A 56112-nucleotide genomic window follows, 5' to 3' on the forward strand; every position below is an offset into this window, starting at 1 on the left:
CCGCGACGGCGGCCACCATCGCGGCCCCGGACATGGCGACCCCGGCGAACTGCCGCGGCGCGGACGCAGCTGCCGCCGCACCCGCCTTGGCCCCGCCTGCCGCGGCGGCTCCGGCGCCGACAGCGGCGGCACCGGCGGTAGCCGCGCTCGCCTTGGCCGCGCCGATCGTCGCCAGGTAGCCGAGAGCGGCGCCGCCCAGGACGATCGGGGCGATGATCGCGCGCAGGCTGCCGTTGACGTCGGCCAGTTCGGCCGCCAGCACCCGGCACTGCTCGCATTCGTCCAGGTGGTTCTCGACCTGCGAGCGCTCGCGCTTGGACAGTCCGTCGCGCGTCCACGCACCGAGCCGCTCGGCGGTCGCGCGGCAGCGGTCCGCGCCGGTTTCCTGCAGGTGGACCTGCAGGTACGCCTGGCGAAGCCCTTCCCGGGCGCGGTACGCGAGCGCGGACACGCCGTTCGCGGTCAGCCCGAGCAGCGGCGCGACTTCAGCCGGGCTCTGCTGCTCGATTTCGGTGTGCCACAGGACTGCCTGCCAGCGTTCCGGAAGTCGCGCGAACGCCTTCGCGGCCATCGTGCGCTCGAGGCCAGCGACGGCGGTGTCGGAGAACTGCACGGTGAGCGCCTCGCCGGCAGCACCGCCGACGTCGCTCATGTCCTCGTTGAGGTCGATCCGGCGGTCACGGCGAGTCTTGTCGTACGCGGTGTGACGCAGCGCAGTAAGCAAGTACGCACGGAAGGCGCTGTCCGGGCCCTTCCCGCCACGCAGCGTGTCCAAAACCTTCGAGAACGCCTCCGACACGAGGTCGTCGGCCTCCGAGCTGGACCGCGCGAGCTGGCGGGCGAGGTTGTGCGCGGCACCGCTGTGCCGCTCGTAGAGCGGACCGTAGGACGCGATCTTTCCCGCGCGCACCTCTGCGATCAGCTCGGCGTCACTCTTACCGGAGAGATCGGCGGGAACGGTGGACACGGGGCTCCTTCGATGCTCCACGCGCGGCGGACTCCACGCGCCTTGCTCCTTACAACGCGCACCAAGTGTGACGGATGCGGCGACACTCGTCACGCCGTGGTCCGGCAGATGCCTCAGTAGGCGCAGCAAGTTCACCTCCTCGTCTGGTGATTACGCGAAAAAGATCGGGGAAAACGCGTCACGAGGGGAGTACCGCCGCGTCCCCTCCGTGATTGGGGAACAAGATCGACAGGTACCGGAAGGAGCTGGGGGTTCGGTGGACGTACCGGCGACCGGGGCGCGGTTCGGCTCCGCAGGCGACTCGTCGGGGGACGAGACGCGTGCGCGGTTCGAGCGGGACCGCCATTTGCGGGCATTGCGAGCTCGCTGGCGAACAGCCAGCCTCGCCGCCGGCTGGCGTTTCCCGAGCGATTGGGCACTGCCCGAAGTGGACGCGGTGTGCGCGGCCGTCGTCCGGCACGGTTCGACGGGCGCGGAGAACGCGCTGGCCGGGCTTGGCAGGGCGCGGGCCGCGGCGGGAGCAGGGCTGTCGGAAACGCTGTCCGACCTGGCCGCTCTGCACGCGGTGCTCGCCGACCCGGACGCCGTCGACGGATTCGTCGCGCCGGATGTCGACGCCACCCCTGCCCGGCTGCTCCGTGTCACGGCGCTGGCCTGGGCAGACGTCGCGACCGACCAGCTCGTGCACACCGAGGTCACCGACCCGCTCACCGGCCTGCCGTCCGCGGCGTACCTGCGGACCCGGCTCGGCGAGATCTACCGCGGCGGGGTCAACGAGGCGAATGTGCTGCTCACCGTGTCGCTGGACTTGACGTCAGTGTCCGGCTGGCCGCGGTTGACCGCCATGATCCTTGCTGCGGACGCGGTCAAAGCCGTTTTCGACACTGGCGAGTGCTACGCGACGATCGGCCCGTCCGCGGTCGCGGTGCTGGCCGAACGCAACGAACGCCTGGCCACGCGCGGGGTCGCGCTGCGAAGGGCGCTCAACGAACGCCTTTCGGTGGACCCGCAACTGCGCGACGTCGCCCGTCCGCTCGTGTCCGCTGTCCGGTTGCCGGGGACGCACGACCGGGCGTGCGAGCTGCTGACGGAATTGGCGCACAGCTGAGCCCCGGTCCCCCTTCCCGACCAGCATTCCCGCACTCGTGCTTTCCTGGTGTGGTGACCAGGACCGTACCCTCCGCTGCTGACGGCGAAGCTCCGGTGAATCGATCCGGACAACCCCGGCTGGCTCTGCGCCGATCTCTGGCACGGCTGTCCGTGCGCCCCCGGTCGATGCTCATCCTCGCGGTGTTCCCGCTGCTGGCGATCGCGGTCGGGTTCTGGGGATGGACGCACGACTGGAACCTCGGCGTGGACAGCGCGGTCTACCGGGCAGGCGCGCTGCAGCTGCTGCGCGGCGACAACCTCTACGACGCGAACACGCTGCCCACCGAACCGGGCTGGGCGCTGCTCCCGTTCACCTACCCGCCGACCGCGGCGCTGCTGTTCGCGCCGCTCGCGGTCGTGCCGGTGCAGGTGGCCTGGGGTTTCCTCACAGTGGCGTCGCTGGCCGCGCTAGCCCTGTCGATCCGGATCGCGATCGGCGCACTGCCCCGCCCGGCCGCCGACGGTCCCCGCTGGTGGGCCTCGCCCGCCCGGTCGACCATCGTGTTCTTCTTGGTCTTCCTCGGTTTCGAACCGGTGTGGCGGACGATCTTCCTCGGTCAGATCAACCTGATCCTGATGGCGATGGTCCTGCTGGACATGCTCGTCATCGGTGCCCGAGGCAGCCGCTGGGGCGGGGTGCTGGTGGGCCTCGCGGCGGCGATCAAGCTGACCCCCATCGTGTTCCTCGGCCACCTGCTGGTCACCGGCCGCTGGAAAGACGCCCTGCGCGGGTTGGCGACCTTCGTCGGCATGCAGGCGCTGCTGTTCCTGATCAACCCGCACGATTCGTGGAAATACTGGACCAAAACGCTCCCCGACACCGGCCGGATCGGCCCGGTGCACTGGGCGGGCAACCAGTCGCTGAACGCCCTGATGAACCGCGCCACGGACCTGGCCCCGTGGGCCTCGACCGCAGCGACCGCGATCGGCCTGGTGCTCGCCATCCCGGCCCTGTGGCTGATGTTCCGCTTCCACCGGCGCGGCCAAGCGCTTGCTGCGCTGCTCGTCACCGCGTTCTGGATCCTGCTGATCTCGCCGATTTCCTGGTCGCACCACTGGGTCTGGGTTGCGCCGCTGGTCGTGCTCCTGGTGTCCAGACTGCCGAAAACCACCCCAGCGACCGCCTGGAAGCGGTGGCTGGGCACGTTCCTGGTGGCGTTCGTGTTCGTCAGCTGCGTGCTGCTGATCTTGCCAAATGGCCGAAACGTCGAGCTGCATTGGAAGGTGTGGCAGAACATCCTCGGCGACGCGTACATCCTCACTCCAGTCGTGCTGGCCATCGCCCTGGCCGTGCGGTGGGGCCTGCAGCGGCGAGCTCGCAACCGTATTGGTTCTTCTTAGCCCTTTTGCCCTGTTCAGGGTCTTGCCGACCGTTTTTGTCGGTGGCGACGGTTACTGTCTGAATCGCGGTGGTTACGCGGCCGTCCGGAGCCCTGGCTCGCGGACGGGCACGGCCCTCGTTCTGCTCCCGCGTTAAGTGGACAGATCAACCGAATAGTGAGCCCTTGTCAGTTCTCCGAGCCGCCGTAGAAGTCGCCCAGCGCGGTGCGGGTGTACTGAATGAGCAACTCGGCGTGCGCGAAGTCGTCCGGAAGACATTCGCGTGCGGCGGTGAGCAACTCGTCAAACCGGAACGGCGGGGAGACGGTCTTGGCAAGCGGGTGCCGTTCGCGGAGCTGCTTCATCAACTCGGCGAGGTAAATCACGGCCGAGTTGGAGTCGGTAGTCCAGAGCCAAGCGAGCACGTCGCCGAACCCGGTGGGGAAGGTCAACGGCCGGGACGCGCCGGTGAGCATTTCGGTGGCCACTCCGGGGAGACTCGCTTGGCGAAGCGCGTAAAGAACCGGCCGCGGGAGGGTGACAGAGTCCATCCAGCCATCCTGCTGCAGCGGGCCGCTCCGGGGTGGGGTTTGGCGCGCGGGTGTTGCCTGCTTGCGGTCTGGGTGCTTGGTGGTTGCTTCCGTCAACTCGCTTCGGCTGGTGCTTGGTCAGACGGGTTCTCCGGGGTGCGCCGGAGCTGGTGCCCGCCGCCGGGTTGCCGCCATGACCGGTGCGCGCCAGAGCTGCTGCCCGCTGCCGGGTCGCCGCCACAGCCGGTGCACGCTGGAGCCGGTTCTCGCCACGGGCGGTACTTCGCCGCAGCCGGTACGCCGCCATCGCCAGTTCCCGCCGCCTGTCCGCGAACCCTCGCCGTCTCGGCCCAACCGAAGCCGCGTGTAGTCGCCTTCACCCTCCCGCCGCAGCCGCTTTCCGGCGTCAAACCGCAACCCTTCCCGGCCAACCGCACCCCGCCCTCTGCCGCCTTGGCCAGCAAGCCGCAGCCAGTTCCCGCCTCCAGCCCATAACCCCCGCCGTCCCGGCCTAGCCGCACCCCGCCAGCCGCCTTAGCAGGCCCGCTGCAGCCGGTTCCCGCAACTCTCCCGCCGTCCCGATCCAACTGGCCGCCGCCTCGGCCCGCCCGCCGCAGCCAGTTACCGCCGCGAACCCGCACCCCCGCCGCCCGAGCCCAACCCCACCCCACCCGCACCCCCCTCCGCCGCAGGTCGCCCGTGGTCCGCCACTTCTCGCCCAGTAACCTGGGCTGCGTTATGGACAAACGAACCGGTCTTCCCATCGTCGGCATGGTGGGCGGCGGGCAGCTCGCCCGCATGACGCAGCAGGCGGCGATTTCCCTCGGCCAGTCGCTGAAGGTGCTGGCGGCCGACGAGGGCGACGCGGCGGCCCTCGTGGCGAGCGACGTCGTCATCGGCCACCACACCGACCTCGACGCGCTCGTCGACTTCGCCCGCCAGGTCGACGTGGTCACCTTCGACCACGAGCACGTGCCCGGCGAGCACCTGCTCACCCTCGCCACCGAGGGCTTCGTCGTGCGCCCCGCGCCGACCGCGCTCGGGTTCGCGCAGAACAAGCTCGTGATGCGCGAAATGATGGCCGGCCTGGGCGTGCCCGGCCCCGCCTTCGCCGAAGTGTCCACTGTGGACGACGTGATCGCGTTCGGCGGCGAGCACAGCTGGCCGGTGGTGCTGAAGGCGTCGCGCGGCGGGTACGACGGCCGGGGCGTCTGGATGCTCGACACCGCACAGCAGGCCCGCGAGACCGTTCCCGAACTCCTCGAGGCCGGCACCGAGCTGCTGGTCGAGGAAAAGGTCGCGATGAAGCGCGAGCTGTCCGCGCTGGTCGCGCGTTCCCCGTTCGGCCAGGGCGCGGCGTACCCGATCGTCGAGACCGTGCAGACGAACGGCATCAACACCGAGGTCCTCGCCCCCGCGCCGGGGCTGTCCGAGTCGCGCGTGCACGAAGCGCAGGAGCTGGCCCTGCGCATCGCGTCGACGCTCGACGTCACCGGGCTGCTCGCGGTCGAGCTGTTCGAGACCGAGACCGGCCTGCTGGTCAACGAGCTGGCCATGCGCCCGCACAACTCCGGCCACTGGACCATGGACGGTTCGCGCACGTCGCAGTTCGAGCAGCATCTGCGCGGCGTCCTGGACTACCCGCTCGGCCGCACCGACCTGATCGCGCCGGCGTGCGTGATGGCGAACGTGCTCGGCGCGGACGTCTCGCCGCAGATGAGCCCGGACGAGCGCGTGCACCACCTGTTCGCGCGCTTCCCCGAGGTGAAAATCCACCTCTACGGCAAGCAGGACCGGCCGGGCCGCAAGCTCGGGCACGTCAACTTCATCGGCGACCGCATGGACGACCTGCGCGATCGCGCGCTGCTGTCCGCGCACTGGCTGTCCCACGCCGTCTGGCTCGACGGCTACGAGATCCACTGAAGGGGAACACAATGGCGCCGCAGGTGGGCGTGATCATGGGCAGCGACTCCGACTGGCCGGTGATGGAGGCCGCGGGACAAGCGCTGGACGAGTTCGGCGTCGAGTACGAGGTCGGTGTCTACTCGGCGCACCGCACCCCGCAGCGGATGCTGGACTACGCGAAGTCCGCGGCCGACCGGGGCATCCGTGTGATCATCGCGGGCGCGGGCGGTGCCGCGCACCTGCCGGGCATGGTCGCGTCGGCGACCGTGCTGCCGGTGATCGGCGTGCCGGTTCCGCTGAAGTACCTGGACGGCATGGACTCGCTGCTGTCGATCGTGCAGATGCCCGCCGGCATTCCGGTCGCGACGGTGTCCGTCGGCGGGGCGCGCAACGCCGGTCTCCTCGCGGTCCGGATCCTAGCCGCCGCCGACCTGCAGTTGCAGGCGAAGCTGACGCAGTTCCAGGAGGACCTGGAGCAGCTGGTCCTGGACAAGGACGCCAAGCTCCGCGAAAAAGCGGGCAAGTAGGCCGGGGACGCGGATGCCGGTCCGGAACCGGCATCCGCGCATCCCGCAGGTTCAGGCTGGGTCGGGCAGCTGCTTGCGCAGTTCGCGCTTCAGCACCTTGCCCGCCGCCGACACCGGGATCTCCGCCACGAAGTGCAGTTCCCGCAGGCGTTTGTACGGCAGCACCTTCTCGTTCACCGCCGCCATCAGCTGCTCGGCGTCCACTGAGGAGTCCGGCTTCCGCACCACGAACGCCACCGGCAGTTCGCCGACCTCCGGACTCGGCCGTCCGACCACTGCCGCGGACAGCACGCCCGGCGACGCGCTCAGCAGTTCCTCGAGCTCGCGCGGAAAGACGTTGTATCCCTTGTACAGCAGCATGTCCTTCTTGCGGTCCACAATGGACAGATAGCCGTCCTCGTCGAGGACCCCGATGTCGCCGGTGTGCAGCCATCCGTCGACCAGCGCGGCAGCGGTCTCTTCCGGACGGTTCCGGTACCCGCGCATCACCTGCGGCCCGCGCAAGCACACCTCGCCCTCCTGCCCGGGAGGCAACGGCTCCTCGCTGCCGTCCGCGACGAGCTTGACCTCGGTGTCGAAGATCGGCCTGCCGACCGACCCCACCTTGCGCACGCCGGACCGGTGACTCGGCGAGATCACCGCACCCATCGTCACCTCGGTGAGCCCGTATCCCTCGGCGATCACGACGCCAGGGAACCGCTGGTGCAGCGCGCGGATCATCTCGTGGCTCATCGGTGCAGCACCGGAGCCGATGTTGCGCACCGACGACAGGTCAGCAGTGTGGAACGCGGGCGTGGCCAACAGCGCCGCGAACAGCGCGGGCGCGCCACCGATCGTCGTGACCTGCAGCCTTTCCGCGTCAGCGACGTACGCGGCTGGGTCGAACCGGGCGTGCAGCACCGTCGTACCGCCGCCCATTAACGGCCCGTTGAGCCCCGCGATCACGCCCATCGCGTGGAACCACGGCGTCAGGTTGATGCCGGTGCCGGTGCCAAGCCGGGTCGGCCATTCGTCCGGGCTGCCGATCTGGTCGAGCGTCACGTCGCCGTTCGCGTCGAGCGCCGGTACCGACCCGGTCGACCAGCAGGTGTGCTGCAGCGTATTCGTGACGACGTTGCGATGCGTGAGCTCAACGCCCTTGGACCGCCCGGTCGTGCCACCCGTGTAGGCGAGATGAGCGAGGTCGTGGTCCACGTCGATCGGCACGTCAGGCCTGGTTGCGGGCTGGTCTGCGAAGAACTCGCGGAACTCCACGCTCCCGTCGCCGAGCTCGCCGGTCGGCGCGACGACGATCGTGAGCCGTGCCGGAATCCGGTCGGCGACCGCCGCGAGCGTGCCCGAGACGGGCCCGAACGTCACGACCGCGGCGGCCCCGCAGTCAGTGAGCTGGAAGGCGAGGTCGTCCGGCGGGAGCAGCGGGTTCGTCGGACTGAACGTCGCCCCGGCCAGCAGGATGCCGTGGTAGGCGATCGGATACGCGAGACAGTTCGGCAGGTGCACGGCGACCACGTCGCCCCGCCCGATGCCGCGGGCGAGCAGTGCTTGCGCGAATTGGCAGGCGGCCTGCCAGGTCTGTGCGAACGTGAGCTGGTCGTCGTCCATAGCGAACGCGACTCGATCGCCGTAGCGCGTCGCGGCGCCGGCGAGTACCGAACCGATCGGTACCTCGGGGTAGTCAAGGGAAGCGGGCAATCCGGGCGGCGGGGTCGACGCAGTGGCAGCCATCACTTGACCATACGAACGGTGAGGCCGAGGACACAAGAAGCGAGCTGCCGCGTTCGGAGTGAACGCGGGCTAACATCGAGGGACTTTCTCCCGTTTCGCTGCAGAAGAGGTGACTGAAGGTGGCCGAGGGCCTGTATCAGCTGGCCGAAGAGCACGAGGAACTGCGGGCCGCGGTCCGGGCTCTAGCCGAGAAGGAGATCGCGCCCTACGCGGCGGAGGTCGACGAGCAGGAGCGCTACCCGGTCGAGGCCAACGAAGCGCTGATCAAGGCGGGTTTCAACGCCGTCCACATCGGCGAGGAATACGACGGCCAGGGCGCCGACGCCATCGGCGCGTGCATCGTGATCGAGGAAGTCGCGCGCGTCGACGCGTCCGCGTCCCTAATCCCGGCGGTCAACAAACTGGGCACACAGCCGATCATCCTGTCCGCTTCGGAGGACCTGAAGAAGCTGGTCCTGCCGTCGATCGCCTCGGGTGAAGCCTCAGCGTCGTACGCCCTGTCCGAACGAGAGGCCGGTTCGGACACCGCGTCCATGCGCACCCGCGCCCGCCTGGACGGCGATCACTGGGTCCTCAACGGAACCAAGTGCTGGATCACCAACGCCGGCGAATCGTCCTGGTACACGGTGATGGCCGTAACCGACCCGAACGCGGAAAAGAAGGCCAACGGCATTTCCGCATTCGTCGTGCACAAGGACGACCCGGGATTCTCGGTAGGCCCGAAGGAAAAGAAGCTGGGCATCAAGGGATCCCCGACCCGCGAAATCTACTTCGAAAACTGCACCATCCCCGCGGACCGCATCATCGGCGAACCGGGCACCGGCCTGAAAACCGCCCTACGCACCCTCGACCACACCCGCCCGACGATCGGCGCACAAGCTCTGGGAATCGCCCAAGGCGCCCTGGACGCCGCCGTCGCGTACGTCAAGGAACGCAAGCAGTTCGGCAAGGCAATCGCAGATTTCCAAGGAATCCAGTTCATGCTGGCCGACATGGGAACGAAAATCGAAGCCGCCCGCCACCTCGTGTACGCCTCCGCAGCCTCCTCCGAACGAGGCGACAAACGCGCTGGGTTCACGGCATCGGCAGCCAAGGCGTACGCATCCGACGTGGCAATGTCAGTGACGACGGACGCAGTGCAGCTGTTCGGCGGCGCAGGCTACACGCGTGACTTCCCGGTGGAACGGATGATGCGCGACGCGAAGATCACGCAGATTTATGAAGGCACGAACCAAATCCAAAAGGTCGTCATGGCGCGGGCCCTGCTGAAGGGCTGAGTTCCTAGCGCTCCGTTGAAGAGCCCCACTGCCCGGATCGGGTGGTGGGGCTCTTTTGTGTTCGAACCAGCCATATCCTGGTGTGTGACTTGACTGCTGGTAGGCCGCGTTAAGCGGAGAGACTGTTGCATGAAGACGAGGTGGCTGTCGACTGTCGGAAAGACGCTGCCGTATTCAGGCACGCTCAAGGCGTAGCGTCCACTGCCCGGGTCGGTGTGTCGGCAGCTATGCGATAGCGCGCTCGCTCCCGACCAAATAGGCGAGGCGCTGAGGCAAAATCCTCGCGGCGAGCATGACGGCAAGTCGGAACTCGGCACGAAGTTCTGGCGGTGGCGTATTCAATACATAGTGTCCACGAGTCTACCTTATTCTTCCAAGTGAGTTCCGGTATTATCGACAACTATACCTGTCGACGTTTCAACTGATTTTAGTTCGGCAGAGGTCGACGCATAGAAAGATCCATCACTTGCGCCACAAGTGGCGGGCACGGTCGTCGCCAACCCGAAACGGAAGGCGGGCGCGTGAACCCAGCTTCGCGTAGCTGATAATGAGATTTGCTCCGTTCGGCGTAGTGCACGGTGGGGTGAGTTTGCTTGTTTCTGTCACCCCGCTGTGAGCGGTTGGCTACAGTGACAGTCGGAGGGGCTTCGAGACTAGATGCTTGGTCGAGAGGCGGTGCGCAGCGCACGGGAGGGACGGGCATGGTGGAGAGCGCTCCGGGGCAAGCCATCGAAACGACAAGGTGGCTGACGGGGCTGCCGATCACCGTCGTGGGGGCGGCGATGAATGTGGCTCAGGGGGTGTCGGACGCTGCCGCGGTGGCGTCTGCCACGAAGGCGGGGGCCGGGTTCACTTTGAGCCCCGATGAAGCGCGTTCGCTGCTTGAGCGGGCGAAGCGGCTCCGGGACAATGCGGGGGCGATGCGCGCGGAGGCCATCTCGCTGACCCAGTTGACGCCGCCGGCGCAGGATCCGGGCAGCACCGGATTCAATCAGCAGGCGGTCAACGCTTTTACGGCTGGCAAGGACGCGAACGAGCGTATGTACCAGTACATGACGGAGCTGGTCGATCGCCTGGAGAAGGCGATGGGCATTGTCCGCGAGTCGGACGGTCATGCAGCTACGGATGTGAAGGCTATCGGGAACAGCGGCGAAGACAAGGGAATGATTTGATGAAGGTGAAGTTCACCTCGTTCTCTGCAGGGATTGCGGCGATCGTTGTGTTAGTCGCTGGTTGTTCTGGTGGTACGACGCCGAGTCCGCCTCCTGTTTCGCCTGATACCTCGACCTCTTCGTCATCTGCTGGAAAAACCTTGCCGTATGCGGGTGCGCCCAAGGTTGAGAATCCCCTGCCGGATTCAGTGCTATCGACGCATCCGTGCGACAGCGCGTTCACGTCGGAGCAGGTGGGAAAGGTCCTGGGGAAAGAGGTACAGGGGAAGCATGCCGATAATGCTTCTCTCGGTGCGCAATGTCACTGGACTAATAGTGATTCCGGTGCTATTTTAACGGTCTTGTATGTAACAAAAGTTTCTGATGGTTTGAGTGCGGTATACGCAAACTCGAAGCCGCAGTCGACGGTGTGGCGTTCGCTGCCATCGGTGCAAGGGTTTCCAGCTGTAGCGCATTCAGCATATGGGCCGCAGGGAGACAAATCATTCTGTCAGGTCAGTATCGGGATCAGTGATCAGCATGATGTCGATGTGTCCGTTACTTTGAGTCCCTCAAAGGTTGGCGCGACGAACCCTTGTGATGTTACTGCTCAGATATCGGACATGGTCGCCAGTAACCTGAAGAAGAAGGCGGGTGCGTGACCGATGGGGTTCTTCGACTTCATCGGCGAGAGCGCCCAGTGGATTGGCGACCGGATCAGTGACGCGGACGACTGGGTCAACGATCGGCTCAAGGATGCGGGAAACTGGTTTTCCGACTTCTACCACGGGAACCTCGGTGATCAAGCCCTTCCGGCGCCTGCGATTGTGCAGCAGGTTCAGCAAGGGCCGGGAACTTCGTCGTGGGACAGCGGTAGTTCCATGGTTCAGAAGATGATCCAGGAGCACAACCAGAACAGCGACGACGCGCAGCAGATCACCACCATGCTGGAATCTGTCTGGACCGGCGACGGTGCGGACGCTGCTCGGGCTCGGTTGAGGCCGTTGTCGGATGCTTCTTCTACTTCTGCGCAGGCGTACGTGGTCAATGGGCAGAAGTTGGTCGATACCACGCACGGCTACAACGACATGAAGATCGCGTTGCAGGCGATGCCTCCCACGCCTCCGCACAAGAATCTTTGGGACCAGGGGACTCCCTGGGACACTGATACCGAGAAGCAGATCAACGAGTACAACGCTGCTGCCAATCACAATGTCGAGCGGTATCAGAAGTACGCTGACCAGGCTAAGACCAATGGTCAGGGGCTGAATAGCGATTACGGTCAGGTTTCCGGGTTCGACGGGCAGAATCTCAAGATCGACTCCGGGGAAGATCGCGGCAAGGGCAAGACCGGGTCGCACGAGAAGGTCTATCGAAAAGGTGGGCAGGATTCTGGTGGGCCTGGGAGTGGGCCGGGGGCCGTTGGCGGGCCCGGGAATGGGCCAGGAACCAGCGAGCCAGGGACCAGCGGGCCAGGGACCAGCGGGCCGGGAACCGGTGGGCCGGGAACCAGCGGGCCTGGGGGTAGTGGGTCTGGGGTTACTGGCGGACCTGGTGGGGTGTCGTACCCGCCGGGAGGTGTCACGGTGCCGCCGGGGTATCGGCCGGGGGATGGTGATGGGACTTCGACGGCTGGGTGGACTCCGCCGTCGGTTGATCGGGGTGGTGGGTCGAACTGGACTCCGTCGACGCCGACTTCCTGGGGCAACGGCACCGGCAACAGCACCGGCACAGGCAACAGCGGCGGTAGTGCCTGGACGCCGGGCGGGTTTGGGCCGTTCGGTGGAGCAGGCGAAACCGCGGGGCGCAGTGGCGGGATCGCGGCTCGGCTTGGCGGCGGTGCGGGTGCGGGCACAGGCGTAGGAGCCGGAGCCGGGGTCGGCGCGGGTGAAGAAGGTGCGGCCCGCAGTGGGGCCGGAGCGGCGGGCAAGGGCGCGGCTGGAGCCAAGGGCGCACCCGGAATGGGTGGCATGGCCGGAGCAGGAAAAGGCAAAGGCGAGGAAGACAAAGAACACCAACGCAAGTACGGAATCGACGACGACTCGGCCTTCTCGCTCGTTGACGAGAACGGCGAGCGGACCCTCGATCCCCGGACCGGGCTGCCTCCTACGCCTCCGACGATTGGTGGTTGAGGGGCTCGATGACGATCATCGACAGACCGCTGCGGATGCCGCGGTCGGTGTTTTTGGCGCTGTGGCACGAGGAAAACCTCGGGAAAGCGCCGGTGGTGGTTGAGGACACCCCGATGTATCTCACCGAGGAAGGCGCGGCCGAGCGGGCGAAGCGGACGCGCGGGCTTCTCGAAGACCTTGGCGGGACGGCGGATGCGTTGCGCGGCACGCTCAAGCTGCTCGCGACGGCGCGGCATGAGGTGTACGGGTGGACTGACTTCGGCACCCATCAAGAGGACAACGGGGCGATTCTCGTCGCGGCGACCAAACCCGACGCCGTTCGGTTGATTACCGACGCGGAGTTCGTTCAGCTCGATCCGGTGTCGCCGGACGAGTTGGCGGCTTGTCTGGTCATGGCGATGCCGGAATGTCCGCCGGCATCCGTGCGGGCGATGCGGGTCAGTCGGGAGTACTACGACAACGGCGGGGCGGACCCGCTGGCTGAGGAGGGTGGCGAGGCGGACGAGTTGCGGTATCTGATGCGGGCGCCGCGCGATGCGGTGCATCAGTTGCATGCCGCGGTCCGCGATGGGCGGGGCGAGCGGAGGTACAGTTCGCCGCTCTCGGTGCTTGATCTCAGTGGGCGCGGGCGGGTGTTGAGCTTCCAGACCACCAACGCCGGCGAGGCGCAGATTAGCGTCTACCCGGGAAATCGGGCCTCCTTGATCGATGCGGTGAACCGGGCACTCGTCAGTTTGCGATAAAAACTAGTAACCGCGTTTCCCTTTCTCGTGTTCCGCGTTAACCAAAGCGTCGGGTTCACAGAGAGGTGAAACGGAATGGGCGTACGCGCGTTCGGACGGGGCATGGTCCTCCTGGCAGCGGCGGTGGTCGCGCTCGGCGGGGGCACCGCGGTGGCAGCGACCGGGAAAGAACCGACCGGTCCGGTGCAGCCGAACATCATCGCCGCGGCGATCTATTCGGCCGGGCAGCCGACGATCGCGCCGCCGGGGGCCAACGACTGGAACTGCAAACCTTCCGCGGAGCATCCGAACCCGGTGCTGCTGTCCAACGGCACCACGGCCAACGCGTACGAGAACTGGGCGAACCTCTCCCAGCGGCTCGCCGACGAGGGGTACTGCGTGTTCGCGGGGAACTTCGGCGGGTCGCCGGGGGCGTTCCTGCAGACGGTCGGTCCGGTGGCGGGGACGGCGGGCCAGCTCGCGACCTTCGGGGACAAGATCCTCCAGGCCACGGGGGCCTCGAAGCTCGACGTCGTCGGGCATTCGCAGGGCGGGATGAACCCGCGCTACTGGATCAAGTATCTCGGCGGCGCGAGCAAGATCGGCAAGCTGATCGGGCTGTCTCCGTCCAACTACGGCACCAGCCTGTTCGGCCTGCTCACCGCGATCCAGGCGATCCCGCCCGCGCGCGATCTCGTCGGCGTGGCTTGTGCGGCTTGCAATGAGCAGTCGACCGGGTCGGCGTTCCTCAAGGATCTCAACGCCGGCGGCGACACGGTTCCGGGCGTCGACTACACCGTGATCCAGACCAGGTATGACGACGTTGTCACCCCGTACACCAACGCGTTCCTCAAGCCCGCGCCCAACGTGAAAAACCTCGTCCTCCAGGACGTCTGCGGGCTCGACTACACCGACCACCTCGGCATCACCTACGACCCGATCGCGCAGCGCGAGGTGCTCAACGCGCTCGACCCGCAGCACGCGAAAAAGCCCAACTGCGTGTTCGTGCCCCCGGTGATCAGCTGAGATACCCCCGCCCCGGGGTATAAACGCGAACACTTTCGCCGACCTGGTTGTGCGGACTCCGGCTCCGGTGTCACAGTCGGTGACATGTTCTGGCTGCTCCCCGACACCTGGACGCCGCACGACGAGGCCGAGCTGGTCGCCGGATGGCGGCTCTGGCTCGAGCTGAGCGACCGCGCGTGGCCCACCGCGTCGTGGGACGGCACCCCGTCCGGCGCGGTGGGTCCGTTGCGCGAACTGCTCGACGCGTGCGACGAAATCGAGAGCACGTGCCGGGAAACGGCCGAGCCGTCCGCGGAGTTCACGGACATCGTTCAGCCGCTGGTGCTGTGCGCGAGCGCGGTCATCTGCCTCTGGTGGGACGACCACGCCCCGCTCGACTCCACCCGCGCGAAGGCGCTCCACGAGGACCTGCGCCGGTTTTCGGCCCTCGCGGAGCGCGTTCTCACGCTGTTGTCCGCCCACGGCGGCTGGACGGAACTCGACCTGGCCCGCCGCCACCCGGCTTGAGCCGGTACTCGGCGAAACTGGTGACCAACGTGCCCTCGCCTTGGGTGAGCGCGGGCAGTGCTTGTTCCAGTTCGTGCGCTGAGACGGCGGGGAGATGACCGTCCACAGTGCACCGGTCGTCGGTGATCACTGGTTCGCCGGGGACTGCGCGTAGCTCGATTAGCTTGCGCAGTACGGCGCTGATCGCGGAAGCCGGAGCCTCCAGTTCGAACGCGTGGACTGGTTCGTACACGCGGGTTCCGGCCTGGCGAAGAGCCTCCTGCAGTACCAACCGTGTCATGCCGCGGAAATCACCGGCGGTGCTGGCTGGTGGGTAGAACGCGGTGTCGGTGAGGGTGACCACGCAGTCGATCACTTCCCGGCCGTGCAAACCCTCGTGCAGGACCTCGTGGACAGTGTCCTCAATGGCCGTGTGGAACGAAAGTGGCAGTGAGCCTAGTTCGACTTCCAGCCGGTAGTCGGTGCCGGAGCCGGGCGGGCCGGGTTCGACACGGAGTCCGACGGTGGCCCAGAAGAACACTCGCTCGTCCGGGGCGGGGCGGCGCACGCGATGTCCAGTCCCGTGTAGACACTCGACCAGCAGCGGTCGCGATTCCTCGAATTCGGCGGCGATGTCGAACTCTTCGGCAAGGGTCGTCCGGATGACTTCCTTCTGCACCTCGCCGTACAGGCGGACGGTGATTTCCTGGTCCTGTCGGCGGATGCTGATCAGCGGGTCCTGTTCGGACAGTCGGGTCAGCGCGGTGTACAGCGCACTGGTCTGGTCTGGATCGACTGGATACACCAGCGTTTCCAGGCTCGGCGGGGCGAAGAACCGGTCCTGAGACAGGTCGGCGCTGTCGCCTAGTCGGTCGCCGATCCGGATCTCCGGCAAGCCCCAGACGCGTGCGACATCTCCGGCCAGCGCCTCGCCGGACACGGGGGTCGCGCCGTGCTCGAATACTCGTACTGCGGACGGGCGGCCGACGCCTTCCGCGCCTACGCGGCGGAAGGGTACCGGTCGACGTGCTGCCAGCGTGCCGGAAAACATTCGTACGTAAGCGATTTTCTCGCCTGAGCGGCCGCGTTCGATTTTGAAGACGGTGGCGTCGAGCGGTCCGTCGCCGCGGCGTTCGCGAGATGGCAGCAATTCGTAAACCCCGGCGATGAGGTCGGCGACGCCAGCGCCGGTGACTGCGGAGCCGAAGAAGACTGGATACACCGAGGCAGTGGATACCTGGCGTACCAATGCTTTTCGGAAATCCACAGGAGACGCTATACCGGCTACATAGGACTCAAGGAAGACGTCGTCTCCGGCGAGAGCGTCGGCTAGGCGGTCGTCGAAGGGCAGCGGCACTGGGTGGGCGTTAGCGGTGCCGAGCTCTTTTACTGTGCTCATTGCGACACATTGCGGGGAAAGCTTGGTACGCAAGGATTCCAGCAGCGACGCTTCCCGCGCGCCGGTGCGGTCGATCTTGTTCACGAATACCAGCACCGGAATGCCGAGCCGGACGAGCGTGTGCATCAGCACGCGGGTCTGGGCTTGCACTCCTTCCACCGCGGACACCACGAGCACCGCGCCGTCGAGCACGCCGACGGCGCGTTCGACCTCCGCGATGAAATCGGGGTGGCCGGGGGTGTCCACGAGGCTGAGCCGGTGGCCGGGCGTACTGACCGCCACGACGGCGGACTTGATGGTGATGCCGCGCCTGCGTTCGAGGTCGAGCGAATCGGTCTGGGTGTCGCCGTCGTCGACGCGACCGGCGTGGTCGATCACGCCGGTCTCGAACAGCAGACGTTCGGTGAGGCTGGTTTTACCTGCGTCGATGTGCGCCAGGATGCCGATGGTCAGTGTTTTCATGCGTGCGGAAGTCCTCAGCTGCGGGAGACAGGCCGAACTGGGGTCGATCGGACTGTCGGCGCATCGGGACTCCTCGCAGGTAGCGAACAACAGCGAACAACACGGCCGCGAGCAGCACATACGCGCGGTTATCGGCACGGTAGCGCCGGGCCGGGCGCGGTGTACAGCGAGTTTTCGGTGCCTGTCGGTTTCCTGTCGATCACTGGCTGACACCCCGCGGCGGTGTTCAGTGCCCTACCGTGGGCCTGGTCAGTTGAATTTTCACCTATCGGGAGCTGTCTGCATGTTGACTCGAGTCAAGGACGTCGCGCTGCTGCTCGGCCGGATCGGCATCGCGGTGGTGTTCTTCGCCCACGGCCTGCAGAAATGGGACAGCGGCGTCGGGGCGACCGCCGACATGTTCAGCCAGATCGGCATCCCGCTGCCGAGCGTCTCCGCGTTCCTCGTGATCGTGCTCGAACTGCTCGGCTCGATCGCGTTCGTCGTCGGCTTCCTGCTGCCGGTGGTCGCCATCGGCTACGCGATCAACATGGCAGGCGCGCTGATCTCGGTGCACGCGGCGCACGGCCTCACCGGCGAAGGCGGCTACGAACTGGTGCTGGTGCTCGGCCTTACCGCGCTCGCGCTGGGCTTCAACGGCGGACGGCTGTCCCTGGACCACGTGCTGTTCCGGCGTCGCCGCGAAGGGGCGCGCGAGCTGCAGAGCGCCTGAGTGCGTCGTGAGTGCTGGCGCCGGTTAGAACCGGCGCCAGCACTCACGAGGGCAGGTCGGCGGTGGTGCGTTCGGCCTCGCGGCGGGCGGACAGTTTCGCCGGGTCGGCGTTCGTCACCTGGACCAGGTGCGCGCTGGCGGCGAGCGGAACGAGCAGGCCGTCGAGTACGCCGTCCGGCACCGTCCAGTCCATCGTGGACAACACTCGGTCCGCCGCGGTCAGGCCGAGTTTTGCCGCGCGCGCAGTGGCTTCCGCCCACACTTCGTCCACTGTGGAGGAACCGAGCGCCGGGGTGTCGCCGGGCGTCGGCTGCGCCGGGAAGAACTGGTCGCCGGACATCCGGGCTTCGCTGAGGTAGTCGAGCGCTCCGCCCGACGGCGGGGTCGACAGGCCGCGGCCCATCGGGTCGAGCGACACGATCGCGACCGCCGGGGCGTCGATCTCCTCGTCCAGGGTGGTAAACACGACCCGCGCGCCGTCGGGTTCCGCGACCACGCGGGCTCCGCACCACCACGCGCCGAGCAGCACGCCCGCGGTCTGCCAGTGCGCGGGCAGCCGCACCGCGACGGCGTCGCCCTGCTCCACGTCGAACTCGTCGACCAGCCAGTTCGCCGTTTTCGCGGCCCAGTTCTGCATCGTCGCCACGGACAGCTCGACCCGGCTGCCGACCCGGTCGTCGTAGTGCGTGATCAGCGGTTTCGCCGGCGAGGACAGAAGCGGGCGCAGCAGCTGCTCGGTGAGGCTCATGCGCCCGCCTCGCTAGCGCTCGGCGCGGCATGAGCCGAAGGTGCAGTGTTGGATGATTCGCTCGCAAGCTCGCTCATGTCCTCAGGCTAGTCGCGGCGTCAGTCGACGCAGGACACGCCCGGGATTCCGGAGTCGAGGCTCTGCGACACCGCACCGGCCGCCGCGCCGCCGCCCCCGGTGCCGCCGGTGCTGGTGCGTCCGGCCAGTCCCGCGACGAACTTCCGCACCGCCGCCGGATCGACCTCGACGATGCTCTGCCCGTCCTCGCTGCGGCCGTTCGTGGTGATCACCGGGATCGTCGCGAAGGTCAGGTCGCCGGACGCGATGCCCTTGACCTGCTGGGCGAACTCGAGCACATCGAGGCTGTCGTCGAGCACGAACGACCGGTGCACCGCGTCCATCAAGCTGTTCAGCGTGCCCGGATTGGCGAGCGTGCCCGCGGACAGCACCTTGCGCAGCGCCGAGGACAGGAACGCCTGCTGCCGCTTGATCCGGTCGAGGTCGCCGTTCGGCAGGTTCTTGCGCTGGCGCACGAAGGACAGCGCCTCGCCGCCGCTCACCGTCTGCACGCCGCGGCGGAAGTTCGCGCCGGAGTCCTTGTCCGAGGTCGCGTGGTTGAGGCACACCGGCACGCCGCCGACGGCCTCGGTGATCAGGTAAAACCCGAGCAGGTTGATCTCGGCGTAGTGGTCGATGCGCGCTTGGGTGAGGTCCTGCACGGTCTGCACCAGCGCCCGCCGCCCGGCAGCGTCCGAATCGCGGGCGATCTTCGCCTGGTCGTGCTCGCCCTGCGCGCGTTCCTCCTGTTCGGCGTGCGCCTTGGCGACGCCGTACGCGGAGTTGATCTTCGCCTTGCCGCGGCCGGGCACGTCGACCCAGCTGTCACGCGGGATCGACACCGCGGACGCCTTGCCGCCGTTCTTCGGGATCCGCAGCAGGATGACGGTGTCGGTGTTGATCCCGGCCTTGTCCTCAGTGCGCAACGACTTCAGCATGCCCGGCGGCAGCGGGTTGCCCTGCTGGTCGGTGCGCGCATCGCTGCCGACGAGCAAGATGTCCGTGCCGCCGTCGTCGGCGGGCGGGGCCGGGGGCTCGCCCGCGCGCGGGGTGAGGACGTCGGCGGTCGCGACGTTGTCCTGCAGTTTGTCCTTGGTGACGTACGCGTAGCCCGTGCCGCTCAGCGCGAGCAGGGAGACCAGGCCGATTGCGACGCGGCGGGTGATCCGGGTGGCCCGGCCCGAGCGGCGCTGCGGTTCCGGCGGCGGGGCCGGGTTCGACGGCTGGGGGAGTTCGACGCGCGGGTGCGGCGAGGGCTTCCACTCGGAAGCGGCAGCGGCACCCTCGGCGACCGGCTCGGTCGCGTCGTCGGCGACTGGTTCGGTTTCGTCCTCGGCAGCGGGCTCAGCGGCCGCAGACTCCTCGGCAGCGGGCTCAGCGGACGCGGATTCCTCGGCAGCAGGCTCGGCGGCCGCGTGCTTCGGCTCCGGCGTTCCGTCGGATCCGCGGTCCGAGGCGTCGGAAACCGCCGGACTGTCGGCGGAATCCGCCGTCCGGTCCGGTTTGTCCTGGTTTTCGCTCACCCCGGCTACCTCCCCGTTCACCAGCGTACGGCCTGCGGCGCACCGGCACGCTGGGTGCTCGACTCTAGTTGACGCAGGGAACATCGCCCGCCGTGATAAGCGGCGCGGGTGAGTTCGACGGGCTGGACGGAGGGGTTCCGGACGGCGTGGACGCGGGCGGCGCCGCAGGAGGAGTCGAGGACGTCGTGGCCGGCGCGCCGGCGGTGTCGCGCGCGTCCTTGCCGAGGATTACCCGGACGTGCCCGGCGGCGACGTCGGCGTCCGGCTCGGCCTGAGCGTTGCTGCCGAGAGCTTGGCGGACCAGGTCGGCGGCGGCCTCGTCCGACGGGTGATAGCGCAGCACCGTCGTCGCGCGGGTGGACAGCTTCGTGCTGGTGCCGAGCTGGAAACCCTTGCCCTGCAACAGAGTCTGCACCTGATCGGCGGCGCCCGAGCCGGAGCCGTCGAACAGTTCGACGGTGGTTTGCGCGGCCCCGGGCAACGGCGCGTTGCTGGGGGTCGGGGTGCTGCCGTCGGAGGTCAGCCGGTCGATCTCGGCGCGCACCTTCACCGGGTCGACGCGCAGCACGTCAGCGCCGCCCATGACCGCGTTGCCCTCGGTGGGGATGGTGTGGAATTCGACGTTTCCGCCGGTCAGCCCGCGCATCTGGTCGACGAACTCGGACAGGTCCCAGCCCGCGGACAGCACCACGGACTTCTTCACCGCCTCGATGAGCTGCGCGATCCGCACCGGGTTCGCGAGCACCTCGGACGAGAGCACCTTGCTCGCGAGCCCGGACAGGAACGCCTGCTGGCGCGCGATCCGGTCGAGGTCGCCGTTCTGCAGGCCGTAGCGCTGGCGGACGAACGCGAGCGCCTGGACGCCCTCGATGGTCTGCTTGCCCGCGGGCAGGTCGACGCCCGACTTCTTTTCCTTCACCGGGTTCTTGAGGCACACCTGCACGCCGCCGATGGCCTTCGTGACCTCGTAGAAGCTGGCCAGGTTCACCTCGGCGTAGCGGTCGATCATGCCCGGTTTGCCGATGAACTTCTCGAGCGTCGCGACGAGGTTCTTGCGTCCGGCGAGCTTGGCTTTCTCGTCGACGTCCTTGAGGTCGGCGTTGCCCTTGGCCTGCAGCGTCTTGGCGGTGTCGTTGTAGGCGTAGACGTAGGCGCTGTTCAGCTTGTGCTTGCCGAAGCCGCCGGTGATCTCGACGTAGGAGTCGCGCGGGAAGGAGATGGCGATCGCGTGCTCCCCGTTCTGCGGGATGTGCACGAGGATCATCGTGTCGGTCTGCTTTTCGCCGTCGGACTCGCCCGCGTGCAGCATGTCGAGCACCTCGCGGGGCAGCGGATTGCCCTGCGCGTCGGTGCGGCTGTCCTGGCCGACCAGGAGGATGTCGATCGCGCCGTCGAGCGGTTTCGCGTGCGGCTGCTGTTCGCCGAAGATCGCCGTGGTGGAGAAGCCGGACCGCGGGTCGCCGATGAACTGCCAGCCGTACCAGGTCACCGCCAGCACGACCACGGACACGACGGACAGCAGGATCTTCCCGCTTCGCCGCAGCACGACGAGCACGCCGCGACCGCGGTGCGCCGGCAGCGGCGTCCCCGGCCATTCGGCCACTGTTCCTCCCCAGGATGCCCCGCGCTTTTCGCGCTTTGCCGAACTCTACCGAGTCTCAGGTGAGCCACCCGTAGGCTGGTGGCGAGAGTGCCCGGTCGGGCGGAAGGGGTGGATGAGGATGCGAGTCCTGGTCACGGGCGGTGCTGGGTTCATCGGTTCGCATTACGTGCGGCAGGTGCTGTCGGGGGCGTATCCGACACTGTCCGACGCCGAGGTGGTGGTGCTCGACAAGCTCACCTACGCGGGCAGCGAGGCGAACCTCGCCCCGGTCGCCGACAGCCCGCGGCTGCGCTTCGTGCGCGGCGACATCTGCGACACCGCGCAGGTCGCCGAGCTGATGAGCGGCGTCGACCTGGTCGTGCACTTCGCCGCGGAGTCCCATGTGGACCGCTCGATCCTCGGCTCGGCGGACTTCGTGCTCACCAACGTGCTCGGCACGCAGACCTTGTTGCAGGCGGCGCTGGAGGCGCAGGTCGGGAAGTTCGTGCACGTCTCGACGGACGAGGTGTACGGGTCCATCCAGGACGGTTCGTGGTCGGAAGACCACGTACTGGAGCCGAATTCGCCGTACTCCGCCTCGAAGGCCTCGTCGGATCTGATCGCCCGCTCGTACTTCCGGACGCACGGTTTGCCGGTGTGCGTCACGCGGTGCTCGAACAACTACGGCCCGTACCAGTTCCCGGAAAAGGTCATCCCGCTGTTCGCGACGAACCTGCTGGACGGCAAGAAGGTCCCGCTGTACGGCGACGGCCTGTACGTGCGGGACTGGCTGCACGTGGACGACCACTGCCACGGAATCCAGCTGGTCGCCGACGGCGGCCGTCCCGGCGAGATCTACAACATCGGCGGCGGCACCGAACTGACCAACCGGGACCTGACCGAACGCCTGCTCGCCGCGGTCGGCGTCGGCTGGGAAATGGTCGAACCGGTGGCCGACCGCAAGGGCCACGACCGGCGGTACTCGGTCGACATCGCGAAGATCAGCGGTGAACTCGGTTACGCTCCGCGGGTGTCGTTCGAGGACGGTTTGGCGGAGACGGTGCGCTGGTATGCCGACAACCGCGCGTGGTGGGAGCCGCTGAAGGCCCGCGCCGCGCTCGGCACGTCCTGAAACCCTTTTCGCAGTAGGAGGTACGCCGGTGCGGCTGGCAGTGCTCGTGCCCGGCGGTTCTGGCCAGCTAGGCCGGGACCTGGTGAATTCCGCGGGCCCGGAAACGGAGGTGCTGGCGCCTTCGTCGGCGGAGCTGGACGTCACGGCGACCGGCCAGGTGATCGCCGCCGTGGGAGAGCTGGCAGAGCGCGCTTCGGCGGCAGGCGCGGTGCCGGTCGTGATCAACGCTGCGGCTTACACAGCAGTTGATGCCGCGGAGTCGGACGAGGCTCGAGCATTCGCGGTGAACGTCGACGGACCACGGGTACTGGCGGCGGCTTGCACTTCACGGCGGGTGCCGTTGATTCACATCTCTACGGATTATGTATTTCCTGGGGACGGAGATCGGCCGTACGAGGTGGATGACACTTTGGGGCCCAAGAATGCCTATGGACGGACTAAGGCCGCAGGGGAGGACGCGGTACTCGGGTCAGGAGCGTCGGCCTGGGTAGTGCGGACGAGCTGGGTTTATGGGAAGACCGGAGCTAACTTCGTAGAAACAATCCGGCGGCTGGAATCGGAACGGGACCAGCTGTCGGTAGTAGATGACCAGGTAGGCGCACCGACCTGGTCAGCTGATCTCGCCCAGGGCCTCTGGGAACTGGCAGGAGCGATCGTCGAGGGACGCGGACCTGAAGGAAAGGTCCTGCACTGCACCGGCAGCGGAGAGACATCGTGGTACGGATTCGCCAGGGCGATCTTCGAAGAAATCGGAGCAAACCCCGAACGAGTAAAGCCGTGCACCACCGAAGAATTCCCCCGCCCAGCACCCCGCCCCGCTTATTCTTTGCTCTCCAACACGTCTTGGCGAGACGCCGGACTTACCCCACTGAGGGATTGGCGCGCGGCTTTAAACAGCTACATCCACGCCTAAAGAGGAGAAAGGCCCAGCCCCCACCCTGCGCCCCGATACGAAGCCGCCCGTCAGCACAATGGGGCTTCGGGGCCTTTCTCCGGGCGGGTTTCTTTTCCGGCTTCGCCGGTTCTTTTTTCCCCGGCTTCGCCGGGTCTCTCGGCTTTGGCCCCCCACCCCGATCCTTTAATTGTCACTACGGTCTGAGGTGCTTGTCAAGGCGGGAAAGAGTACCTTGACAAGCACCTCAGACCGCGTGCTTGGCGGGGATCGGGGATGCGGGGGTCTGGGTGGTGCCCTGTTATGCGTTGATGCTGCGGTTTTAAACCGTTTTACGCTTCGGTTGCCTGACGATATGCGTTTAGCGTGCGTAGTGCGGTGTTGTGCCAGGTGAAGCTTGCCGCGTGAGTTCTGCGGGCGGTGGAGGTGGCTAGGCCGTGGGGATCTGTTACGGCTTGGCGCAAGGCTTCTGCGAGGCCGTCTACGTCGTCGTACGGGACTAGGGTTGCGCAGTCTCCTGCTACCTCACGTAGGGCCGGGATGTCGGTGCAGACGACGGGGACATCCGAGGCCATTGCTTCCAGGACCGGCAAGCCGAAGCCTTCATCCCTCGACGGGAGAACCAATGCTGCGGCACCAGCCACGACCGTGCGGAGGTCCACATCGGACAGATAGCCGGTCTGTCCTGACCTCGGCAACCTGGGGAATGGGCCGGGGCCAGCGAAGACCAGCGGTGGCAGGTCTGGGGCGGCGGCGTGGGCGGCGGCTAGCCAGTCGAGACCCTTGCGCGGTCCGGCGGCGCCGGCGAACAGCAAATACTTCTCTGGCAACCGTAGCTTCGCTCGCACTCCGTCATCCGGCGGGCGGGCGGTGAACCAGGCTGGGTTCACGCCTAGCGGGGTGGCGATGATCTTCGATCGATCGACATCCAGTTTCTCCGCGACGGAATCCGCGACGGCCTCGGTGGGGGTGCAGATGACATTCGCCCGGTGGGCGCCGCGTCGGACCAATTCCGGGAGGGTTCGGTCGGAGTGGGCGAGTTCCTGGGGGGCGTCGATGAAAGCCAGGTCGTGGATCGTCAGTACTGCTGCGGCACGGAGGCGGCCGGGGAGGACGAAGTTCGTGCCGTGGACTACATCGGTTGGTCCGGCGAAAAGTTCGACGGGGGGTAGCTGGGTGCGTAGCCAGGTGGCTCGCAGCAGCCTTGCGGAGACTGGCATTCCGCGTGCCTGAACGCCGTGCGGCAAGACATGCCGCAGTTTCCGCCAGCCCCGCAGAGTGAACGCGACTGCACGAAGGTCCACTTCGGACATCGAAGCGAGCTCTTCGCTCAACGCGGCGGTATACCGGCCAATGCCCGTCCGGGAACCGAGCAGGGGGGTGCCGTCTAGCAGGACACGCAGCGGACGGTCAGCCACGGCGCAACCGCTCCCGCGCTACCTTCGTGACCCGTCCTGCTGCTCGCTTCGCCAGTTCGCTCGGGCCGCCAGCGGCGAGATATTCCCGCACCAGAGCCAAATCGCGCCGCACCATCGCGGTGCCGCGTACCGGGTCGCTGACAGTGAGGTCGGCACCGCCGGGCAACCGGTCCGCGGCGGGGCGCGGGTTGCGGCAGAACTCCACCAGGGGTTTCAGCGCTTCCGGCCAGGCGTATCGCTGCGCGACCACCCGGATCCGTTCGACGCAGGCGTCGGCGAATTCCCGGTCGTACAACGACTTTTCCAGTGCGTCTGCCAACGCACCCGCGTCTTCGGCCGGGACGACGACGCCGAGGCCTTCCGCGCGGACGAGGTCGGCGAATGCGTCACCGTCGGTCGTCACGATCGGCAAACCGGCCCACAGGTAGTCGAGAACCCGGGTGCGGAAGGCGAAAGTCGTCTCGACGTGTTCGTAGTGCGTGGTGACACCGCAATCGGCGTCGAGAAGCCAGTTCTGGCGGTCCGAATACGGGACCCATTGTTCGTTGAAGAAAACGTTCTTGTCCGTGAGGCCCAGCGAATCCGCCAGTCGCACGGTCCGCGCGCCGATGTCCATTTCGGCGACCTCGGGGTTCGGGTGCTTCATGCCGAGGAACACCAGACGGGCGTCGTCGCGACGGTGGCGGAGGAGGTCGAAGGCGCGGATCAGGGTCAGCGGGTCGAACCAGCTGTAGACGCCGCCTGCCCACAAAACGACCCGGTCGGATTCGCCGATGCCGAGAGCGGAACGCAGACCCGGGCCGGTGCGCGTCGGGGCTTGCGGGGAGAGCCCGAACGGGACGACGGCGAGCAGCGACTGAGTGGTCGGGTCGGCGTCGTAGAGGCGCGGGGACAGGCGGCCGAGCGCGGCGAGGTGGCCCAGCCAGAAGTGGCGCTGGCGTTCGGAGGCGCAGAGGAAGAAATCGGCGCGTTCGAGCTGGGCGTCGAGGACACGGGTGACACCGGCCAGGTCGAGCGCGCGCTGGTCGTCGGGGGCGTCCTTGCCCTGTTCCAGCAGCTCCAGGTGCATCGGGTCGTACACGTCGGCGACCACGATCTTGTGCTCGTGCTGCTTCTTCAGCGACGGCGCCAGCTCCAGCACGTGCCCCTGAAGGATCACGACGTCCGCCCATTCGATCGGGCCGTCGAGGTCGCGGTGCTTGCCCGAGCTGACCTGGAAGGCCGCCGGCGGGGGCGAGACCAGCGGGTTGGTGGTCATGAGGTGCACGTCGTGCTCGGCGGACAGCGTCGAGGCGATGTTCCACGCCCGGATCGCCGGGCCGGCCATGCGCTCGGTGATCGAATCGCCGGTCAGCACGAGGATCTTGCGGCGCTGGCCGAAGACGTCCTTGATGCCGAACGCTTCGACGAGGATTTCGTGTGCGCGAAGGTAATCCGGCAGCGGGTACGCGGGCTCAAGTGCCTTGCGCAGCAACGGAAGCAGGTCCGCGTCGGTACGCACGCGCGCGGCCTGCTCGACTGCGCGGGACTCGGCCAGCGAAGGCATCATCTCCACGAATCGGTCCACCGCCAGCACTCCGGCGAGCGTGGTGCGCGGGACCGCGACCTCCGAGGTGTCGACCGGGCCGACGCCCTTTTCCAGATCAAGCTGGTCCGGGTTGATGCCGCCGCGTGCGGTCGCCCGGCGGACGGCCAACGCCAGGGCCGCGGGCAGGGCACGAGCCAGGGATTCGTCGGAGAGATTCTTGTACAGCGCGGCCAGCGCGTTGCGTTCCAGCAGGAAGGTCTCGCGGCCGGTGTCGGGCGCGTCGACGGCGGCCATGGTGCCGTGGTGGCGGTGGTAGGTGAGCGATTCCGGCACGTAGCGGACGCGCCAGCCGCGCAGGTTGAGCCGCCAGCCGAGGTCGACATCCTCGTAGAACATGAAGAAGCGCTCGTCGAAACCGCCGAGCTCGGCGAACACCGACGCGCGCACGAACAGCGCCGAGCCGGTGCCGAAGAGGACGTCCTTGGCGACGTCGTGCTCGGCCTCGGGCACGTCCGCGAGCGGGCTGCCGGCGTGGCGCTTGTAGCCCATGCCGAACCAGGTCAGACCCGCGTCCACGAAGTCGGTGCCGGTGCCGTCCCAGTCGAGGACCTTGCTCGCCACCGCGGCGACGGTCGGCTGCGCGCGCAGTTCGGCGACGGCCGCGGAGACCCACGCCGGAGCGGGGCGGGCGTCGTTGTTGAGGAAACCCAGGACGGTGCCGTTCGCGTGCTTCGCGCCCAGATTGCAGCCGCCGGCGAACCCGGTGTTGACCGGCGATTCGATGAGCCGCACGTCGGGCACCGCGGCGCGGATGCGGGCCGCGTCGTCGCCGCCGGACGCGTTGTCGACGCAGATCAGCTCGACATTCGCGTAATCCAGGTCGGTTCGCAGCGCCCGCAGGCAGGTGATGGTGTCGTCGGCGCCGCGGTAATTCACCACGATCACCGAGACGAGCGGTTGCGGGTCCCCCACTGCCAAGACGAGCTCCTCCGTCGAATTTCCGCCCAGCTTAAAGGCCAGCCCAGGCATCCCAGATCGCGCCTCGGCCCAGCGCCGAGATCCGGCTGACGCGACCGCGTTCCCGCAGCGTGCGGGGGAGCCGGAAGACGATCTCCGCCAGCACCCGCAGCCGCAGCGCGGGGTCGAAGTTCGCCGCGTCCGGACGGCGCCGGCGCAGCGGAAGCAGCGCGGTGATCGCGGCGAAGCGGGCCAATTCCCGGATCGCGACTTTCGTAGGGGCGCAGCGCAGCAGCATGAGCAGGCGGTTGCGTTCGTTCCAGCGGTGAAATTGCGGTGAACCGGGCTTCGTGCTGGCTCCGTGCAGGTGCTGGACCCGCGCTTTCGGCGCGGCGACGACGTGCCATCCGGCGAGCCGCAGCCGCCACGCGGTGTCGGTGTCCTCGTAGTAACAGAAGAAGCTCGCCGGGACGCCGCCGACCGCGCGCACAGCGTCGGTGCGCAGCAGCGCGGCGCCGCCGCAGAAGCCGAAGACCTCGTCGCTGGGCTCGGTGAGGTCGGCGCCGTGGCCGTCGGCGGTGAGCCGGACGCCGGTCGACTGGGTGCTGCCGTCGGTCAGTTCGAGCCGGGACGTGACGGCGGCGGCGAGCGGCTGGTGCTCGAGGGTGTCTTCGAGGTTGGCGAGCCAGTCCGGTTCGGGGGCGGCGTCGTCGTTGAGCCAGGCGACGCGCGGGGTGCCGATGCGGTCGAGCGCGTGGGCCATCGCACCTGCGTAACCGGTGTTGCGGCGCAGCCGGAGGACCTCCGGACGGCTCGGGTGCTCGGCCAGAATCGTTGCGGTGCCGTCGGTTGAGGCGTTGTCCACCACGAGTGTCCGATGTGGACGGTCCTGGGCGGCGAGCGCGTCGAGGCACGCGGCGAGGTGGGCTTCCCCACGCCAGGTCACCACGACGACGGTGGTGCCGGATTCCGCGCTGGTCACCTGGGAGAGAATAGCGGCGTGCCCGAACTGGTCGTGATCGCCGAGCAACTGCTCGCCCCCGTTCCGGGTGGCACCGGCCGGTACACCGCCGAACTGCTGCCCGCGCTCGCCCGCACCGCGCCGCCCGGCTGGACCGTGTCCAGCGTGGTCGCGCGGCACGCGGACGTCTCCGCGGCGCAGGTCGAGGGGGTCGAGGGGCCGCGCGTGCTGCCGCTGCCGCCGAGGGCGCTGGTCGCGCTGTGGCAACTGGGCCTGCGCTGGTGGCCGGGCGGTGACGCGGTGCACGCGCCGACCCCGTTCGCGCCGCCCCGTGCCCCGGCTGGGCGAACGCTGACCGTCACCGTGCATGACACGGTGCCGTGGACGCATCCGGAGACCCTGACCGCACGCGGCGTCAGCTGGCACCGGTCGATGATCGCGCGGGCGGCGCGGCGGTCGTCCGGGCTGATCGTGCCGACCCGGGCGGTGGCCGACGAGCTGGCGGTGCTGCTGGACGTGGACGTCCCGGTGCGGGTCGTGCCGCACGGGGTGACCGTGCCGGAGGGGTCCGCCCAGCTTGACCTGCCGTCGCGGTACGTGCTGGCGGTCGGGACGATCGAACCGCGCAAGGGCATGGACGTGCTGGTCGACGCGGTGGCGCAACTCGACGGCACGGACGAGGTCGGCGACGTCGGCCTGGTGCTCGCCGGCCAGCCCGGCTGGGGCGGCATCGACCCGGTGCGACTGGCGGCCGACCGCGGCCTGAAATCGGTGCGGGTCCTGGGGAAGGTGACTGACGCCCAGCTGGCGACCGCGATGCGCGGCGCGAGCGTGCTGGCGATGCCGAGCCTCGCCGAGGGCTTCGGGCTGCCGCTGCTGGAAGCGATGGCGATCGGGGTCCCGGTGGTGCACACGGATGTCCCGGCCCTGGTAGAGGTCTCCGGCGGGGCTGGGCTGGTGGTGCCGCGCGGGGATGCGGACGCGCTGGCGTGGGCGCTGAAAGAGGTGCTGTTGTCGCCGGACAAGGCTGCGGAGCTTTCGAAACTGGGGCGGGAGCGGGCCCGGACGTTCACTTGGCGGGCGGCTGCTGAGGCGGTGTGGGCGGCTCATCGGCGGGCTAGCTGACGGCTGGTTTGTAGCGGGGGTGGCGAGTGCGGCTGCGGCGGGCTGGTTGCGGTCGGCGGCGGCTGGGCTCTGGCGGCTGCGTCGGCGGGCTGGCTGACGGCTGGCGGGCTTGCGGCGGGTCGGCAATTGGGCTTTGGCGACTGCGGCGGCGGGCGGCTGGTTTGTAGCGGGGGCAGCGACTGCGGTTGCGTCGGCGGCGGGCTGCTGTCGGGCTGCTGTGGGGGCTTTGGTGGGCGGGTTGCGGTTGGGGCTTTGGCGGCTGCACCGGCGGCCGGTTTGGGTTGCGGCTGTGCAATGGCGGCTATAGCGGCGGCTGGGTGGGCTGGGCATCGGCGGCCGGGCAGATGGGGCGGGCTGCGGTTGGGCTCAGGGTTGCGGTCGGGCATTGGCGGTTTGGCAGGCCGGGCAGATCGGGCAGGCTGCGGTCGGGTTCGGGTAGCGGCTGGGCATCGGCGGCTGGACTGACGGCGCGCTCGTTAGCGGAGTCGGCTGTCGGGCTTTGGCGGCTGCACCGGCGGTCGGGGCTGGCCTCTGGCGGCCGGGCTGAGGGGTTCGGGAGGCGGTCGGGTGCTCGCGAAGGTTCCGGTGCTGGTCGAACCGGGGCGGCCGGGCTGGCAGTGCCGCGGCTGCCGAGGGGGGGGCGAAGCGGCGGACTGTCGAAGCTGGGCAGGAAGCAGGCGCGGGGGTTCGCGGGGCGGCGTCGGCAGTCGGCAGGCTGCCACCGGCCTAACACGGTCGAGTGAACCCGGACGGGTGAGTGCAGGTGGGCGAGGGTGGTGGCGCCCGGAGTCGGCGGCAGTTTGCCGGTTCCTGACCTGTGCGGTGGGTGATCGCCGTACGCTGCACTCGTGACCGGTGATCCCCGTGTGCTGATCGACGCGACCGCGGTGCCCGCGGATCGGGGTGGGGTCGGCCGATACGTGGACTCGCTCGTCGGTGCGCTCGATCAGGACGGGGCCCGGCTGACGGTGGTCTGCCAGCCTCGTGACCTGCCGCTTTACAGTCAGCTCGCGCCTGGTTCCCGGATCGTCGCCGCGTCGCCCGCGACCTCTACGCGCACTGCACGGCTGACCTGGGAGCAAGCCACCTTGCCCCGGCTCGTGCGGCGGCTCGCTGCCGACGTCGTGCACTCTCCGCACTACACGATGCCGCTCGCCAGCGGGGCCGCTTCGGTAGTCACGCTGCATGACGCGACGTTCTTCACCGACGCGGTCCTGCACTCGTCGGTCAAGGCCCGGTTCTTCCGTGCGTGGACCGCCACCGCGCTGCGGCGGGCGACACTCTGCGTAGTTCCCAGTCACGCGACAGCGGTAGAGCTGGCGCGAGTGAGCCCGGTGCGGCACGCGGAGTTGGAGATCATCCATCACGGCGTCGACAGCGAACGCTTCCACCCGCCGTCCCCGGAGGAGATCGCGGCGGCGCGGAAGGCGGTCGGGCTCGGTGCGACGCCGTACATCGCGTTCCTCGGGGCGCTCGAACCGCGGAAAAACGTGCCCGCGCTGATCCGCGGTTACGCCCGCGCGGTCGCCGGGCAGCGGGACGCGCCGGCGCTCGTGCTCGCCGGGCAGCCTGGCTGGGACACCCAGGTGGAGCGCGCGCTGGACGCGGTGCCGCATCGGCTTCGGGTGATTCGCGCGGGATATCTGCCGTTCGGGACGCTCGCCGGATTCCTCGGCGGCGCGGAACTCGTGGCGTACCCGAGCCTCGGCGAAGGCTTCGGGCTTCCGGTGCTCGAAGCGATGGCCTGCGGTGCCGCGGTGCTGACCACGCGCCGCCTCTCCCTGCCGGAAGTCGGCGGCGACGCGGTCGCGTACTGCGGTGTCGGTGCGGGCGACGTCGCCGCGGCGTTGACGGAATTGCTGGCCGATCCGTCGCGTCGCTCAGTACTCGCTTCCGCGGCGCAGCGGCGCGCCAAGGAATTCTCGTGGACGACAACGGCGGATCGGCACCGCGAGGCTTATGGAAAAGCCTGGCATCAGCATTTGCGCAATCGTTAACGGAGACCGTAAAGGGCTTCCGCGTTGGCGTGCGCGATCTTTTCCCTGTCTTCCTCGTCTGGCAAATTCTGCAGGAATTCCGCGACAGTCGTGGCTTGGACCCGGTGGAACGGATAATCGCCGGAAAGCAGGATCCGATCGGCGCTGGTGTATTCGAGAGCGTTGCGCAGCATTCGCGGGACGAGCATTCCGCTGGTCGCCAGGTGAATGTTGGTGCGGAAATACTCGGAGACGCGGCGTTCGAGATGCGTGGCCGTGTGCGACAGGCTGTCGATGCGGTCCAGTGCGAACAGGACCACTTCGCCCCAGTGACCGAGGACGACCTGCAGATCCGGGTGGCGGTCGAAGGTTCCGCGCAGGATCAGCCGGATGACGGCGAGCCCGGCCTCGTAGTGCCAGCCGAGGCCGTACGTGGCCAGTCCGAGGTCGAGTTCCGGGCCGAAACCGCTGTAGGAAGCCTTGCGGACGGACTCCACCGGGATCTGCGGGTGGACGAAAACCGGCCTGCCGAGCGCGGCGGCCGCGCCGAGCAGTTCGTCGTACGCGGGATCGTCGAGCGGGCGGTCGCCGCTGCGGCCGTACGACATGATCCCGACGTGCGCCGGATCCTTCGCGGTCCGTTGCAGTTCGGCGAGTGCTGCGTCCGGATCGGACATCGGCAGCGTCGTCATGGCGCGGAAGCGGTCGGGATGCTTCGCGACGGCCTCGCTGACCAGGTCGTTCGCCTCGCGGCTCAACTCGATGCCTTGTGGGGCCGGGCATCCGTGCGTTCCCGGCGGCGCGATCGAGAGGATCTGAACGTCGATGCCCGCCTCGTCCATCCACGCGACGCGCTGGTCGCCGATGTCGAGCAGGCGCTCGGCGAGATCGCCGCGGTCGTTGTGCGCGATGCTCGGGTCGCCGGATTCGGTGCGCAGCATCCGGTCGATGCCGGGGGTGGTCCAGTGCTCCTCGACGGCGACGGTTTTCATCGGCCCCCTCTTTACGGCTGGTGGTTTCGAGGTTACCAGTTTCAGTTAACGGCACCGGGGCGTTTGCGGACGTGGTGGGCGATGGCGACCGCGACTCCGCTCGCGACGAAGAATGCGGTGACCGCCGGATTCATGGATTTAGACAAACTCGGCGCGCTTTCCGGACTTAACGCCCAAAGTGCGAGCACTCCGAGATAGACCGCGGCCAATCCGGCGGACCACCAGCGCAGCGCGCGCGGCTGGGAATTGCGCAGGCTGGAGACGAGAAGCGCGATCAACGGAATACCGGAGAGCAACGCGAACTGCCCGAGGACGAGAGCCGGGACGGACCAGGCGGTGATCAGGACAGGCAGCGAGGCGCGGGACACGGGCATGACGATTCTCCTTCGCGGGTAAGGGTTCAGCGGTGGCAGTGAGCTTCGGCGGCGGTCTTCAGATCGGCGAGCCAGAGGTCCAGTCCCGGAGCCAGGTACTTGATCGCGGTGGCCGGGTCGGCCTCGATCTGCCGGCCGGTCCAGCTTTCTTCGGTGCGGACGAGGGTTCCGCCGCGCACCGGGACGAAGTTCCAGACGTGCGTGCCCTTGTCGATCCGCAGGCCCTGGCCGATCGCCGGGCCGGACCAGCGGATGCACTGGCCGGGTTTGACCTGGTGGACGGTCGACGTGATGACCAGTGTGGTGGCCGGGGTCGAGGGCGTGGGCGGAGCGGGCGTGGTCCAGCGGAACCGCGAACCGGGGTGCAGGCGGCCGGGGTCGAGGCGCTTCATGCTCGTGACCGGCTTTTGCCAGCGCGGCCAGCTTTCGACGCTGGTGTGCAGTCGCCACACGGTGCTCAGCGGGGCCTTGATGAAGGTCTCCGCGCGGTGGTGGAGCTGGGCGGTCGGGTCGATGCCTTTTCCTTGGCAGGTCAGGGAACTCGGGTGCGGGGTGGCGGCTTCGGCGGGCGCGGCGCCGAGCAGTCCGGCGGCGATCGGAAGGGCCAGCAGTGCGGCGCGCAGACGCGGCTTGACGTTCGGCACGGTGAACTCCATTAGTGAGAGTTAATAGGCTTAACTTCGGTTAAGACCGTACAAGTTCGCGGCCGTGAACGTCAATAGCGGAAGTGAAGGGGCTTAACTACACTGAGCGGAGAGGAACGAAGGGGAACAGCCGATGGCCGAACAGGCACCACGGGAGCGCTACCGCGAACAGGTGCGCGAGGAGATCAAGCAGCACGCGCGGCAGCAGATCGCCGAGGCGGGGCTGCCCGCGCTGTCGCTGACCGCGATCGCCAAGCAGATGGGCATGACCGTGCCCGCGCTGTACCGGTACTACCGCGGCCGGGACGAGCTGATCACCGCGCTGATCCGGGACGCGTTCCGGAGCCTCGCCGACACCGTCCGCGCGGCGGCGGATTCCGGGGCGGACCTGCTGGCACTGGCGCACGTCATCCGGGACTGGGCCAAGGCCGATCCGCAGCGCTACTTCCTCATCTACGGCACGCCGGTGCCGGGCTACCACGCGCCGCCGGACACGACGGCGATCTCCAACGAGGTCATGGAAGTCCTGATCGAGGCGAACGCGGCACTGGGCGAACCGGAGTCGGCGACGACGTTCCACGTGCACCTCGAAACCCATCGCGAGTGGGTGGACAGCGACACCGCCGGCACCGGCGCGGTGCGGCGCGCGCTGTCCTTCTGGACCCGCCTGCACGGGGTCCTGTCGCTCGAACTGGCCGGCCACTTCACCGGGATGAAATTCGACCCGGGCCTGCTGATCGACGACGAACTGGCGGAGCTGAAAGGCGGTCTGGGGAATCACTGCGGGTGACCGGGTCGGTGGGCTGACGTAGCCGTCCGTGAGCAGTGGACAATGGCGCCGTGACTGAGCAGCGCACGTATGGTGACCGCGTCGGCGTCGTGACCGTGACCTACTTCCCCGGCGAAACGCTCGAGAAGTTCCTCGACACGCTCGACAAGGCGACGGACCGCGAGGTGCACGTCGTCGTCGCCGACAACGCGTCCACCGACGGCGCTCCGGAGAAGGCCGCCGAGCGCGAGAACGTGACGCTCGTCAGCATCGGCGAGAACGTCGGCTACGGAACGGCCGCCAACCGCGGCGTCGCGGCGCTCGACGACAGCTACGGCTGGGTCGTCGTGGTCAACCCGGACCTCGAATGGGAGCCGGGCTCGCTCGACGCGCTGATCGAGGTCGCCGGTCGCTGGCCGCGCGGGGCCGCGTTCGGGCCGTTGATCCACGACCTCGACGGGACCGTCTACCCGTCCGCGCGGCTGCTGCCGTCGTTCGGGCGCGGGATCGGGCACGCGGTGTTCGGCAAGGTCTGGCCGGGAAACCCGTGGACCCGCGAATACCGCCAGGAGAACGCCGCGCCGGTCGAGCGCACGTCCGGCTGGCTGTCCGGCTCCTGCCAGCTCTTCCGGCGCGAGGCGTTCGACTCCGTCGGCGGCTTCGACACCCGCTACTTCATGTACTTCGAGGACGTCGACCTCGGCGACCGGCTCGCGAAGGCGGGCTGGCAGAACGTCTACGCGCCGTCGTCGAGCGTGATGCACATCGGCGGCCACTCGACCGCGCGCGCGTCGGCGAAGATGCTGCGCGCCCACCACGCGAGCGCCTACCGCTACCTCGCCGACCGGCACCAGGGGCTGCTGTGGAAGCCGGTGCTGGCCGCAGTGAAGCTCGGGCTGGCGCTGCGGGTGAAGCTGGAGACCCGGAAGGGCTGACGGTCCGCAAAGGACGCCCGGGCAACCGGCGTGCCCCTGGGATCGTCCAGATGCTCAGCCGCCGCAACACTTTGCGGTCGTAAAGATCGCTCGCGGGAGACGCGACCTCCCGCACGGGAAGTCTCCCCGGGCAATCCGGGCAGCCCGGGCCGGGGGAGACCCCGCGAGGATCACAGCCCGTCGAGCCGGCGGGACAGGTTGGACCGTCCGCTGTTCTGCTTGATCGTGGGGACCAGGCCGGTCATTTCCTCCTCGGCCGGATCCTTCAGCGGGCTCGCCACCGGCTTCGCCTGCGGGCGCGGGACCAGCGGCGTCGTGGTCTGCGGAGCGGCCGGGCTCGGCACCGTCGGCTGCGGAGCAGTGTTCTGCGCGCCGGGGATTTCGAGCGGCCGCGTCGGCGTCGGCTGGGCCAGCGGATGCGGCGACGGCTGGGTGCGCGTGCCCGCTGCCAGCGGATGGTCGTTCTCTTCGATCAGCGACGCGGGCAGCTGCGTCGTCGTGTCGGGATCCAGCCCGGAGACCACCGCGGCGGAGATCTGCTGAGTGCTGGAGGAATCCATCGGAGACGTCATGTTGTCCGGCGTCACCACGAAGGCGCCGCGGGATCGTGCGCGTGCGAGCAATGCGTCCGCGCGATCGCGGGGGTCCATTCCCCTCGGCCTCCCGACTGACCCGGGGCCTCTAGGGAAAGGCCCGCCTGTTTCCTGTCTAGGGTAGGCCCTCGGGGCCCGCGCCGCCCACGTTTCCCGCGGCTTGTCGCTCAGCGGTGCGTGATACAAAGGAGATTTCTGTGACGTCCGAGGTCGAGGTCGACGCCGTCGTACTGGTCGGCGGCCAGGGCACGCGGCTGCGTCCGCTCACGCTGTCCGCGCCGAAGCCGATGCTGCCGACGGCGGGCACGCCCTACCTGAGCCACCTGTTCTCCCGCATCCGCGCGGCCGGGATCCGGCATGTGGTGCTCGGCACGTCGTACCGGGCCGAGGTGTTCGAGGAGTACTTCGGCGACGGGTCCGCGCACGGGCTGGAGATCGAGTACGTGGTGGAGGAGGAGCCGCTCGACACCGGGGGTGCCATCCGCAACGTCTACGACCGGCTGCGCGCCGACCACGCGATCGTCTTCAACGGCGACATCCTCTCCGGTGCCGACCTGCACGCCCAGCTGCGCACCCACCTCGACTCCGGCGCGGACGTGACCCTGCACCTCCAGCGCGTCCCGGACCCGAGCCGCTTCGGCTCGGTGCCGACCGACTCCGACGGCCGGGTCACCGCCTTCCTGGAGAAGACGCCGAATCCGCCGACCGACCAGATCAACGCCGGCTGCTACGTCTTCCGCCGTCCGGTGATCGAGACCATCCCGGCCGGGCGGCGGGTGTCGGTCGAACGCGAGACGTTCCCCGGGCTCCTCGAAAATGGCGCGCATCTGCACGGATTTGTTGATTCTTCGTACTGGCTCGACGTCGGCACTCCCGAGGCGTTCGTCCGCGGCAGCGCCGATCTGGTCCGCGGCGTCGCGCCGACTTCCGCGCTGGCCGGGCCGACCGGCGATTTTCTGGCGCTGGACGGGGCTTCTGTCTTTACCGGAGCGAAGCTCACCGACGGCACGACGGTCGGTGCGCGGGCTGTCGTCGGGAAGGGCGCGACGGTGTCCGGTTCGGTCGTGTTCGACGACGCGGTGATCGGCCCGGACGCGATTGTCGAGAATTCGGTGCTGGGCCGCGGAGCGCAGGTCGGCGAGGGCGCGGTGCTGCGCGGTGTGGTGCTCGGCGACGGCGCGTCGGTGGGGGCTCGCTGCGAACTGCTCGACGGCGTGCGGATCTGGCCCGGCGTTTCGGTGCCGGACGGCGGCATCCGGTTTTCGAGCGACGCGTGATGGAGTGGCGTCCGGGGTTTCCGGTGGATCTGGCGCAGGTGCTGGGTCCGCTGAGCCGTGGGCGCGGGTCGCTGAACTTCCGGCGCGACCGCGGCGTCTGGTGGCTGGCCGCGAACACGCCCGGCGGCAAGGGAACGCTCGCGCTGCTGCACCGGCCGGACGGCGTCGTCGAGGCCGAGGCTTGGGGCGAGGGCGCGGATTTCCTGCTCGCCGGCGTGCCCGCGCTGCTCGGCGCGGACGATGACGACACCGGATTCGTCGCGCACCACGACGTGATCGCCGCCGCCCGCCACGACACGCCCGGGCTGCGGCTCGGCTCGACCGGGCGGGTGTGGGACGCGCTGGTGCTGGCGATCCTCGAGCAGAAGGTGAGCGGCAAGGAAGCGATCCGGTCGTGGGCGGAGCTGTGCCGGTGGTTCGGCACGCGCGCCCCCGGCCCCGGCCCGGACTTCCTGCGGGTGCCGCCGGACCCGGTCGCCATTCGGTCCATTGTGGACTGGAACTGGCACAAGATCGGGGTGGATGTGAAGCGCCGCACGGCCCTGATCGAGGCGGCCCGGGTCGCTCCGCGGCTCGAAGAAGCAGTGCAGCTGCGCGGGGTTGAGGGACGCGCGTGGCTCCGGAAGGTGCGGGGCATCGGCGTGTGGACGGCGGCGGAGATCGCCCAGCGCGCGTGGGGCGATCCGGACGCGGTCAGCTTCGGCGACTACAACATCCCGGCGGTGGTCGGGCATACGCTGCTCGGGCGGGAGATCGACGACGAGGAGATGGCGCAGGTGCTCGCCCCGTACGCGCCGCAGCGGCAGCGGGCGATCCGGTACTTGGGAGCGGCCGGGGCTCGGCCGCCGCGGTTCGGGCCGCGGATTGAGCTGCGGGATTACCGCGCGATGTGAGCGCCTGACCGGCGTGCCGCGGTCTACTGACCGGGGCCTTGCGGCGGGTACGGATACTGCGGGTGCTGCGGCGGGTACTGGGCGCCGGGCTGCGGATAGCCGGGGTAGTTCTGGACGGGATAGCCCTGCTGCGGTCCCGGCGGCGGATACCCCTGGCCGGGCGGCGGATAGCCCTGCTGCGGCGGGAAGTAGCCCGGCGGCGGGCCTTGCTTCTTTTTGGCCGAAGCGCGCACGATCGCGAATACCACGCCTGCTATCAGCAGCAGGTGATGAGATGCCACGGTTGTACAGCCATGAAGACCATCCCCTGGTCAAGGCTTTGCCGCAGGACGAAGCAGGTCAGCCCTGCGGATTCTGCGGCGGATATTGCTGCGGCGGGGGACCAGGCTGCGGCGGGTACTGGCCCTGCGGCTGCTGACCATACGGCGCACCAGGCCCCTGCTGTCCCGGACCGGCCTGCGGCGGCTGCTTAGGCCGTCCCACCGCGAATTTCAAGACCAGGATGAGGATCAGCAGCAGGATCAGCACGACCGGCAGGACGAATTTCAGCATGAGGTTCCCATCGGGTCGGGCAAGGACAAAACCAGATGCTAATTCCTCGCCGTGATCAGCGCAGGGCCGCCGCCGCGATCGCCACGCCTTGTTCGGCCGACAAGCCCAACCCCCGGATCACCTCGGCGTACGTGGCCGCGGCGGCCTGGGCTCGGGACAGCGTCTCGTCGCCGGTCGCGCCGACGAAAGTGCCTGCTCTGCCTCGGGTTTCCAGCAGACCGGCTTCCTCGAGTTCCCGGTACGCACGCGCGACAGTGTTCGGCGCGATGCCCAGTTCCGCGGCCAACCCGCGCACCGTCGGGAGTTTGGTGCCCACCGCCAGGGTGCCGTCGTTGATCTGGTTGGCCAGCGAGGTCCGGACCTGTTCGAACGGCGGGACAGCCGAGGCCGGGTCGTAGCTGATGCTCATCGTTGCCGCCGTTTCCGTCGGATACTGACCACAATGCCCAGCGCCAGCAGTGCGAACGCTACCGCGAAGCCGATCAGCACCACCCATCCGCTGATGGCCGCGCCGGTGTCGCCCGGGTGCAGGTGCGGTCGCGCCAGGTCCATGCGTCCAGGTTAACGGGCCGCGGCGATCAATTCGGCCAGATCTTCCGAACCCGCGGGCAGCGCGTCGACCGGCCACCAGCGCAGGTCGTCGGATTCCTCGCTGCGCACGGGTTCCGCGCCGGGCGGGGCGTGCACGACGTACCGGACATCGAAATGCCGGGTCGGGACGCCGAGCGAGCAGGTGATCGGGTGGACGTCCAGGTGCACCGGCGTTTCCCCGATCACCAGGCCGCTCATGCCGGATTCCTCAGTCGCCTCGCGCAGGGCGGCTTCGGCTAGCGACGCGTCGGACGGTTCGCAATGCCCGCCGAGTTGCAGCCAGCGGCCGACGCGCGGGTGCAGGGTCAGCAGGACCTGCGTGCTGGTCGAGTCGAGGACCACCGCGGACGCGGTCAGGTGCCCGGCTTCGCAGGAGCGCTGGCAAGTGTCCGAACGCGACGCCAGGAAACCGAGAAACGCTTGCCGCAGCGACTCTTGTGCCGGTTCGGAGGGTTTCCATTCGGTCAGCGCGGCGACCGCGGAGTCGTGCAGGGTCATCGTTCGATCAGCCAATCGCCGGTGGAAAGCGGTCCGCGCGGGGGAGCGGGTTCGGCCGGGTGCCCGATGGCGACCGCGCCGAGCGGGTGCCACTGGTCGGTCAGGTCCAAAGTGGACCGGACCAGGTCGGCGGCGAAAATGGTCGAGCCGATCCAGCACGAGCCGAGGTCTTCGGCGGCCAGCGCGACCAGCAGGCCCTGCACGGCGGCACCGGCGGCGACGGTGAACATGGTGCGCTCGTGGCGGTTTCGCCGGTCGTCGCGGTAAGTGTGCGCGCCTTCGGGCAGCAGGAACGGGATCACCAGTTCCGGCGCGCGATAAAGAATGTCGCCCCGGGAAAGGCGTTTCGCGATCTGCTCGGCCGTGAAGCCGTCGCTGGTCAGGTCGGCTTCCCAGGACGCGCGCATCGCGTCGAGGAGTTTGCGGCGCAGGCCTTCGTCGCGCAGCCAGATGAACCGCACAGGGTGCGTGTGGTGCGGCGCGGGCGCGGTCAGCGCGGACGCGACCGCGCGACGCATGGCTTCGGGGTCGACCGGCTCGTCGCTGAAGTGCCGGACGGAACGCCGGTGCGGTACCGCTTCCCGGCGGCCCTGCGCGATGGATTCGTTGGTGCCCAAGCGAAAGAGGTCGGTTTCGCCCGGGCGGATCAGGTCCCGCGCGGTGGATCCGTCGTCGTGGATCTGCAGACCGCGCACGACCGCGACCGGCAACCCGCCGAGCTTGCCCTTCACCAGGTCCGCCGCGGCGGCGATCTCGTCCGCGATCGCGATTTCCGTAACGGCCAGCTCGTTTCCCTGCGAATCGACCTGTCCGGCGTACCCGTGCAGCACGCGCAGACCGGACGCGCCGATCGCGGCGTCGGTCTGGCCGACTCGCCAGGCCCGGCCCATCGTGTCGGTGACGACCACGGCCACCTCGACGCCCAGCCGCTCGCGCAAACCGTTGCGCAGAGCCAACGCGGACGCGTCCGGGTCCGCGGGCAGCAACGCCACCTCGTCGCCGCGCACGTTCGACGCGTCGATCCCGGACGCCGCCTGCACGATGCCCAGGTTGTTCTCGGTGATCAGCGTGCGCGCGATCCGGGCGACCACCCGCACCGATTCTTCCTCGATCAGCTTCCGCCGGGCCGCGTCGCGCGCCTCGGGGTCGCTCGGCACGCGCACCAAGCGGCCCTCGATCTTCGAGAACGCCTTGCTGGTCACCACGACCACGTCGCCGGACCGCAGCCACGGCGCGGCGGACACGATCGCGCCGGTCAGGTCGTCGCCAGGACGGAACTCCGGCAGCCCGGGAACCGGCAGGATCTCGATCTTCTGGGAAGCGTGGTCAAGCTGTGTTGCATCAGACACTGGAGACTCCAGCCACGTCGAGCGCCGCGCGGACCATGTCCGCCGTCGCGTCCACATCGGACATCAGCAGCGGCACCGCGCGCACGTCCACGCCGGGCACCGTGACCTCGTGATCCTCCGGCGCGACGAGCCAGCCGTCGAGCACGCCGCCTTCCGAACGCGCTCCGTAGTGGCGGCCGACCGCCTCCGCGGAGGTCTCCACGCCGATCGCGGTGAGGCACGCGTCGGCCATGCCGCGCAACGCTTTCCCGCCGATGATCGGCGACACCCCGACGACCTTGGCGCGAGTTTTCCGCAGTGCGTCGCGCACGCCGGGCACCCCGAGCGTCGTGCCGACCGACACGACCGGGTTCGACGGCGCGAACAGCACGACGTCCGCCTCGGCCAGCGCTTCGAGCACCCCCGGACCGGGCTTCGCCTCGTCATTGCCGACCGCCACGATCGAATGTGCGGGCACGCCGGCCCGGTAACGCACCCACCACTCCTGGAAGTGCACGGCCTTCTGCTGCTCCGGCTGGTCCGGATCGTCGATCACGACGTGCGTTTCGACCCGGTCGTCCGACATCGGCAGCAGGCGCACGCCGGGCTGCCAGCGATCGCACAGCGCCTTGGTGACCTGGGACAGCGGATAGCCCGCGCGCAGCATCCGCGACCGGATGAGGTGGGTCGCGATGTCCTTGTCGCCGAGCCCGAACCAGGTCGGCTCCGCGCCGTAGGCGGCGAGTTCCTCCTTCACCGTCCAGGTCTCGCCCGCGTGGCCCCAGCCGCGTTCGGTGTCGATGCCGCCGCCGAGGGTGTACATGCAGGTGTCGAGATCCGGGCAGATGCGCAGGCCGTGCATCCACACGTCGTCGCCGGTGTTCACCAGCGCGGTGATCTCGTGCGGGGACTCGCCCGCGCCGATCGCGGGAAGTCCGAGTGCGGTTTTGACCCCGAGCAGGAAGCGGGCGCCGCCCACCCCGCCTACCAGTACGACGATCTTCACGACTGGCGATCCTCGCACGTCCGCGGCGCCGGGCCCCAGTACCGGTACCTGTGGTGCTCCGAACAGCCCAGCGCGGAATACAACGCGAGCGCGCCGGCGTTGCCCACCGCCACTTGCAGAACCCACTTGTCGGCGCCGTGCGCACGGCCCCAGTCGGCGAGCGCGTGCAGCACCGTGGTGGCCAGGCCGCGGCGGCGAAACTCCGGCGCGACCGCGAGACGGGCGACGTGGAGCCAGTCGTCGACGACGGCCCCGCGCACCGCCCCGGCGGTGACCCCGTCGGCCAGCACCACGCCGTAGCCGACCTTTCCGGTGGTCACGACGTGCCGCTGGGCGGAACCCGGCTCGGTGGTGTTCTCGGCCAATTCCCACCATTCCGGCGTCGCCTGGTCGAGGACCTCGGCGCCGGGCGAAGGACCGGACGGCAGCGGACCGGTCAGCACCGACACCCGGTACCCGGCGGCGTGCTCGACCTGCTCGCGCCAGCCCGCGGCGGCCACCGCGCGCTCCAGTTCGCTGTCTTCCAGCACCTGAACCGCGGGCGGAATGCCGCGAGCGTGGGCGAAGTCACATACGGCCGCGAGCGCGTCCGGGACCGGACGGCCGGGGTCGCCGACCGCGAGTGTGCTGTTCGCGCGCCCGGTGAAGCCGTCCGCCCAGCGCAGAGTCCATTCTCCGAGCGGCTCCTCGACCACCGCCTGCCACGCTTTCGCACACACGATTTCGAGCTTTTCCCGGGAGTTCACGGTTAGATTGTGACGGAGAGAGCTGTCCCGTTCCGCAGGAGAACCCCATGAGTTACGCGCGCAAGGACGACCGGCACAACGATGAGCTTGTCGACGAGATCGCCGACGGGTTCAAGCGGACTCTTGAGGAGAAACGCGAGGACGGCAAGCCCGCCGGACCCGCGTTCACCATTACCGGCGATGCCCGGAACGCGCCGAAACCGCGCCGCCGGGACCGCTGAGCGGCTCGGATCCGCCCCGTTTCCAGGGGTGGGATAAGGGTCGCCTAACCACCACCGGGGGCCAGGGAAGCGCGTAATGTCCGCACCGACCGGCCCAGCAGGAGAAGCCAGGAGTACGCAGTGACCTACGTGATCGCCGAGCCCTGCGTCGACGTGCTCGACAAGGCGTGTATCGACGAGTGCCCCGTGGACTGCATCTACGAGGGCGAGCGGATGTTGTACATCCACCCGGACGAGTGCGTCGACTGCGGCGCCTGCGAGCCGGTCTGCCCGGTCGAGGCCATTTACTACGAGGACGACGTCCCGGACAACTGGTCCGACTACACCAAGGCGAACGTCGACTTCTTCAACGAGCTGGGCTCGCCCGGCGGCGCCTCCAAGGTCGGCAAGACCGCGCACGACCCGGGGTTCATCAAGGCTCTGCCCCCGCAGGGCGAATGACCCGGCTGCCCGACTTCCCCTGGGATTCGCTCGCCGAGGTCAAGGCCCGCGCGCAGGCGCATCCCGGGGGCATCGTCGACCTGTCCGTCGGCACGCCCGTCGACCCGGTGCCGGACTCGATCCGCGCCGCGCTCGCGTCGGTGTCGGAGATCCCCGGCTATCCGGCCACGCACGGCACGCCTGAGCTGCGGGAAACGGCCGTCGCGGCGCTGGAGCGGCGGTACGGGATCACCGGCGTCGAACCGGACGCGGTGCTGCCGACGATCGGTTCGAAAGAGGCCGTGGCCTGGCTGCCGCGGCTGCTCGGCTTCGGGCCGGGCGACGTGGTGGTCATCCCGGAGCTGGCGTATCCGACGTACGAGGTCGGTGCGCTGCTCGCGGGCGCCGAGGTGGTGCGCGCGGACGGGCTGACCCAGCTCGGCCCGCGCCGCCCGGCGATGATCTGGCTGAACTCGCCGTCGAACCCGACCGGCCGCGTGCTCGGCGTCGACCACCTGCGCAAGGTGGTCGAATGGGCGCGCGAACGCGGCACCGTCGTGGTGTCCGACGAGTGCTACCTCTCGCTCGGCTGGGAGGCGGAACCGCTGTCGGTGCTGCATCCGTCCGTCCACGGTGGACAGACGGACGGCCTGCTCGCGGTGCACTCGCTGTCCAAGTCGGCGAACCTCGCGAGCTACCGCGCCGGATTCGTGACGGGCGACCCGAAGCTGGTGAAGACCCTGCTGGAGGTGCGCAAGCACGCCGGCATGATCGTGCCGCGCCCGGTGCAGCAGGCGATGGTGGCCGCGCTTTCCGACGACGAAGCCCTTGCCGGGCAACGCGAACGCTATCGCGCGCGGCGGGTCGTGCTGCGGAAGGCGTTGCAGGGCAACGGCTTCGAGATCACTTATTCCGAAGCCGGGCTGTATCTCTGGGCCACGCGCGGGGAATCCGCGCAGGCCACGGTGGAATGGCTCGCCGAGCGCGGCATCCTGGTCGCGCCGGGCACCTTCTACGGGCCCGCGGGCAAGGAACACGTGCGGGTCGCGCTGACGTCAACGGACGAGCGCATCGAGGCGGCCGCGGAGCGGCTGGCGCAGGGTTGAGAGCACGGGGTCAGGCGACTGACCCCGTGAAATACCCGGTCGCCGCGACCGCGAGCGCGAGGAAGACCGCCGGGAACGCGATGTTGTGGAACACCTTCGCGCGGATGTGCGCTCCGACCGCGCCGACGAAGAACAGCGTCAGCCCGATCGCCGCGGCCAATCCCAGGCGAGGCCAGCCGAGCAGGCCGGCCACCAGCCCGGCGACGCCCGCGCCTTCCAGGATCGCCAGGTAGGGGATCCATCGCGGGCCGACGCCGACCTCGGTCGAGTTCTGCACCACGAACCGCGCTCGGACGGCTTTGGCCACGACCTCGAAGGCGTTGATCGCGACGCAGACGAAGGTGGCGACGAGAAGTCCGGTTTGCATGGCTGCTCCTTTCCGGTCCCACTTCCCTGACGGGGCGGGGGCCGGAAAGGTGACCGGCCGTCAGTAGTCGCGGCCGGTGAAACCGCGGTAGACGAACCGGGTGAGCGCCTCGATCGCTTCCTCGTCGGAGGGCTGGTTCCACCCTGCTGGCGGCGGCGTGACCAGCCACATCTGCGCGAAGTTGTCGATCAGCTGGTACATCATCGCGATGGTGAGCTGGGTGTTCGCCGGGAGCCGCAAGCCAGCCGCGGTGACGTGCTTGAGGTGGCTCTCGACGTCCGAGGCCTGGGTGGCGCCGAAGTTCGCGTACGCGGCGGCGAAGGCCTCGTTCACCATCGCCGCCTGGCGCAGCGCGAGCATCGTGGGCGCGTTGGCGCGGTAGAAGTCCCAGTACTGCCGCACGTGCCAGCGGACCGCGGCGGGATCGCTGAAATCGGACAGATGGTCCTCGGCCATGGCCTGCTGGTCGCTGTCCTCGGCCAGGTCGGCCAGCAGCGCGATCAGCAGTTCTTCCTTGCCCGCGAAGTGGTTGTAGAACGACCCCGCGGCGCGGCCGGCTTCCCGGGTGATGTCGGTGATCTTCGTGTTCAGGTAGCCCTTGGCCGCGAACACGCGCTTGGCCGCGTCCTTGAGTGCCGTTTCCGTTTCGGCGGCTTTGTCCCGGCGGCTCGTCGCTGTCATCCGGCACCTCCCTTGACGCGAACGCTATCAGCGGGCATGCTGAATCTAAATTCAGTGAATCATAATTCAGTGAGACGGGAGAAGGACATGACGGTGCTGGTGGCGGGGGCGGGCCCGACCGGGCTCACGCTGGCGATCGAGCTGGCGCGGCGTGGGGTCGGCGTGCGGGTGGTGGACAAGGCGGAGCAGTACTTCGTCGGCTCGCGCGGCGACGGGCTGCAGCCGCGCACGATGGAGGTCTTCGAGGATCTGGGCGTGCTGGACGCGGTGCTCGCCGCGGGTGCGCCGCCGCACGAGATGCGCGTGTACCTCGACGGGGAGTTCACGATGGTGCGGCGGATGGCCGAGCCGGTCGAGCCGACGCCCGCGGTGCCGTATCCGACCGCCTGGTTCCTCGGCCAGTCGCAGACCGAGGGGATCCTCCGGGACCGGCTGGCCGAGTTCGGCGTGCGGGTGGAGCTGAACACCGCGTTGACCGGCTTCACGCAGGACGAGGAGGGCGTCACCGCGGAGCTGTCGACGGGGGAGACGGTGCGCGTGGACTACCTGGTCGGCGCGGACGGCGGGAAGAGCTTCGTGCGCAAGACGCTGGGGATCGCGTTCGAGGGGACCACTGACGAGTCGATCCGGATGCTGCTGGGCGACGTCTCCGCGGAGGGGCTCGACCACGGCTCGGCGTACTGGTTCGCGAAGGCGGACGAGCCGATGTCCGGCGTCGCGTTCACGCCGCTCCCGGGGACGCCGTATTTCCAGTTCGCCTCCCCGCTCGGCGACGGCGACGCGGGCACCTCGCTGAGCGAGTTGCAGGAGCACCTGGACGCGGTGTCCGGCGGCGGGATCCGGCTGCTGGAGCTGGCGTGGTCAACCGTGTGGCGGCCGAACATCCGGCTGGCGGCGGCATTCCGGCAGGGCCGGGTGTTCCTCGCCGGGGACGCCGCGCACGTACACCCGCCGACCGGCGGGCAGGGCTTGAACACCGGGGTGCAGGACGCGTACAACCTGGCCTGGAAGCTCGCCGACGGATCGCCCGCGCTGCTGGACAGCTACGAGGCGGAACGACGCGCGGTCGCGGCGCGGGTTCTGGGGGTGAGCACTGCGTTGCTGGAGAAGTACAAGGAGGGTGCCGAGGACGCGCACGAACGCGGGCCGGAGACGCAGCAACTCGACCTGACTTACCGGGGCGGCCCGCTGTCGCCGGTTGGTGTGGGAGCGTTGCGGCCGGGAGACCGGGCACCGGACGCGCCGCTCGTGGACGCGAACGGCAAGAGCGTGCGGCTGTTCGAGTTGTTCCAGGGTCCACATGCGACAGAACTGGTCTTCGGCGACGGACCGCTCGGGACGGAGCATCCCGCGTACCGGATCCTGCCGCAGGGGGCGACGGGGGAACTCGTGGACGCGGGCGGGCATGCGTACGCGGCGTACGAGGGGGCACCGGGGAAACGGGTGCTGGTGCGGCCGGATGGGTACGTGTGGTCGGTTAGCTGACTGCGTGTTCGGCTGCTTCGATGCGGTGCCAGATGTCGAGCCAGGTGGCGCGGGCGTGGGCGCGTTTGGCGAGTTCGTGTTCGACGATTCGTCCGGCGACGAAGCCGATTTCTGCGTCTGCGTTGGGCAGTACTCCGCGCACCTTCTCCGCGGCGAACACCGCGTCCTGGTGATCGCCCAGCACGGTCTGGAATTTGCGCGTCGCCTTGATCAGCTCGGACAGTTTCGCGGCCTGCTTCTTCTTCGCCGCCGATCGGGCCAATTCGGCGGTATAGCGGAGTTTCTTGCCGTGGATGCGCAGTGCGTGCAGGTCGTCGTCCGGGGGATTCGGGGGCAGGGCGGCGACTGCGCGGGCGAGTTTCCGGTACGGCTTTCGTACGTCCGCGGCCAAACTGGGCTTCTCGGCGGGGGTTTCGTCGATCTCGTGCTCGGCGGTGCGGGACAGCTGGGCGATGCCCTGCAGCAGGGTCGCGTACCGGGGGCTCGACAGCGCCCGGTTCAAGCGGCGGCGGGCGGTGGTGCGTTCGGAGACGAAGCGGGACACCAGCCGTCGTCCGGCGGGTTGGTCTCGGACGTCGAAGTCGGCGATCACCTCGCGCAGGTGGCCGATCAGGACGTCGTAGTCGCGGACCTCGCCGAGGACCTGGCCCAGCCAGCCGAGGCCGGCGCGTACCGGTTCCGCGGTGGGGCCGACCAGTGCGCTCGAGGACTTCAGCACGCTTCGCATCCGCCGTTGCGCGACGCGCATCTGGTGCAGTTCTTCCGGATCGGCCCCAGTCCGGGTGCCCGGTTCGCGGGACAGCAGTTCGCGCAGTTCGTGGTCGAGTTTGGCGCGGACGTGCGCGGCGGCCGGTGCCTCGGGGCCCGCCTTCGCCGGTTCGGCGGGGAGCCCGAGAGCGGCCGGCGTCGTCGGTTCCGGAGTACGGCGGCGGCTGGTCGCTTCGGAAGTCACCTGGTTAATGGTAGGTGAGCGACGATCAGATCGAATCCGCCGAAAACGTCGAAAGGGTGCGCTTCCGCTGCGGGAAGCGCACCCTCGTCGAAGAGCTGGATCAGTTGGCGTGCAGTGCTTCGTTCAGCTGGATGCCGACGCCGCCGCGCGGCACGACCTCGACCGCGCCGGTCGCGGAGTTGCGGCGGAACACCGCGCCCGAGATGCCGGACAGCTCGCGTGCCTTGACCGTCTTGCCGTCGACCTCGACCTTGGTGCCCGCGGTGATGTACAGCCCGGCCTCGATCACCGAGTCGTCGCCGAGGGAGATGCCCGCGCCGCCGTTCGCGCCGATCAGGCAGCGTTCGCCGATCGAGATCACCTCGGTGCCGCCGCCGGACAGCGTGCCCATGATCGACGCGCCGCCGCCGACGTCGCTGCCGTCGCCGACCACCACGCCCGCCGAGATGCGGCCTTCGACCATCGACGCGCCGAGCGTGCCCGCGTTGTAGTTCACGAAGCCCTCGTGCATCACGGTGGTGCCGGACGCCAGGTGCGCGCCGAGCCGCACGCGGTCCGCGTCGGCGATGCGGACGCCGGTCGGGAGCACGTAGTCGACCATCCGCGGGAACTTGTCCACGCCGTACACGGAGACCGCGCCGCGCGACCGCAGCCGCAGCCGGGTCTGCTCGAAGCCCTCGACCGGGCACGGGCCGTGGCTCGTCCACACGACGTTGGCCAGCAGGCCGAAGATGCCGTCGAGGCTCTGCACGCGCGGCTGGACCAGCCGGTGCGAAAGCAGGTGCAGGCGCAGGTAGACGTCGTGGGCGTCGGCGGGCGCGGTGGCAAGGCTGCCGATCGTGACGCGCACCGCGACGACCTCGACACCGCGGTCGGTGTCCGGGCCGAGCAGCGCGGCCGCGGACTCGCCGAGCAGCTCGGTGGTCTGCTCCGCGGTCAGCCGCTCGGTGCCGCTCGTGCCTGCGTCGACCAGCTTGGGGTGCGGGTACCAGGTGTCCAGCACGGTCCCGTCGGACGTGACGGTGGCCAGCCCGACGCCGACGGCGCCGGTCGTTTCGGGGTCAGGGGTCTGCTCGCTCACGCTGGTCACGGTAGCCGAAGCGAGCCGGATCAACCTGTGGTGGCCAGCTGGTTCACCTTTTGCTTGACCTCGGTCAGCGCGGTCGAGATGGACACGAGCGCCTGCGTGCACGCCCCGCCGGGGGTCGGCACGGTGGTGCAGCCCGCCTGGCGGAACGCGCCGACCGCCTGGTCGAGCGCGGTCGCGTCGCGGTCGAGCGGCTGGTTGACCGTCTTGCCCGCTTTAGCCAGCTTGTGCACCGAACCGGCGGTGTTGCCGACCTCGGTGACGTATTTCTCACAGCCCTTGGGCAGTTGGGTCTGCGGACCGGTGAAGCAAGCGTCGGCCGACAGCGCCTCGAGCTTGGTCGGCAGGGCGTCCGGACCCGGATCGCCGGCTCCCGGACGGGCCTTGGGCCCAGCCTCGTTGCTGCAGCCGGTGAGGACGAGGGCGAGGACGCCGAGAGCGACCAGGGAGCTTCGCGTGCGCACGTCCTCACGGTAGCCCCCGCGCCTGCTGGGTACGGTGCCGGTATGACCTCCCTTGACCTGCGCGCCGACCCGGCCGACCTCACCGCTGCCCTTGTGGATGTGTTCAGCGTCTCCGGGGAGGAGGGCAAGCTCGCGGACCTGGTGCAGGCGGCGCTGGCCGAGCAGGCTCCGCATTTGGAGGTCGTGCGCAATGGGGACGCGGTGCTGGCACGGACTCGGTTGGGGCGGCCTTCGCGGGTGATTCTCGCGGGGCATTTGGACACTGTCCCGGAGAATTCCAACTTGCCTTCTCGGCTTACTGGGGTCGGGGACGATTCCGTGTTGCATGGGCTGGGGTCGGTGGACATGAAGGGCGGGGATGCGGTCTTCTTGCATCTCGCCGCTACATTGCCGGAGCCTCGGCATGATGTGACGTTTGTGTTTTACGACAATGAAGAGGTCGAGGCTGTTCGGAACGGGCTCGGGCGGATCGAGCGGGAGTTGCCTGAGTGGCTTGCCGGGGACCTCGCGATTGTCGGGGAGCCGTCCAATGGGGTGATTGAGGCTGGCTGCCAGGGGACGTTGCGGGTTGAGGTGCGGACTTCCGGGGCTCGGGCGCACACTGCTCGGGCTTGGATGGGGTCGAATGCGATTCACGCGTTGGCGGAGCCGTTGCAGCGGTTGGCTTCTTATTCGCCTCGGGTGGTGGAGATTGACGGGCTGACTTATCGGGAAGGGCTGCAGGCTACTGCTATTTCCGGCGGGGTGGCTGGGAATGTGGTGCCGGATGCTGCCGTTCTGACGGTTAATCATCGGTTCGCGCCTGATCGGGGGGCGGAGGAGGTCGAGGCGCATGTGCGAGGGGTTTTTGATGGGTTTGATGTGACGTTGGTGGATATGTCGCCTGGGGCGTTGCCTGGGTTGTCTGCGCCTGCTGCTGCTGAACTGGTGGCTGCGGCTGGCGGGTCGGCTGCGGCCAAGTTGGGGTGGACGGATGTGGCTCGGTTCGCTGCGTTGGGGATGCCTGCGGTGAATTTCGGGCCTGGGGATCCTACGTTGGCGCATACGCAGCAGGAGTGGGTTCGGGTTGGGGAGATTCGGGGGGTTGCTGAGGTGTTGAGGCGGTTTTTGAGTTGATTCTGTCTCGGCTCGGGCCTCGTCGCCTGGCGGCGACATTGGCCCGTGCGTGCGTGGGGCACCCCGAAGCTTGATTGTGCTGACGGTCTGGGGGTGCTTGTCAAGGCGGGAAAGATGCCTTGACAAGCACCCCCAGACCGCAGGGAGGCTTCGTATCGGGGTGCGGGGGAGGGGCTGGGTGCCTCGCTCGTTGGGTGCACTGGCTGCGGGTGGGGTTGAGTGTCTCGACGGTTGGGTGCGTCGGCTGCCGGTTTTCGGGCGGGGCTTGCGCCCCAATGTGGCATTGGGTGCGTTGGATGCACCCAATGTGGCGTTCGTTGCGTCCCATGCACCCAATGCCGCATTGGGGCGGCATCCCGGCGGCTGCGGGCCGGGCGGGGCGGTCCGTGAAGGGCTCCTTGAGGGAATCTGGGTCCGTGAAGGGGCCCCTCACGTCCGGAGCATGGTCGTGAGGGGAACCCTGCGGGAATCAGCGTCTGTGAGGGTTCCCCTCACGACAGGAAGGGCCGCCGGGAAGAAGTCAGGCGGCCGTTCGGGTTTGTGGGCTGAGGCCGGGGCGGCGCAATGCGCAAGCACCCCGGCCCACAGCAGCTTTTTTTACCGGCCTTGCAGCGATTTCACGTTGTCGCCGAAGGTCCAGCCTTTTGAGCCGTCCCAGTTGATTGACCAGTCCATCAATCCCTTGAGTCCGGGGACGCTCTGGTACGCCTGCGAGACCAGGCCCGGATCCATGTAGCCGCCGCCTGCGCCTGGTTGGGCTGGGAGGCCTGGGACTTGTTTGTCCAGCGGGACGCGGATTGTGGTGCCTTGTACGGTGAGGCCCTTGTCCAGGCATTGCGTCTGCACGGTGAATCCCTGCACGGTCCCGGCTTCGTAGCTGTCGCCGGAGCAGCCGTACATGGAGCCGTTGTAGTACTGCATGTTCAGCCACCACAGTTGGCCGTTGTCGGCGTACTTCTTGATGATGGGGAGGTATGCGCCCCAGATCGAGCCGTAGGTTACCGAGCCGCCCGTTACGTATGCTGTTTCCGGGGCCATCGTCAGGCCGAAGCCGGCGGGCATTTGGGACAGTACGCCGTCGATGATGCGTTCCAGGTTTGCTTGCGAGGCGGACAGCGAATTGATGTCGCCGCTGCTCGACAAGCCGGTCTCGATGTCGATGTCGATTCCGTCGAAATTGTACTTCTTCAGGATCGGCACGATGGTGCTGACGAACTTGTCGGCGACCGAGCTGGACGACAGGTCAATACCCGCTGCTGCGCCGCCGATAGACATCAGGATGGTGGCTCCGGCGTCCTTGGCCGCGCACATCTCGGCGGGCGTGGAGACCTTCACCGTCGAGTCCATGCCGTCTTCCCACTGCACGGTGCCGTCGGAAAGGATCACCGGGAAGGCGGCGTTGATGACGTTGTACCCGTGTGCGGCCATGCTGGGGTCGTTGATCGGCACCCAGCCCATGCCGGGGTGGACGCCGTTCGAGGCTCCGTCCCAGTTTTCCCAATAGCCTTGCAGCACCGAACCGGAGGGTCTCGGTTTTACCGCGCAGGTGTCCGACTGCGGAGCGGCCGCTGAGGCGGGGGCGATTCCCGCGAGCGGCAGTGCGAGCAGGGCCGCCACGGCGGTCCCGAACCAGCGCGATTTCCGTCCGTTCATCACGGCTCCCGTCCCCGGTAACGGTGGTGTCGCAACGGTAAGCGGCGCACCGGGGGATTCCTACCCCCGAACGTATGGTCTAGACAAATTCCGCCAGGGTGGTCTGGACAAGTGGACGAACACGGACCAGCCGGGCACGAGGCGCCGTGCCCGGCTGGTCCAGAAGGCCGAGAAACTAGAGTGCGGTTACTGCGTCAGCAGGCCCCGTTGTCGGTCCAGACGGCCCAGGAACCGGGTGCGCCCGGCTCAGCGCCGACGGAGTACCACGTCGAGGTCCACTTGTGGTTGTTGTACGAGACCACGTCGCCCGGACCGTAGAACGCGTTCGAGTCCCACGCCGCGATGCCGCCGCAGCCCGGCGGGGTGCCGCTGCCCACGGTGAGGGTGAAGTCCGAGGTGTGCGTGGCGTTCGCGCCGGTCGCGGTGATCGTGACCTTGCTGGTGCCCTTCGGCGTGCTGGCCGTCGTGGCGATGGTGACGGTCGCGGTGGCGCCGGACTGGATGGTCGCCGGGTCGAAGGTCGCGGTCGCGCCCGAGGGCAGGCCGCTCGCGGTCAGCTTGACCGACTGCGCGTTGCCGTTGGTGATCTTGGTGGTCACCGTGGACGTCGCCGACTCACCGGGCTGGACAGTCGCGGTCGCCGGGGACAGCGCGACCGAGAAGTCGTTGCCCGCCGGCGGGTTGCCGGTGCAGGTGGCCTCGCCCGAGACCGCGCCGACCGAAACCGCGTCCCACGCCGCCTTGGTGGCGTTGAACTCGGTGCAGCTGCCCGGGAACAGGTCGACCGCGGCCTGAAGGGTGGCCTTGCGGGCCGCCTTGTGGTTCCAGGACGAGGTCTTGTGCAGCAGGCCGTTGTAGAAGATCTTGCCCGCCTTCTGGATGCCGACGCCGGTGACGCTGCTGTTGTTGCAGGTCGGGCTCGACGGCTGGCCGTCCGAGGGAGAGCTGCCCTCGGCGAGCAGGTAGAACCAGTGGTTCTGCGGGCCCGCGGCGGCGTGCACCTCGGTGTTCGGGATCGACGACGAGTAGCAGTTCGGGTCGCCGATCTGGCCCGGGTTGTACATGTAGCGGATCGGGCCCTGTCCGACCAGGTTGACGCCCTCGCCGACGGTGAAGTCCGGCTTGTCGACCGGGTTGTTCGCGTAGAACTCGGTCAGCGCGCCGAAAATGTCGCCGGTGGACTCGTTGAGCCCGCCGTTCTCGTTGCCCGAACCCGCGCCGCCCGGCGTGTTCTGGAAGATGCCGTGCCCGAACTCGTGGCCGACCACGTCCATCGACGTCGCCTGGCGCTGGTTGTCCTGCGAGTGGCCGAAGTGCGTGGACGAACCGTCCCAGTACGCGTTGACGTCGTTCAGCCCGACCGAGGCGGGGAACCCGCGGCCGTTGCCGTCGATGCCGCTGCGGCCCAGCCAGTCCTTCAGCATGTTCCACTCGGTCTGCACGCTGTAAAGCGTGTCGACGCAACCGGTTTCGAGGTCGGTGCCCTGCCCGTTGCCCCAGTTGTTGCTGGACTTCGTGAACACCGAGCCGTTTTCGCGGCCGCAGCTGATGCCCGACCGGTTCGGGTCGCGCATCGAGTACGAGCTGCCCGACCCGGTGGTGTCGATGCTGACCTGGCCGACGTAGTAGCTGTTGCCGTTGCCCGCCGCGGCGGGGGCCGCGGCGTTCGCGCCGGACTTCGCCGGGCTTTCGGCCTTCACGTCGTCGCGCTGGTCGAGGACCTTGCCGGTGGCGGCGTCGACGAAGACGTGCAGGTTGCTCGGCGCCTTCGCGGTGCGGCCCTTGACGACGACCTCGTAGGCGAGTTTCGGCTGTGCGCCGCCGAGAACGACCAGATCAGGCTTGCTCACCGTGCTCACGGTCGGCAACTGGGCGCGGGCGACCGAGGCCGCGCGCGCCGCGTCGACAGTGGGCTTGGTGCCCACGGTGATGGCCGCGCCCTCGGCGGAGTCGGTGCCGCGCACGCGGCCCGTTCCGTCGGCGACGATCACCGCATCCCCGCCGACGACCCGGAGGCCGTCGTAGGTGCGCTCGTAGGAGTTGTAATACAGCCCGGCGTCGCCCAGGGTGGTGCTGACGCGGTGCAGGCTTTCGGCCGAGCTCTTGCGGAGCCCGACCGCGCCTGCGGCGGCGGCCCGGTCGGCGGCCGCGATCGCGGTGGCCTGCGGGTCTGCGGTGGGGTGGGCGGGGGCCGCGGATGCCGGGGTCACCGGCAGCGCGAGCAGGGAAAGGGCGAGACCGGCGACACTTGCGATGCCGGTGGCGAGCCCTCTTCTGGACGTCATCGACAGTCCTTTCGGGGTACACGATGGGGAAAAGCGCAACGCGTTGAGCTGGGCTGATCAGGCCGCGGACACCGTGAGTAAAAAAGCGCTCACGGGGGCGGTCAATGCGCTGAACGGACCAGCGGGACCTCGGGGGCGATCGGGACTATTCCCCGCAAGTAGCCCCGTAGCAGGGAAAACGGCGGTTTGGGACGGGCCGGACGACTTTCGTAGGTAGTTCCTGACAACCGGCCGTTGGTAGGAGGACCGGAACCCGCTGGTGGTCCGCTTTCCCGCGTTCAGCCGCGGGCAACCGAGCCGTCACGCTCCGGTGCCGCCTCGGGCGCCCGCCGCGGCCGATCGGCCCGTAGGCTTGGCTGGTGAGCGAACAGTCTGAATTTCCCGACGGCCAGTACCCCGAACGTCCGGTGGAGCGGCACAAGGGCCCGGTGGTGCTCCGGCGCGATCGGCGCGACCAGGGCAGCACCACCGATCAGCGGCTGCTCGACTCGCGGGGGCCGAGCGACTGGGTGCACACCGACCCGTGGCGCGTGCTGCGGATCCAGGCCGAGTTCGTCGAGGGATTCGGCGCGCTGGCCGAGGTTCCGCGCGCGGTGACCGTGTTCGGTTCGGCGCGCACCAAACGCGACCACCCGGAGTACGAACTGGGCCGCAAGATCGGGGCCGCGCTCGCCGACGCCGGGTTCGCGGTGATGACCGGCGGCGGTCCGGGCGCGATGGAAGCGGTGAACCGCGGCGCGAACGAGGCGGGCGGGTTCTCCGTCGGGCTCGGCATCGAGCTGCCGTTCGAGCAGGGTCTGAACCCGTGGGTCGACCTCGGCGTGAACTTCCGCTACTTCTTCGCGCGCAAGACCATGTTCGTCAAGTACTCGCAGGCGTTCATCTGCCTTCCCGGCGGATTCGGGACGCTCGACGAACTGTTCGAGGCGCTCACGCTGGTCCAGACCAAGAAGGTCACGAAGTTCCCGGTGGTGCTGTTCGGCACCGACTACTGGGGCGGGCTGTACGACTGGATCGCGAAATCCGTGCTCGACGGCGGGAAAATCGGCGAGAAGGACCTCGATCTGCTGCACTTGACCGACGACATCGACGACGCGGTGCGCGTCGTGCAGGAGTCTTATCAGGCTTGGGAGGACACGCACTGATGCGGATCTGTGTGTTCTGCGGTTCGGCGCAGGGTTTTTCGCCGGAGTATGCCGAAGCGGCGGCCGGCGTCGGGAAACTGTTGGCGCAGCGGGGAATCGGCCTCGTCTACGGCGGCGCGAGCGTCGGCACCATGGGCGTGGTGGCGAACGCCGCGCTCGCCGCGGGCGGCGAAGTGATCGGCGTGATCCCGGAAGTGCTGTCGAACGTGGAAATCGCGCACGGCGGTCTCACCGAATTACACGTGGTCGCCGACATGCACCAGCGCAAAGCGAAAATGGCCGCGCTGTCGGACGCGTTCGTCGCGTTGCCCGGCGGGGTCGGCACCCTCGAGGAATTGTTCGAGGTGTGGACGTGGGCGCAGCTCGGTATTCACCGCAAGCCGATCGGGCTGCTCGACGTGGCCGGGTATTACTCGCCGCTGGTGGCGTTCGCCGATCAGATGCTGGAGAAGGGATTCCTGCGGCCGGAAACGCGGGAGCTGATCAGCGTCGCGTCCGACGCGGACAAGCTGGTCGACATCATGAGCCGCTCGGTCGGATAAG

At 68.6% G+C, this 56112-nt stretch carries 56 protein-coding genes; 27 read left to right on the forward strand and 29 right to left on the reverse strand.

Annotation, left to right across the window (positions count from 1 at the left end):
- Positions 1-967: sigma-70 family RNA polymerase sigma factor (locus EIZ45_RS40715; RefSeq protein ID WP_205671786.1), on the reverse strand; the 967-nt coding region annotated here is incomplete at its 3' end.
- Positions 968-1223: 256 nt separating this feature from the next.
- On the opposite strand from EIZ45_RS40715, the gene EIZ45_RS40720 reads away from it, so the two are divergent.
- Complete coding sequence (locus EIZ45_RS40720; protein ID WP_037816002.1) at positions 1224-2075, forward strand: hypothetical protein; 852 nt, start codon at positions 1224-1226, stop codon at positions 2073-2075.
- A gap of 53 nt (positions 2076-2128) precedes the next feature.
- Positions 2129-3457, forward strand: a complete 1329-nt coding sequence (locus tag EIZ45_RS40725) for a glycosyltransferase 87 family protein (RefSeq protein WP_037816406.1) — start codon at positions 2129-2131, stop codon at positions 3455-3457.
- A gap of 167 nt (positions 3458-3624) precedes the next feature.
- Here EIZ45_RS40725 and EIZ45_RS40730 read toward each other — a convergent pair whose 3' ends face one another.
- A complete protein-coding gene (locus EIZ45_RS40730) occupies positions 3625-3987 on the reverse strand; it encodes a hypothetical protein (RefSeq protein WP_134668759.1) in 363 nt (120 codons plus the stop codon).
- A 717-nt stretch (positions 3988-4704) separates the two neighbouring features.
- Here EIZ45_RS40730 and EIZ45_RS40735 point away from each other — a divergent pair.
- Together EIZ45_RS40735 and purE are read left to right on the forward strand one after the other, a co-directional pair.
- Complete coding sequence (locus tag EIZ45_RS40735) at positions 4705-5889, forward strand: 5-(carboxyamino)imidazole ribonucleotide synthase (protein WP_134668762.1); 1185 nt, start codon at positions 4705-4707, stop codon at positions 5887-5889.
- A gap of 11 nt (positions 5890-5900) precedes the next feature.
- A complete protein-coding gene (purE, locus tag EIZ45_RS40740) occupies positions 5901-6398 on the forward strand; it encodes a 5-(carboxyamino)imidazole ribonucleotide mutase (protein WP_134668765.1) in 498 nt (165 codons plus the stop codon).
- A 51-nt stretch (positions 6399-6449) separates the two neighbouring features.
- Here purE and EIZ45_RS40745 read toward each other — a convergent pair whose 3' ends face one another.
- Entirely contained in the window at positions 6450-8123 is a 1674-nt protein-coding gene (locus tag EIZ45_RS40745) for a class I adenylate-forming enzyme family protein (RefSeq protein ID WP_205670267.1), read from the reverse strand.
- A 119-nt stretch (positions 8124-8242) separates the two neighbouring features.
- On the opposite strand from EIZ45_RS40745, the gene EIZ45_RS40750 reads away from it, so the two are divergent.
- The 7 genes from EIZ45_RS40750 to EIZ45_RS40780 all read left to right on the forward strand — a co-directional run bounded on the left by EIZ45_RS40750 (position 8243) and on the right by EIZ45_RS40780 (position 14938).
- Positions 8243-9400, forward strand: coding sequence for an acyl-CoA dehydrogenase family protein (locus EIZ45_RS40750; RefSeq protein WP_106961293.1), 1158 nt, complete (start codon positions 8243-8245; stop codon positions 9398-9400).
- Between the two features lie 701 nt (positions 9401-10101).
- Positions 10102-10572 carry a hypothetical protein gene (locus EIZ45_RS40755; RefSeq protein WP_134736110.1) on the forward strand — a complete coding sequence of 157 codons (471 nt, stop codon included), beginning with the start codon at positions 10102-10104 and terminating at the stop codon, positions 10570-10572.
- Complete coding sequence (locus tag EIZ45_RS40760) at positions 10572-11213, forward strand: DUF3558 domain-containing protein (RefSeq protein WP_134668772.1); 642 nt, start codon at positions 10572-10574, stop codon at positions 11211-11213. Before EIZ45_RS40755 ends, EIZ45_RS40760 begins: the two co-directional genes overlap by 1 nt.
- Before the next feature lie 3 nt (positions 11214-11216).
- Entirely contained in the window at positions 11217-12683 is a 1467-nt protein-coding gene (locus tag EIZ45_RS40765; protein WP_134668774.1) for a hypothetical protein, read from the forward strand.
- A gap of 8 nt (positions 12684-12691) precedes the next feature.
- A complete protein-coding gene (locus EIZ45_RS40770; protein WP_043831912.1) occupies positions 12692-13426 on the forward strand; it encodes an ESX secretion-associated protein EspG in 735 nt (244 codons plus the stop codon).
- Between the two features lie 75 nt (positions 13427-13501).
- Positions 13502-14431: a triacylglycerol lipase gene (locus EIZ45_RS40775; protein WP_037815991.1), complete on the forward strand. Its 930-nt coding sequence runs from the start codon at positions 13502-13504 to the stop codon at positions 14429-14431.
- Positions 14432-14515: 84 nt separating this feature from the next.
- On the forward strand, positions 14516-14938 hold the full coding sequence (locus EIZ45_RS40780; RefSeq protein WP_134668777.1) for a hypothetical protein: 423 nt from the start codon (positions 14516-14518) through the stop codon (positions 14936-14938).
- Here EIZ45_RS40780 and EIZ45_RS40785 read toward each other — a convergent pair.
- A complete protein-coding gene (locus tag EIZ45_RS40785; protein WP_134668779.1) occupies positions 14874-16778 on the reverse strand; it encodes a translation factor GTPase family protein in 1905 nt (634 codons plus the stop codon). The two genes, EIZ45_RS40780 and EIZ45_RS40785, sit on opposite strands and share 65 nt — an antisense overlap.
- Positions 16779-17061: 283 nt before the next feature.
- On the opposite strand from EIZ45_RS40785, the gene EIZ45_RS40790 reads away from it, so the two are divergent.
- Positions 17062-17490, forward strand: coding sequence for a DoxX family protein (locus EIZ45_RS40790; protein WP_043831918.1), 429 nt, complete (start codon positions 17062-17064; stop codon positions 17488-17490).
- Positions 17491-17533: 43 nt separating this feature from the next.
- Here the strand turns inward: EIZ45_RS40790 and EIZ45_RS40795 are convergent, their stop codons facing one another.
- From EIZ45_RS40795 to EIZ45_RS40805, 3 genes are all read right to left on the reverse strand, one after another.
- Complete coding sequence (locus EIZ45_RS40795) at positions 17534-18238, reverse strand: TIGR03089 family protein (RefSeq protein WP_134668781.1); 705 nt, start codon at positions 18236-18238, stop codon at positions 17534-17536.
- 98 nt (positions 18239-18336) lie between these two features.
- On the reverse strand, positions 18337-19461 hold the full coding sequence (locus tag EIZ45_RS40800) for an LCP family protein (RefSeq protein ID WP_134668873.1): 1125 nt from the start codon (positions 19459-19461) through the stop codon (positions 18337-18339).
- A 421-nt stretch (positions 19462-19882) separates the two neighbouring features.
- The gene (locus EIZ45_RS40805; protein WP_134668783.1) at positions 19883-21421 is read right to left on the reverse strand and encodes an LCP family protein; all 1539 of its coding nucleotides are present in this window, start codon (positions 21419-21421) and stop codon (positions 19883-19885) included.
- A 118-nt stretch (positions 21422-21539) separates the two neighbouring features.
- Between EIZ45_RS40805 and rfbB the strand changes: the two genes are divergently transcribed.
- Together rfbB and rfbD are read left to right on the forward strand one after the other, a co-directional pair.
- Positions 21540-22532 (forward strand): dTDP-glucose 4,6-dehydratase, encoded by a 993-nt coding sequence (rfbB, locus tag EIZ45_RS40810; RefSeq protein WP_134668785.1) that lies wholly within the window; start codon positions 21540-21542, stop codon positions 22530-22532.
- 28 nt (positions 22533-22560) lie between these two features.
- Entirely contained in the window at positions 22561-23445 is an 885-nt protein-coding gene (rfbD, locus tag EIZ45_RS40815) for a dTDP-4-dehydrorhamnose reductase (RefSeq protein ID WP_134668787.1), read from the forward strand.
- 311 nt (positions 23446-23756) lie between these two features.
- Here the strand turns inward: rfbD and EIZ45_RS40820 are convergent, their stop codons facing one another.
- Genes EIZ45_RS40820 through EIZ45_RS40830 form a run of 3 tightly spaced genes read right to left on the reverse strand, consistent with a single transcriptional unit; the run spans position 23757 to position 28309 of the window.
- Positions 23757-24842: a glycosyltransferase family 1 protein gene (locus EIZ45_RS40820; RefSeq protein WP_134668790.1), complete on the reverse strand. Its 1086-nt coding sequence runs from the start codon at positions 24840-24842 to the stop codon at positions 23757-23759.
- A complete protein-coding gene (locus EIZ45_RS40825; protein WP_134668792.1) occupies positions 24835-27348 on the reverse strand; it encodes a glycosyltransferase in 2514 nt (837 codons plus the stop codon). The genes EIZ45_RS40820 and EIZ45_RS40825 overlap by 8 nt, the downstream gene beginning before the upstream one ends.
- Positions 27349-27379: 31 nt before the next feature.
- The gene (locus EIZ45_RS40830) at positions 27380-28309 is read right to left on the reverse strand and encodes a glycosyltransferase family 2 protein (RefSeq protein ID WP_134668794.1); all 930 of its coding nucleotides are present in this window, start codon (positions 28307-28309) and stop codon (positions 27380-27382) included.
- Between the two features lie 18 nt (positions 28310-28327).
- Here EIZ45_RS40830 and EIZ45_RS40835 point away from each other — a divergent pair, with 18 nt between their 5' ends.
- Both EIZ45_RS40835 and EIZ45_RS40840 read left to right on the forward strand, forming a co-directional pair.
- Positions 28328-29413, forward strand: coding sequence for a glycosyltransferase family 1 protein (locus tag EIZ45_RS40835; RefSeq protein ID WP_134668796.1), 1086 nt, complete (start codon positions 28328-28330; stop codon positions 29411-29413).
- Positions 29414-30279: 866 nt separating this feature from the next.
- On the forward strand, positions 30280-31410 hold the full coding sequence (locus EIZ45_RS40840; protein WP_043831933.1) for a glycosyltransferase family 1 protein: 1131 nt from the start codon (positions 30280-30282) through the stop codon (positions 31408-31410).
- Here the strand turns inward: EIZ45_RS40840 and EIZ45_RS40845 are convergent.
- From EIZ45_RS40845 to EIZ45_RS40855, 3 genes are read right to left on the reverse strand one after another with little or no spacing between them, the layout of a single operon-like run.
- On the reverse strand, positions 31407-32381 hold the full coding sequence (locus tag EIZ45_RS40845; protein ID WP_134668798.1) for an amidohydrolase family protein: 975 nt from the start codon (positions 32379-32381) through the stop codon (positions 31407-31409). The genes EIZ45_RS40840 and EIZ45_RS40845 overlap by 4 nt on opposite strands.
- A 41-nt stretch (positions 32382-32422) precedes the next feature.
- The gene (locus tag EIZ45_RS40850; protein WP_037815974.1) at positions 32423-32755 is read right to left on the reverse strand and encodes a hypothetical protein; all 333 of its coding nucleotides are present in this window, start codon (positions 32753-32755) and stop codon (positions 32423-32425) included.
- 26 nt (positions 32756-32781) lie between these two features.
- Positions 32782-33411, reverse strand: coding sequence for an SRPBCC family protein (locus EIZ45_RS40855; protein WP_134668800.1), 630 nt, complete (start codon positions 33409-33411; stop codon positions 32782-32784).
- Between the two features lie 121 nt (positions 33412-33532).
- Here EIZ45_RS40855 and EIZ45_RS40860 point away from each other — a divergent pair, with 121 nt between their 5' ends.
- Both EIZ45_RS40860 and EIZ45_RS40865 read left to right on the forward strand, forming a co-directional pair.
- The gene (locus EIZ45_RS40860; RefSeq protein ID WP_134668802.1) at positions 33533-34189 is read left to right on the forward strand and encodes a TetR/AcrR family transcriptional regulator; all 657 of its coding nucleotides are present in this window, start codon (positions 33533-33535) and stop codon (positions 34187-34189) included.
- A 50-nt stretch (positions 34190-34239) separates the two neighbouring features.
- Positions 34240-35103 (forward strand): glycosyltransferase family 2 protein, encoded by an 864-nt coding sequence (locus EIZ45_RS40865; protein ID WP_205670269.1) that lies wholly within the window; start codon positions 34240-34242, stop codon positions 35101-35103.
- Between the two features lie 170 nt (positions 35104-35273).
- On the opposite strand, the gene EIZ45_RS40870 is transcribed toward EIZ45_RS40865, so the two are convergent.
- Positions 35274-35753 (reverse strand): hypothetical protein, encoded by a 480-nt coding sequence (locus EIZ45_RS40870; protein ID WP_037815970.1) that lies wholly within the window; start codon positions 35751-35753, stop codon positions 35274-35276.
- Between the two features lie 140 nt (positions 35754-35893).
- Here EIZ45_RS40870 and EIZ45_RS40875 point away from each other — a divergent pair, with 140 nt between their 5' ends.
- Together EIZ45_RS40875 and EIZ45_RS40880 are read left to right on the forward strand one after the other, a co-directional pair.
- Entirely contained in the window at positions 35894-36973 is a 1080-nt protein-coding gene (locus EIZ45_RS40875) for a sugar phosphate nucleotidyltransferase (RefSeq protein WP_134668804.1), read from the forward strand.
- Positions 36973-37866 carry a DNA-3-methyladenine glycosylase gene (locus EIZ45_RS40880; RefSeq protein WP_134736111.1) on the forward strand — a complete coding sequence of 298 codons (894 nt, stop codon included), beginning with the start codon at positions 36973-36975 and terminating at the stop codon, positions 37864-37866. The genes EIZ45_RS40875 and EIZ45_RS40880 overlap by 1 nt, the downstream gene beginning before the upstream one ends.
- A 23-nt stretch (positions 37867-37889) precedes the next feature.
- Here the strand turns inward: EIZ45_RS40880 and EIZ45_RS40885 are convergent, their stop codons facing one another.
- Genes EIZ45_RS40885 through EIZ45_RS40920 form a run of 8 tightly spaced genes read right to left on the reverse strand, consistent with a single transcriptional unit; the run spans position 37890 to position 42587 of the window.
- Positions 37890-38147: a hypothetical protein gene (locus EIZ45_RS40885; RefSeq protein WP_205670270.1), complete on the reverse strand. Its 258-nt coding sequence runs from the start codon at positions 38145-38147 to the stop codon at positions 37890-37892.
- 58 nt (positions 38148-38205) lie between these two features.
- Positions 38206-38418: a hypothetical protein gene (locus tag EIZ45_RS40890; RefSeq protein WP_134668808.1), complete on the reverse strand. Its 213-nt coding sequence runs from the start codon at positions 38416-38418 to the stop codon at positions 38206-38208.
- 55 nt (positions 38419-38473) lie between these two features.
- Positions 38474-38827 (reverse strand): GntR family transcriptional regulator, encoded by a 354-nt coding sequence (locus EIZ45_RS40895; RefSeq protein WP_037815963.1) that lies wholly within the window; start codon positions 38825-38827, stop codon positions 38474-38476.
- Positions 38824-38970 carry an LPXTG cell wall anchor domain-containing protein gene (locus tag EIZ45_RS40900; RefSeq protein WP_134668810.1) on the reverse strand — a complete coding sequence of 49 codons (147 nt, stop codon included), beginning with the start codon at positions 38968-38970 and terminating at the stop codon, positions 38824-38826. Before EIZ45_RS40900 ends, EIZ45_RS40895 begins: the two co-directional genes overlap by 4 nt.
- 9 nt (positions 38971-38979) lie before the next feature.
- A complete protein-coding gene (locus EIZ45_RS40905; protein WP_134668812.1) occupies positions 38980-39507 on the reverse strand; it encodes an NUDIX hydrolase in 528 nt (175 codons plus the stop codon).
- Positions 39504-40913 carry a coenzyme F420-0:L-glutamate ligase gene (locus tag EIZ45_RS40910; RefSeq protein ID WP_240690908.1) on the reverse strand — a complete coding sequence of 470 codons (1410 nt, stop codon included), beginning with the start codon at positions 40911-40913 and terminating at the stop codon, positions 39504-39506. The genes EIZ45_RS40905 and EIZ45_RS40910 overlap by 4 nt, the downstream gene beginning before the upstream one ends.
- Positions 40849-41841, reverse strand: a complete 993-nt coding sequence (cofD, locus tag EIZ45_RS40915) for a 2-phospho-L-lactate transferase (protein WP_134668816.1) — start codon at positions 41839-41841, stop codon at positions 40849-40851. Before cofD ends, EIZ45_RS40910 begins: the two co-directional genes overlap by 65 nt.
- Complete coding sequence (locus tag EIZ45_RS40920; RefSeq protein WP_134668818.1) at positions 41838-42587, reverse strand: N-acetyltransferase; 750 nt, start codon at positions 42585-42587, stop codon at positions 41838-41840. The genes cofD and EIZ45_RS40920 overlap by 4 nt, the downstream gene beginning before the upstream one ends.
- A 47-nt stretch (positions 42588-42634) precedes the next feature.
- On the opposite strand from EIZ45_RS40920, the gene EIZ45_RS46325 reads away from it, so the two are divergent.
- The 3 genes from EIZ45_RS46325 to dapC all read left to right on the forward strand — a co-directional run bounded on the left by EIZ45_RS46325 (position 42635) and on the right by dapC (position 44334).
- On the forward strand, positions 42635-42808 hold the full coding sequence (locus EIZ45_RS46325; protein WP_093575832.1) for a hypothetical protein: 174 nt from the start codon (positions 42635-42637) through the stop codon (positions 42806-42808).
- Positions 42809-42928: 120 nt separating this feature from the next.
- Positions 42929-43249, forward strand: coding sequence for a ferredoxin (gene fdxA / locus EIZ45_RS40925; RefSeq protein WP_009072848.1), 321 nt, complete (start codon positions 42929-42931; stop codon positions 43247-43249).
- A complete protein-coding gene (gene dapC / locus EIZ45_RS40930) occupies positions 43246-44334 on the forward strand; it encodes a succinyldiaminopimelate transaminase (RefSeq protein ID WP_134668820.1) in 1089 nt (362 codons plus the stop codon). Before fdxA ends, dapC begins: the two co-directional genes overlap by 4 nt.
- Before the next feature lie 10 nt (positions 44335-44344).
- Here the strand turns inward: dapC and EIZ45_RS40935 are convergent, their stop codons facing one another.
- Both EIZ45_RS40935 and EIZ45_RS40940 read right to left on the reverse strand, forming a co-directional pair.
- Complete coding sequence (locus tag EIZ45_RS40935) at positions 44345-44701, reverse strand: DoxX family protein (protein WP_134668822.1); 357 nt, start codon at positions 44699-44701, stop codon at positions 44345-44347.
- 60 nt (positions 44702-44761) lie between these two features.
- Complete coding sequence (locus tag EIZ45_RS40940) at positions 44762-45382, reverse strand: TetR/AcrR family transcriptional regulator (RefSeq protein ID WP_134668825.1); 621 nt, start codon at positions 45380-45382, stop codon at positions 44762-44764.
- Positions 45383-45469: 87 nt separating this feature from the next.
- Here EIZ45_RS40940 and EIZ45_RS40945 point away from each other — a divergent pair, with 87 nt between their 5' ends.
- Entirely contained in the window at positions 45470-46867 is a 1398-nt protein-coding gene (locus EIZ45_RS40945) for an FAD-dependent monooxygenase (protein ID WP_134668878.1), read from the forward strand.
- On the opposite strand, the gene EIZ45_RS40950 is transcribed toward EIZ45_RS40945, so the two are convergent.
- The 3 genes from EIZ45_RS40950 to EIZ45_RS40960 all read right to left on the reverse strand — a co-directional run bounded on the left by EIZ45_RS40950 (position 46860) and on the right by EIZ45_RS40960 (position 49370).
- Complete coding sequence (locus EIZ45_RS40950; RefSeq protein ID WP_134668827.1) at positions 46860-47819, reverse strand: CHAD domain-containing protein; 960 nt, start codon at positions 47817-47819, stop codon at positions 46860-46862. The two genes, EIZ45_RS40945 and EIZ45_RS40950, sit on opposite strands and share 8 nt — an antisense overlap.
- Positions 47820-47919: 100 nt before the next feature.
- Entirely contained in the window at positions 47920-48900 is a 981-nt protein-coding gene (gene dapD, locus EIZ45_RS40955; RefSeq protein ID WP_037816400.1) for a 2,3,4,5-tetrahydropyridine-2,6-dicarboxylate N-succinyltransferase, read from the reverse strand.
- Positions 48901-48929: 29 nt separating this feature from the next.
- A complete protein-coding gene (locus tag EIZ45_RS40960; RefSeq protein ID WP_037816399.1) occupies positions 48930-49370 on the reverse strand; it encodes a hypothetical protein in 441 nt (146 codons plus the stop codon).
- A 42-nt stretch (positions 49371-49412) separates the two neighbouring features.
- Between EIZ45_RS40960 and dapE the strand changes: the two genes are divergently transcribed.
- Positions 49413-50486 (forward strand): succinyl-diaminopimelate desuccinylase, encoded by a 1074-nt coding sequence (gene dapE / locus EIZ45_RS40965; protein ID WP_134668829.1) that lies wholly within the window; start codon positions 49413-49415, stop codon positions 50484-50486.
- A 597-nt stretch (positions 50487-51083) separates the two neighbouring features.
- Here the strand turns inward: dapE and EIZ45_RS40970 are convergent.
- Both EIZ45_RS40970 and EIZ45_RS40975 read right to left on the reverse strand, forming a co-directional pair.
- Positions 51084-52139, reverse strand: coding sequence for a chitinase (locus tag EIZ45_RS40970; RefSeq protein ID WP_037815951.1), 1056 nt, complete (start codon positions 52137-52139; stop codon positions 51084-51086).
- A 194-nt stretch (positions 52140-52333) separates the two neighbouring features.
- Complete coding sequence (locus EIZ45_RS40975) at positions 52334-54424, reverse strand: M4 family metallopeptidase (protein WP_167756695.1); 2091 nt, start codon at positions 54422-54424, stop codon at positions 52334-52336.
- A gap of 359 nt (positions 54425-54783) precedes the next feature.
- Here EIZ45_RS40975 and EIZ45_RS40980 point away from each other — a divergent pair, with 359 nt between their 5' ends.
- The gene (locus tag EIZ45_RS40980; RefSeq protein ID WP_037815948.1) at positions 54784-55569 is read left to right on the forward strand and encodes a TIGR00730 family Rossman fold protein; all 786 of its coding nucleotides are present in this window, start codon (positions 54784-54786) and stop codon (positions 55567-55569) included.
- Positions 55569-56111, forward strand: a complete 543-nt coding sequence (locus EIZ45_RS40985) for a TIGR00730 family Rossman fold protein (RefSeq protein WP_200864309.1) — start codon at positions 55569-55571, stop codon at positions 56109-56111. The genes EIZ45_RS40980 and EIZ45_RS40985 overlap by 1 nt, the downstream gene beginning before the upstream one ends.
- Position 56112: the final 1 nt, after the last annotated feature.

The sequence above is a fragment of the Amycolatopsis sp. CFH S0740 genome (genome assembly GCF_004522315.1).
GTDB lineage: Bacteria > Actinomycetota > Actinomycetes > Mycobacteriales > Pseudonocardiaceae > Amycolatopsis > Amycolatopsis nivea.

Bases quoted from the DNA above. Each gene is read 5' to 3' on its own strand.
- EIZ45_RS40845 (WP_134668798.1), bottom strand. From the start codon at position 32,381: ATGAAAACCGTCGCCGTCGAGGAGCACTGGACCACCCCCGGCATCGAC.
- EIZ45_RS46325 (WP_093575832.1), top strand. From the start codon at position 42,635: ATGAGTTACGCGCGCAAGGACGACCGGCACAACGATGAGCTTGTCGAC.
- EIZ45_RS40735 (WP_134668762.1), top strand. From the start codon at position 4,705: ATGGACAAACGAACCGGTCTTCCCATCGTCGGCATGGTGGGCGGCGGG.
- EIZ45_RS40770 (WP_043831912.1), top strand. From the start codon at position 12,692: ATGACGATCATCGACAGACCGCTGCGGATGCCGCGGTCGGTGTTTTTG.
- EIZ45_RS40935 (WP_134668822.1), bottom strand. From the start codon at position 44,701: ATGCAAACCGGACTTCTCGTCGCCACCTTCGTCTGCGTCGCGATCAAC.
- rfbB (WP_134668785.1), top strand. From the start codon at position 21,540: ATGCGAGTCCTGGTCACGGGCGGTGCTGGGTTCATCGGTTCGCATTAC.
- EIZ45_RS40780 (WP_134668777.1), top strand. From the start codon at position 14,516: ATGTTCTGGCTGCTCCCCGACACCTGGACGCCGCACGACGAGGCCGAG.
- EIZ45_RS40945 (WP_134668878.1), top strand. From the start codon at position 45,470: ATGACGGTGCTGGTGGCGGGGGCGGGCCCGACCGGGCTCACGCTGGCG.
- EIZ45_RS40970 (WP_037815951.1), bottom strand. From the start codon at position 52,139: ATGAACGGACGGAAATCGCGCTGGTTCGGGACCGCCGTGGCGGCCCTG.
- EIZ45_RS40895 (WP_037815963.1), bottom strand. From the start codon at position 38,827: ATGAGCATCAGCTACGACCCGGCCTCGGCTGTCCCGCCGTTCGAACAG.
- EIZ45_RS40790 (WP_043831918.1), top strand. From the start codon at position 17,062: ATGTTGACTCGAGTCAAGGACGTCGCGCTGCTGCTCGGCCGGATCGGC.
- EIZ45_RS40905 (WP_134668812.1), bottom strand. From the start codon at position 39,507: ATGACCCTGCACGACTCCGCGGTCGCCGCGCTGACCGAATGGAAACCC.
- EIZ45_RS40775 (WP_037815991.1), top strand. From the start codon at position 13,502: ATGGGCGTACGCGCGTTCGGACGGGGCATGGTCCTCCTGGCAGCGGCG.
- EIZ45_RS40795 (WP_134668781.1), bottom strand. From the start codon at position 18,238: ATGAGCCTCACCGAGCAGCTGCTGCGCCCGCTTCTGTCCTCGCCGGCG.
- EIZ45_RS40855 (WP_134668800.1), bottom strand. From the start codon at position 33,411: ATGGAGTTCACCGTGCCGAACGTCAAGCCGCGTCTGCGCGCCGCACTG.
- EIZ45_RS40890 (WP_134668808.1), bottom strand. From the start codon at position 38,418: ATGCTGAAATTCGTCCTGCCGGTCGTGCTGATCCTGCTGCTGATCCTC.
- dapE (WP_134668829.1), top strand. From the start codon at position 49,413: ATGACCTCCCTTGACCTGCGCGCCGACCCGGCCGACCTCACCGCTGCC.
- EIZ45_RS40870 (WP_037815970.1), bottom strand. From the start codon at position 35,753: ATGGACCCCCGCGATCGCGCGGACGCATTGCTCGCACGCGCACGATCC.
- EIZ45_RS40985 (WP_200864309.1), top strand. From the start codon at position 55,569: ATGCGGATCTGTGTGTTCTGCGGTTCGGCGCAGGGTTTTTCGCCGGAG.
- purE (WP_134668765.1), top strand. From the start codon at position 5,901: ATGGCGCCGCAGGTGGGCGTGATCATGGGCAGCGACTCCGACTGGCCG.
- EIZ45_RS40880 (WP_134736111.1), top strand. From the start codon at position 36,973: ATGGAGTGGCGTCCGGGGTTTCCGGTGGATCTGGCGCAGGTGCTGGGT.
- EIZ45_RS40900 (WP_134668810.1), bottom strand. From the start codon at position 38,970: ATGGACCTGGCGCGACCGCACCTGCACCCGGGCGACACCGGCGCGGCC.
- EIZ45_RS40910 (WP_240690908.1), bottom strand. From the start codon at position 40,913: ATGTGGACGCGACGGCGGACATGGTCCGCGCGGCGCTCGACGTGGCTG.
- EIZ45_RS40730 (WP_134668759.1), bottom strand. From the start codon at position 3,987: ATGGACTCTGTCACCCTCCCGCGGCCGGTTCTTTACGCGCTTCGCCAA.
- EIZ45_RS40755 (WP_134736110.1), top strand. From the start codon at position 10,102: ATGGTGGAGAGCGCTCCGGGGCAAGCCATCGAAACGACAAGGTGGCTG.
- EIZ45_RS40760 (WP_134668772.1), top strand. From the start codon at position 10,572: ATGAAGGTGAAGTTCACCTCGTTCTCTGCAGGGATTGCGGCGATCGTT.
- dapC (WP_134668820.1), top strand. From the start codon at position 43,246: ATGACCCGGCTGCCCGACTTCCCCTGGGATTCGCTCGCCGAGGTCAAG.
- EIZ45_RS40745 (WP_205670267.1), bottom strand. From the start codon at position 8,123: ATGGCTGCCACTGCGTCGACCCCGCCGCCCGGATTGCCCGCTTCCCTT.
- EIZ45_RS40785 (WP_134668779.1), bottom strand. From the start codon at position 16,778: ATGAAAACACTGACCATCGGCATCCTGGCGCACATCGACGCAGGTAAA.
- EIZ45_RS40940 (WP_134668825.1), bottom strand. From the start codon at position 45,382: ATGACAGCGACGAGCCGCCGGGACAAAGCCGCCGAAACGGAAACGGCA.
- EIZ45_RS40765 (WP_134668774.1), top strand. From the start codon at position 11,217: ATGGGGTTCTTCGACTTCATCGGCGAGAGCGCCCAGTGGATTGGCGAC.
- EIZ45_RS40975 (WP_167756695.1), bottom strand. From the start codon at position 54,424: ATGACGTCCAGAAGAGGGCTCGCCACCGGCATCGCAAGTGTCGCCGGT.
- EIZ45_RS40850 (WP_037815974.1), bottom strand. From the start codon at position 32,755: ATGCCCGTGTCCCGCGCCTCGCTGCCTGTCCTGATCACCGCCTGGTCC.
- EIZ45_RS40860 (WP_134668802.1), top strand. From the start codon at position 33,533: ATGGCCGAACAGGCACCACGGGAGCGCTACCGCGAACAGGTGCGCGAG.